Genomic DNA, 56232 nt, shown 5'->3' on the forward strand with positions numbered 1-56232 from the left:
GAAAATTGTTACACTTTGGCTGAGTTGCCCCTTCAGCGCTCGGCTGACATCCGCCGATTGCAGTGGCAGTTTCATCAGCAGGCTGCCGTCAACATCGAACAGCTGCACCTCGTCATCCTCGAACTTTGCACCACCCAGGCTGTCATAGCTGCGACGCAGAACGGTCTGAGGGCGTCCGTTTTCATTCTTCTGCAGCACGCGTACCTCGCGGCGGATCGGATCAAAATAGGCATCCGGGCGGCTGTCCATCACTTCGATCGTCAACAGGCTTACGCCAACGATCAAAAACACCATCGATGCGACCATTTTGATCGGCCAAACCTCGGCTCCCAACATCGAACCGGGCATCAGCCACATCGAAAAGGCGGAAACGATCAGGAAGGCTCCGACGGCGCGCGCCAGAACCAGCCGCGCTTGCCAGTTCGCTTTGAACGTGATCATGACCGGAACGGAGTGCTCAAAGCTCGTGCCCGTCGCTTGATTTTCGAGCGTATTTGTCTGAATCGCGGTCATAACATCCATACCCTTATTAAGGTTACCGTCGTAAGTCTGTGCTATCCGGTTATTTCCGGGTTGCTTATCAACTTCGGGGCGAAAAGCGTCAGGAATTGGGCGCAGCAGTGGAAATTGGGCGACTTCACAGAGGCATATGTGGCAGGGCTTGCCCCGCCCGCTCAAACGTGTATACGAGGCCATCCTTCGCAGGAGATATGAATCGCGCAGCCTCTCGTGGCAGGGTCGCGAAGGACCAGATGGCCCCGCCTTTGAAATGCGCCTTGATATAAACAGGAGTGCACATGCCACTGTATGAGCATGTAATGATCGCGCGTCAGGATCTGTCCAACGCGCAGGCAGAAAGCCTTGTCGAACATTTCGGCACCGTTCTGGCTGACAACGGCGGCAACGTCGTCGAAAGCGAGTACTGGGGCGTCAAGACGATGGCTTACAAGATCAACAAGAACCGCAAGGGCCACTACGCCTTCTTGAAAACCGATGCCCCCTCGGGTGCGGTTCAGGAAATGGAACGCCTGATGCGCCTGCATGACGACGTTATGCGCGTTCTGACCATCAAGGTCGACGAGCATGCCGAGGGCCCCTCGGTTCAGATGCAGAAGCGCGATGAGCGCGAAGGCCGCCGCGAGCGCCGCTGATCAACGCCTGACGAAAGGACATAAACCATGGCCGCAAAACCATTTTTCCGCCGCCGCAAGGTCTGCCCGTTCTCGGGTGAGAACGCGCCGAAAATCGACTACAAAGACACCCGTCTGCTGCAGCGCTACATCTCTGAGCGTGGCAAGATTGTACCTTCGCGCATCACCGCCGTTTCGGCGAAAAAGCAGCGTGAACTGGCCCGTGCTATCAAGCGCGCCCGCTTCCTCGCCCTGCTGCCCTACGCTGTGAAGTAAGGAGAGACTGACATGCAAGTTATCCTTCTGGAACGCGTTGCGAAACTGGGTCAAATGGGCGACGTCGTTGACGTTAAGCCCGGCTACGCCCGCAACTTCCTGCTGCCCCAAGGCAAAGCCCTGAGCGCGTCGAACGCCAACATCGCGTCGTTCGAAGCCCAGAAAGCACAGCTGGAAGCGCGCAACCTGGAAACCAAGAAAGAAGCTGAAGCCCTGGCTGAAAAGCTGGACGGTCAGCAGTTCATCGTGATTCGCTCGGCATCGGATGCGGGTGCTCTGTACGGTTCGGTCACCCCGCGTGACGCCGCAGACGCTGCGACCGAAGCAGGCTTCACCGTCGACAAGAAACAGGTCGTTCTGGTCGCTCCGATCAAAGAACTGGGCCTGCACGCGGTTGCAGTTCGCCTGCACCCCGAGGTTGAAGTCGAGATCAAGATGAACGTCGCTCGTTCGGAAGAAGAAGCCGAACTGCAGGCATCGGGCAAATCGATTCAGGAACTGGCTGCTGAAGAAGAAGCCGCTGCTGAATTCGAAATCGCCGAACTGTTTGACGACATCGGCTCGGCCGCGTCGGAAGACGAAGATCTGGCACCCGAGGCCGCTCCGGCGGACGAAGACGAAGCCAAAGCCTGATCTGGCTGACGCAACAAGATTGAAGGGCTGCGCCACTCGCGCGGCCCTTTTTCGTATCGGAACCAGCAAAATTCAGCCAAACTTTAAAGCTAAGGTTGCGACAAGACCCGTGATCCATATGATCGCCGCCTGAAGTTCGGAGTAGTTTGATGGCCCTATTCTCTCGTCGCAGCATCATCGCTTTCCTTGCCCTGTCTGCCCTCGCCGCGTGCAGCGGTGCCGAGGTTTCACGCGGTGACCCTGATCCCTTCGATCCGCCGCTTTACCCCAACGAAACGCCCGAACTGAGGGCGTCGATCAACAAATGGGCCGATCACTACGAACTCCCCCGAGAGCTGGTCCACAAACTTGCGATCCGTGAAAGCACGCATCGGCCATGGGCTGTAAACCGGCCGTATTACGGGCTTTTGCAGATCCTGCCAGCCACGGCCCGTTCGATGGGATACAGCGGCAGCGCACAAGGGTTGCTGGATGCCGACACCAATCTTGAGTTCGCTGGAAAGTACCTGCGCGGCGCGTGGTTATTGGCGGACGGAGATCAACAACGCGCGATTTTCCTTTACGCCAAAGGCTTTTACCCCGAAGCGAAGGCACGTGGCATGCTTGTCGAAACAGGGCTGCGGCCCGCACCCTAGGCCCTGAGCGCTGTTAGCAGTTTGGGCGAAATAGTGACAAAAATGCTCTAGAGCCCGAAACAACACGCCAAGAGCTTAGACATTTCCTGCATTGACTTGTCATGTTTTGAATTATGTGATGTCCTGATTGCCGTGAGGTAAGTTGGGTTCCACTCTAGGTAAATTGCAAGTCCGGCCACACCACCGGATTTCAAGATAAGCCGCAGGTCGTAGGCGAAAGATGGAGATCGTTGATCTGAGCACTCTGCCGGACTCGGAAACTCGGTACACCGAGTTTCTGAAGCAGGTGTGCGAAAAACACGATATGGATCACGCCGCCTATGCCGGGATGAACCCCGCGGCTGGCACGGTTGCCGGCTTCGTGACCTATGATGATGCCTGGAACGAGCATTACCAGAAACAGGGTCTGGTCATGATTGACCCGACACTTCACATGGCAAAGCGCAGCATCGCCCCCGTTGATTGGAGCCGCCTGGAACGCAGCCCCGACTTCCAACGCGTATTCCGCGATGCACATGATTTTGGCCTTTCCAATCAAGGGGTTACGATACCAGTTCGCGGCCCTTACGGGGATATCGGGTTCCTGAGTGCGACGCGGGATTGCTCCAAGGAAGAATGGCGAAAGCTTTATACCCATGTGATCAGCGATCTGCAGTCCATGGCCGTGCATATTCATGACAACGTGGTGACCTCGGATGAGCTGACTGGTGCCCTCTATCATCCCAACCTATCGACCCGTGAGGCCGAGATCCTCCAATGGGTCGCGGCCGGGAAGTCACAGCAGGATATCGGCGACATCCTTTCGATCTCGCACCGCACCGTTGAGGTTCACCTGCGCTCCAGCCGCGAAAAACTCAGTGCTTTGACGACGCCTCAGGCCGTAGGGCGGGCGATCGCGATCGGGCTTATCACCCCGGGATAAACACAAAAATCACACAATTCGGCCAAAATACGGGAAACCCCCAATAGAAATCTCCCTTCAAACAGGTAACGATCAGTTTACCGAACAACCACTCGAAGGGGGAAACAATGATCATCGTAGTAGATGGGCTGAACAGACACCAATTCAGCGACGTTCTAGACGAAATGTTTGAACTGCGCGCGCGCGTTTTCGGCGAACGCCTGGGCTGGGACGTCAAAATCGAAGACGGCAAAGAGATCGATGAGTTCGATCACTTGGATCCTGCATACGTAATTGGACTCGACGACGGGGGGAATGTCGTCGCAGCCGTGCGTGCCCTGCAGACCACCGGACCGCACATGTTGTCGGACGTGTTCTCGGCCATTCTGGATGGCGAACCTCCGATCCGCAGCGCGACCATGTGGGAATCGACCCGCTTCTGCGTCGACACCCAGCGACTGAACCGTGGCAAAGACAAGAACTCAGTCTCTTACGCGACCTGTGAGCTGATGATCGGCTCGCTGGAATACGCGAAGAACGCCGGTATCCAGGACATCATCACCGTGATTGATCCGATCATGGATCGGGTGCTGAAACGCTCGAACTGTGCGCCGTACGACTATGTGGGTAAAACCGTTCCGATGGGCAAAGTTTCAGCCCTTGCCGCCCTGCTGGATTGCACCGATGAACGCATCGACGCCATTCGGGACTTTGCCGGCATCACAACTGATGTTTTCCTGGAAGAAGACAAGGCGCTTGAGCTGTTCAACAGCAAGAAGCAGCTTGATCAGAGCCCTGCAAATCGCGACCACAAGCCGCTCACAGAGCTGGAGAAGTACTTTGTGGAGCAGATGAACGCAGCGCGGACCGAGGCCGAACGGCAAGACGTTCTGCGGCTGATCGAAACGCTCACAGACACTTTCACGCCAGAGCAGAAGACCGCCCTGCTACATACCCCCCGTGCTTTTGCTCATGAGGCCTGACCCCCTCACCTCATAGTACAAAGCCACCCTAGCGGAGTCGCCCTGATCAGGCGGCTCCGCTTCTTTTTTGCGCCCCCGAAAGGGTGGGAAGAGGATTATTCCTCTTCCAGTGCCTCAACGGCTTTTTGCAGATCGTCTTTGCTGACTTCTTTGTCAGAGACCTGAGCCAGTTCGAACACGTAGTCGACGACCTTGTCTTCGAAGATCGGTGCGCGCAGTTGCTGCTGCATCTGTGCGTTCTGCTGAACGAACTCGAAGAACTGACGCTCCTGACCCGGGTATTGACGCGCCTGGTTCATGATCGCCTGAGTCATCTCGGCATCGGTGACTTCGACCTCAGCCTTCTGACCCAGCTCTGCCAGCAGCAGGCCCAGACGCACACGGCGTTCGGCCAGTTTGTTGTGCTCATCCGAAGGCTCGATCTCGCCGTGGTCGTGACCTTCCACATCCGGGTTTTCATCGTGGAACAGCTGGTGTGCGATTTGCTTGGCTTCGGCTTCAACCAGCGACGGAGGCAGGTCGAACGACACTTTGGTGTCCAGCGCGTCGAGCAGGCCACGCTTCATGACAGCGCGCGCGGCACCGGCATATTCGGCTTCCAGACGCTCGGATATCTGGCCCTTCAGAGCTTCCAGATCCTCGGCGCCAAATTTGGTTGCCAGCTCGTCGTTGATCTCGGCTGCAACCGGCTCTTTCACTTCTTTGATGGTGCAAGTGAAAACAGCGTCTTTGCCGGCCAGATGCTCGGCACCGTATTCCTCGGGGAAGGTGACGTTGACGTCTTTTTCTTCCTCGGCTTTCACGCCAACCAGTTGCTCTTCGAAGCCAGGGATGAAGCTGTTCGAGCCCAGAACCAGCGGGTAGTCCTCGGCCGAGCCACCTTCGAATTCTTCACCATCTACCTTGCCGACAAAGTCGAACACGATCTGGTCGCCGTCTTTGGCTTTCGAACCTTTGCGACGCGCTTTGAAGTCCTGCGCGGTTTCAGCCAGATTGTTCAGCGCTTCTTCGACGGCTGCGTCGTCTGCTTTGACAACCAGCTTTTCCAGCTCGACTGATTTCAGATCAACTTCCGGGATTTCCGGCAGCGCCTCATAGGACATCGCGACCTCGACATCGTCGCCTTCTTTCCAGTCCTCGTTAGTCATCTTGACCTCGGGCTGCAGCGCAGGGCGGTCGCCGCTGTCCTCAAAGTGTTTGTTCATCGCACCGTCGATGGTTTCCTGCATGGCTTCGCCCAGCAGACGCTGACCAAACTGCTTTTTCAGCAACGCCATCGGCACTTTGCCTTTGCGGAAACCCTTCATCTCTACTTCGGGCTGCGCTTCGGTCAGTTTCTCGTTGACCTTATCGTCCAGCTCGGCTGCGGTCACAACGATGTTGTAGCCGCGTTTCAGACCTTCGTTCAGCGTCTCGGTAACCTGCATTATGGTAGTCCCCATAGGATTCGGGGCGCGCAAAACGGCGCGCCGGGCAAATTTGACGCCTTCTATTTGCCCAGCCGCCCACGTGCAAGGGGGCAATGCCCGGATCACCCCGGTTTTACCGTCTTCAACAGCAAAAAAACGCCCCAGCTGGAACCGGAGCGTTTTGTGAAACACCTATCGCTGATCAGAACTGCCAGCGCGCGCCCAAAACCCAGGCGTCGTTGTTGTCAAACGAGGTGCCATCCTCGAAATCGCGATCGCGATATTTCAGGTAGACATCAGTATTGATCAGGTAGATCCGCTGTAAGACCACAATGCCTCATGCTTTTGTGCTCGACCCGCAGGTTTTGAAATCAGAGCCTTCCAAGCGATTGCGGCGCTGAACCCGTTGATGTCACGTGTATCGTTACGAAGACGCATGTAACGGCCGCCGCAAAGGGTGTTGGTGAAAGCGCCAACCTTGGTGCCGCTTGAAATCCCATCACCCCCCCCCAATAGCGAAAGCCCCAGTTTTCTCGTCGGAGTCAGATCAAAGGACCGTCCGAGCATAATAGAAATCCGTTTCGGCCGCCCCAGAAGAAGTCATACTCGAGAGCTTGCCATTGGGCCGCACAAGGCGCAGGACCAAGCCGCCGACAGAACGCGCAGAGCCGCCACCCCGACTTCTCGGGACTTCACATCCAGGCTCCGGTTTCGACCGCAATCGTACCAACACCATCACAAACTCATGTCTCTCAACACCTCTGGCAAGACCTCAGGCAGATCTTCAGCAATTAATCCGGCACCAAATCGGCGCGCGCATTCCACATGAAGCCATGCCGCCGTTTCCGCCGCGCTCATCGCGTCGAACCCCCGAGCCAATAGCCCGGTGATGAAACCGGCCAACACATCCCCGGACCCAGCCGTCGCCAGCCAAGGGGCCGCGCGCTCATACTGCGCCGAATGAACCGAACACCGCCCGTCAGGGGCGGCAATCACCGTATCTGGCCCCTTGAACAGCACGACACAGCCGGCGCGCTTTGCAGCCTCACGCGTTGCATCAACCTTGGAGAACGCCGGACCTCGGGTCGGTGGGGCCGAGAGCTTCTCGGCAATATCAGGAAACAGCCGCGCAAATTCGCCGCCGTGAGGCGTCAGAACACAGCCTTCATGCAGCTGACCGAACAAGGCCGAAGGGTCTTCGGAAAATGCCGTTAGCGCGTCCGCGTCCAACACCGTTGCGCGCTGCGCAGCGAAGGCAACAGGTACCAGATCCGCCGCTCGTTCAACGCCCAGCCCAGGGCCAAGACACAAAGCGTTAAGTCGATGATCCTTTAGAATGTCGCGCAGATCATCGCCCCCTTCGACCCGTTTCATCATCAGGGCCGTGATCTGACAGGCCACCTCCATCTGCGCCGAGGGCGGCACACCCAATGTCACCAACCCTGCCCCAATCCGTAACGCCCCGCGACCCGACAGTCGCGCGGCTCCGGTTATTCCAAAACCGCCCGTCAGGATCAAAGCATGCCCATGCGCGTATTTGTGGCCCGGCGCCCCCTTCCCCAACTCCTCGCCATACGGCTGCCGAACCGCCGTCACCACTTCGGGCGCGCTTGGCTCGACCCTTAGCCCGATATCCTTGACGACCAACTTCCCGCAATAGGACGCCCCGTCCCCCAGAACATGCCCAAGCTTTCGCGAGTGAAACGAGACCGTCAGGGCCGAGCGGGCACAGCGCCGGCCATGCGCAGGAAACGCACCACCCAAAACCTCTCCTGAATCAGAACACAGCCCCGAGGGTAGATCAATCGCAACCGTTCGCGGCGGCACGATATCTGTACCGCGCCCCTGCCGCCGCAAAGCCCTGGCATCTGCGGCATCATCATGCGCCCAAAGGAGCTCCCAAAGCGCAGGATCGTCGATTGGCCGCGCCAACCCTGTCCCAAACAACGCATCAATCGACACATCCGGATGGCGCAAGTCCTCATCCCCCAAATCCGCCTTCGCGCGTGTTGGTCCACCCCACCGCTCATAATTCGTCCGCGCGTCTTCAGGCAGTTTCAAAGGGTCGCCAAACAAGACCACCTCAACCACCCAGCCCAGTTGCCGAAGCAGCCGTGCCACCACAAACCCATCACCCCCATTGTTCCCGGGTCCGCACAGAACCAAGGCACGCAAGGGACCCTCTTCATCTGGCTCTAAATATCCCGGGGAGCTCGAGGGGCTGGCCCCTCGATCCCTCAGCTCTGGCCATTCCTCGAAGATCGCGTCCACAACGCCCTGACCCGCGCGCTCCATCAGCTCCAGCCCGGTCACCTCGCCCGAGTCGATGGCCGCCCGTTCCAGCGCACCCATCTGCGCAGCCGTCAGCAAATCAACCATCTCAAATCCTCACGCGATTCAATTTCGATTACTTTTTGTGCAAACCGATCAAAATTTGACCATGCGCCTTCTTTCAATGCACCAGATCACGCCGAAGCGCGCAATCGGATTGCTGCATCCCTTTAGACGTGATCACTGCACCTCAGACAACCATGCAAGGTGAGCCGGAATGAAAAAGATCGAAGCGATCATCAAGCCGTTCAAACTGGACGAAGTGAAAGAGGCACTGCAGGACGTTGGTGTCCAGGGTCTCAGCGTGATCGAAGTCAAAGGCTTTGGCCGCCAGAAGGGTCACACCGAGCTGTATCGCGGCGCGGAATATGTCGTCGACTTTCTGCCCAAAGTAAAAGTTGAGGTCGTATTGGACGACGATCAGGTTGACGCCGCGATCGAAGCCATCGTCTCGGCCGCGAAAACCGACAAGATCGGTGACGGCAAGATCTTTGTCTCGCCCGTCGAGCAAGCCATTCGCATCCGTACCGGCGAGACCGGTTCGGAAGCCCTGTAACACACCCATCTTCAACTCAGAGGAAACAAGAGAATGAGCAAGGACGCAGTTCTTCAGCTGATCAAGGACGAAGGCGCAGAGTACGTCGACATCCGTTTCACCGACCCGCGCGGCAAGCTTCAGCACGTGACCATCATGGCCGACCAGGTCGATGAAGACTTCCTGGAAGAAGGCTTCATGTTCGATGGTTCGTCCATTGCGGGCTGGAAGTCGATCGAAGCGTCGGACATGAAACTGATGCCCGACACCGAAAGCGCCTATGTCGACCCGTTCTACGCGGAAAAAACCATCTGCGTTCACTGCTCGGTTGTTGAGCCCGACACCGGCGAAGCCTATGAGCGTGACCCGCGCGGCACCGCCCAGAAAGCCGAAGCTTACCTGAAAGCCTCGGGCATCGGTGATGTGGCCTACATGGGCCCCGAAGCTGAATTCTTCCTGTTCGACGACGTCCGTTTCTCGAACAGCATCAACAAAGTATCCTACGAAGTTGATGCGACCGACGCGTCGTGGAACACCGACACCGAGTACGAGATGGGCAACATGGGCCATCGTCCGGGCGTCAAGGGCGGCTACTTCCCCGTGAACCCGGTTGACGAAGCACAAGACCTGCGTTCGGAAATGCTGTCGACCATGAAGCGTCTGGGCATGAAAGTGGACAAGCACCACCACGAGGTTGCGTCCTGTCAGCATGAGCTGGGCTTGATCTTTGACAGCCTGACCAAGCAAGCCGACGAGCTGCAGAAGTACAAATACGTCATCCACAACGTTGCGCACGCCTATGGCAAGTCGGCCACCTTCATGCCGAAGCCGATCGCAGGTGACAACGGCACCGGTATGCACGTGAACATGTCGATCTGGAAAGACGGCAAGCCTCTGTTCGCCGGCGACAAATACGCCGACCTGTCGGACGAAGCGCTGTACTTCATCGGCGGTGTTCTGAAGCACGCGAAGACTCTGAACGCCTTCACCAACCCGTCGACCAACAGCTACAAGCGACTGATCCCGGGCTTCGAAGCACCTGTTCTGCGCGCCTACTCGGCCCGTAACCGTTCGGGTTGTGTCCGTATTCCGTGGACCGAAAGCCCGAAAGCCAAGCGCGTCGAGGCTCGCTTCCCTGACCCAGCTGCGAACCCCTACCTGGCGTTTGCTGCGCTGCTTATGGCTGGTCTGGACGGCATCAAGAACAAGATCGATCCGGGCGAAGCCATGGACAAGAACCTGTACGATCTGCCTGCTGAAGAACTGGCCGACATCCCGACCGTTTGCGGCTCGCTGCGTGAGGCTCTGGAAGCTCTGGCATCCGATCACGACTTCCTGCTGCAGGGCGACGTGTTCACCAAAGACCAGATCGACGGCTACATCGCACTGAAGATGGAAGAGGTCGAAACCTACGAGCACACACCGCACCCGGTAGAATACGGCATGTACTACAGCTGCTAAGCCGGTTGCAGACCTACCATTCCAAGGGCGTCCATTCGGGCGCCCTTGTTTCGTTTGGCGTGATCTTTCAAACTGACAGTCAAAACAGGTTGGGAGAGAGCGCATGTCACCCGATGACCCGTTCGCGCAATTCACCGAATATGTGACCTCGGCGGAACAGCTGGAAGGCATTACCGGCGCGCCATTGCCTCAGATCATCGCAAAGGAACTGTCGGCTCTGGATCAGATGTGCCGGGACTTCATCGACAGGTCCACATTCTGCCTGATAGCATCAGCCAACCCGGACGGGTATCTTGATATCTCGCCGCGTGGCGATCCCGAAGGCTTCGTGCATGTCATCTCGGATAAAATGCTCGCTATCCCTGACCGACCCGGCAACAAACGCGTCGATACCTTTCACAACGTTCTGAAAGACCCACGCGTCAGTGTAATCTTCTTCGTCCCCGGCAAGATGGAGACGCTGCGCCTTCGCGGTACGGCGCGCATCTGTTCCGATGAAACGCTCTTGGGTACCATGGCCATCAAAGGCAAAGCGCCCAAGTTGGCGCTGCTGATCCATGTCGAAACCGCCTTTGCCCACTGCCCTAAATGCGTCATCCGCTCCAACCTCTGGCAGCCGGAGAACTGGCCTGACTCCTCAGACCTGCCGAATATGAACGCGATGATGGTCAAACACGCCAAGATCGACAAAACCCCCGATGAATGGTTCGAAGACCTCAAGCAAGCAGGTGAGTTGGACCTGTATTAAACCCTTTGCGAAGCAAGGGCTGGCGGCTAGCCTTGGTGCAGATTGTATGAAGGAATTGACCTTATGTTGCGCATTCTAACCCTGACGCTCGCCCTGTCTGCACCGACGCTTGGTCTCGCGGCCCCCTGTGGGAATACCAGTGCCGGGTTCGAGGCTTGGAAAGCAGATTTCGCAAAGCAGGCCAAGAAATCCGGGGTAAAGAAGAAGGGCCTGCAGGCCTTGGCGCAAACGCAATATGCGACCGGAACCATTGCCGCGGATCGCAACCAGAAAAGCTTCAAATACTCGCTGGACAAATTCATGCGCGTGCGCGGGGCCGATACCATCGTTGCACAGGGACGCAAACGGAAGGCCAGAAACCCGGATTTCTACGCCGCGTTGGAACGCCAATATGGAGTTCCCGCCGGGGTTCTGATCGCCATCCACGGCATGGAAACCGGCTTTGGGGGTTTTATGGGCGACAGTCAGGTTGTGTCAGCAATAACCACTCTGGCCTATGATTGTCGCCGATCCGAGTTCTTCATTCCCCATGCAATTGGGGCACTGAAGCTGGTCGATCAGGGCAGTATCACCATGGCGACAAAAGGGGCAAAACATGGCGAGTTGGGCCATACTCAGTTTCTGCCCGGCAACGCGCTGACCTACGGTGTCGATGCTACTGGGGACCGGCGTGTGGACTTCTACAACATGACGGATGCGTTGGCCTCAACCGCCAATTTCCTGCGCAAGAAGGGCTGGAAACCCGGTCGCGGCTACCAGCCGGGGCAGCCAAATTTCAAGGTTATCCAGCAGTGGAACGCAGCCTCGGTTTACCAGCAATCGATCGCGATAATGGCCGCCCGAATCGATGGATAGCCTGGCCGCGATCCCGCCGCGCGCCTCTCACAGTTCAGCCACAATATCGCCATAGTTGTACGGAAAAAGCCTCAATCGCTTGGTTTCCAAAGCGTAATCAATCAATCTGAATTTCGATTTTTTTTGCAATTTCGCCAAATTCTGCCCCACATCGCGCTTTAGAATGCTTCCCAAGACGGTTTGCGACAAAGGAATGCGCAGTGACCAAAAATCACAGCTATCATGGCGGCTTGCAATTTGCAGGCGACACCGACGGCGCAGTCGAGCGTTTCGGAACCATTGTCGCTGCGACCCTGGAAGACTACGGCCACCTCGTTGAGCGCAAGGCCCTGCTGAGCAACACAGAGGCCAGCATCGTCTGCAGCCAGTATCTCGTGCGGCTCACGCTCGAGACCGAGGACCTGCAGCCCGACGACCGGCATGAGCGTCTGGACCGTGCCGCCGGGCTGAAGACCCTGGTCAGGCCGTCTGCGTCGCGTCCTCGCAACCGTTTGGTTATCAAGATCTCCCCGGTGTCCCCCCTGCTGGATGATTCCGAGATCTCGGAGCTGATGCTGGTGGTCATCCTGTATCGCATGGTCGACATCTGCTCATCCCAGCGGGTGGAATGGATGTCGCCGCACACGGTTCTGACCGTCGAGCAGTTCATGAGCGCCTTCGACACGCTGGCGCCGACCAAACCCAGAAGCCGCAAGCAGATTTTTCAGGCCGTGACAGGGCAATTTGCGGGCTTGAACTATCCGGAACTCGAAGAGCCCGAGATTGCCGCCCCTGCCCCCCGCCCCATCCAACTAACCGATGAGCAATTGCTGAGCATCGCCTTTCGCACCGAAGATGACCCGGTGGCGCAGGCCACGCCCGATCCGCAAGAGGAAACCTCGGATCGTCCCAGCGACGCCCTACGGCTGAGCAGCTGGTGCCTGACGGGTGTAGTCGCAAGCATGTCCGCTCCGATTGCTGTGTCGATGGCTGCGGTCAACCTGATCCGAGGTGAGGATTTCCGCCTGAACACACAAGTTCTGGTCTTTACCATTGCGATCGTAGCGCTGAACACCAGCAACGCGTTTGCCGATGTCGCCACCGTGCTTGGCATGTAACCTCATTACCGAAGACCCTCCTTGGAGGCCCCGCCATCAGGCGGGGTTTTCCATTTTTGGCAGCTGGTTTGCAGACAAAACATAGGTATGGATCGAAAACACCACGGCGCGCGTTTCCGGTAGGCGCAGAAGTGTCTGGCGCTCACTTCGCAAATAAGGGGCGCGACCACGATCGCGGATTTCACGCGGATTGCTGGCGCTACGGGGCTGGTGCAGCTCAGGGTCGTCATACCAGAGGGCATTGAACCGCCAGAGCGGTCGCCCCGGTTGTATCCCGTCAAACAGGCGCTGCACACGACGAGCGATATTGTCATCATAACTGTCCACGGGCACATGAATTCCAACCAACGGCCGCATAAACTTTTCACGCAAGCGCCAACTGGCTGGAAAGCACAGGATCGCACCGGTCAGAACATGCTCATCCCCGTGTTTCTGGAGGATGCAGAAATCCTCTTGCACCAGATTGCACAGCGTATCCAACGGGTTTGCAAAATCAATCGGCACACGAACACCATCCGGGCGCAAAGCGCAGTCCGTCGCCTCTGGGTAGGTTTTGCGCAGCACAAGCTGTAACAGCTCTTGCGCGGCTGGCTCCGCCTCGGGGGACAGGGCCAGCACATCGTCCCGCTGGCTTTTCAACAGCGCGGCACGGTGCGCCATTTGCGCGGCGAATGCATCGTCCTGGTGCAACCATTCCGACATATCGGTGGGCTGAATGCCCGGCAAGGCGCGGGTTTGGCTCGGATCGTATGGGATACTGGACTGTAAAATGGCAACCATGCCATCCACTTATCATTGGCCTGACCGACTGTCGGCAAAAAAGCGACCAAGAATCCGTCGTATTCTTCTGGGACACCCCAGACCGAAGTTTGATACCTCTGGGGCGAACCAGCAGAGGCCAGTCATGAACCAGCATTACCGCGACACGCGTAAAATCGACCCGACCCGAGGCGCAACGCTCGGCGATGGTACGCCGAATGACAATGACCGAATCGAAATCGGGCCCACGCAACTTGCCTTTGAGGAATGGGCAGCAGCCGGGCTGGTCCTGCCTAACCTCGAGCGTATGCGGGAATATCGCTGGAAGCGTCTGACCCAAGCCATCGTGGATCGTGGCTATGGCGGGCTGCTGATTTTTGACCCGCTCAATATCCGCTATGCAACCGACAGCACGAACATGCAGCTGTGGAACACCCACAACCCATTCCGCGCCGTTCTGCTGTGCGCTGACGGGTATATGGTGATCTGGGACTACAAGAACTCACCTTTCCTGTCCGAATTCAACCCGCTTGTGCGCGAGCAGCGCTCGGGCGCGGACCTGTTCTATTTCGACCGGGGCGACAAGGTGGATGTCGCGGCTGATGTGTTTTCGAACGAGGTGCGGATCCTGATCGAGGAACATAGCGGCGGCAACAAGCGTCTGGCCGTCGACAAGATCATGCTGCACGGTCTGCGCGCGCTTGAGGCGCAGGGTTTTGAGGTGATGGAAGGCGAAGAGCTGACCGAGAAAACCCGCGCCATCAAAGGCCCGGATGAGATTCTGGCCATGCGCTGCGCCAGCCACGCCTGCGAAACCGCCGTGGCTGAGATGGAGAAATTCGCCCGCGCCAATGTGGGGGATGGCAAGACCTCGGAAGATGACATCTGGGCGGTTTTACACGCTGAAAACATCCGCCGCGGTGGCGAGTGGATTGAAACCCGCCTGCTGGCTTCGGGTCAGCGCACCAACCCGTGGTTCCAGGAATGCGGCCCACGCATCACCCAACAGAACGAGATCATCGCCTTTGATACCGATCTGGTTGGCTCTTACGGGATTTGCGTGGATATCTCGCGCACTTGGTGGATCGGTGACCAGAAGCCGCGCCCGGACATGATCTATGCCATGCAGCACGCGCATGAGCATATCATGACCAACATGGAGATGCTGAAACCCGGCGTCATGATCCCTGAGCTTACCGCCAATACACATAGGCTCGATGACAAGTTTCAGGCCCAGAAATACGGCTGCCTGATGCATGGCGTCGGTCTGTGCGATGAATGGCCTCTGGTCGCGTACCCGGACAAAGCGGTCGCGGGCGCCTATGACTACGCACTCGAACCCGGCATGGTCCTGTGCGTTGAGGCCGCCGTTGGTGAGGTCGGTGGGGACTTTTCGATCAAGCTGGAAGATCAGGTTCTGATCACCGAAGACGGCTATGAGAACCTGACCAAATACCCGTTTGATGCCCGTTTGATGGGGCTGGAATAAGCACTCAATCCGGCCAGGTTGAACGCCGGACATTCCCGTGCCAATCCTCGTATGGAAGGGCGGCTTCGACACTGGTCGGGGTCGCCCTTTCCCAATTCTGACCCAGTGAAAAGCCCAATACCCCGCTAAGCGCGATAAGGATCAGCAGATCAGCGCGGAGGTTATGCTGGCGCGGAGCGCATGCCGTATGTGTCATCTCGGTCTCCTTGTCTTGCTTGGTGTGACAGCTGCAAGATGGGGGGAAGAGATCAATTATGAAAACGAATATTTGATGTGTGTATCATCACATTTCGTGAATACCGAAATAATCACTGGTTTTTGCTCACCTTCCCGTGACGCTTCCTACAATGGGGTTGAGACATCCGGCACAACTGCACACTATTGATCCCATACCGAAATCCAAGGAACTGCCATGCCCACCGAACGCATCACTTTTGCCGGTCACGACGGCGGCCGTCTGGCCGCGCGACTCGACCTGCCGGAAGGACCCGTCCTGGCGACCGCTCTGTTTGCGCATTGCTTCACCTGCTCAAAGGACATTCCTGCCGCGCGTCGGATTTCGGCCCGTTTGGCGGCAATGGGCATTGCCGTTTTGCGTTTTGATTTCACGGGACTGGGCCATTCCGAGGGTGAGTTCGCAAACACAACCTTTACTTCGAATGTGGAGGACCTGATCGCGGCCGCGCACTACCTTGTGGGCCGAGACATGCCCCCCGCGTTGCTGATTGGGCATTCCCTCGGGGGCGCTGCGGTTCTGCGCGCGCGGGCGGGCATTCCTTCGGTCAAGGCGGTGGTAACGCTTGGGGCGCCAGCCGATCCAGGGCACGTCTCGCACCATTTCGAACAGGCCCTGCCCGAGATCGAACAAGAGGGCAGCGCCGAGGTTTCTCTGGGCGGTCGCCCCTTCCGCATTGGCAAGGCCTTTGTCGATGACATCTCGGAGGCCGCGTTGACCCCCTCGGTCGCCGACCTGAAGGCCGCGCTTTTGATCCTGCACGCACCGCGGGATGAGACGGTGAGCATCGACAATGCCAGCACGCTCTTTATGGCGGCCAAACATCCCAAAAGCTTCGTGACGCTCGACGATGCCGATCACCTGATCACGCGCGCCAAAGACGCCGAATATGCCGCTGATGTCATTTCGGCGTGGGTGTCGCGTTACATCGAACTGCGCCCGCCTGCCCCGCCACCGGGCGCGCCCGAAGGTGTTGTCCGGGTGACCGAGGCCGATCCCAATGGCTTTTTGCAAGATATCCAGGCGGGACCGCGCCATCACGTCGTCGCAGATGAGCCCGCCTCATACGGCGGTACGGATCGCGGCATGTCGCCTTACGGCTTTGTCTCGTCGGGACTTGGCGCATGTACGTCGATGACGATCCGCATGTACGCACGCCGCAAGAAATGGCCGCTGACCCGAGTGTCGGTCGATGTGTGTCACAACAAGGTCCACGCGCAGGATGCCGGACTGAACGGCGACGCCAAGGTCGATCTATTCCGCCGCAAGATCCGGCTAGAGGGGCCTCTGGATCAGGCCCAGCGCGACCGTCTTCTGGAAATCGCCGACAAATGCCCGGTGCATCGCACGCTGGAGGGTTCGGCGCATATCACAACCGAACTCCTCCCCTGAGCGTGACGATTCTCAGCCCCTGCGAGGCGCGGGCCGATGGATCGGAGGCCGCGCTGCTGGCGGTCGCGCAACCGGAGGCCGTGGCCGCGCTGGCGGCTTCGCGATCGGCGGCGTCGGACGTGCCGGAGGTCTATTGACTGGCGGTCGGTCCGGCCTGTCCGGACGGTCGATATCGATATCCACATCCACGTCGTGGTAATAATCGTTCCACAGCATCGAGTCGTAGAAGGGATCATACCCGTATCCGACCCCTACCCCGACGCTGACGCCATCACAGGCCGCCAGAGTCAGGCTTGAAATCCCCAGACCCAACACAAGAACGGATCGCTTCATCAGTTTACGTGTCATCTGAGCCTCCTATTGCAACGACCGAAACGACGCGAACACGGCGTTCAGATCATCCACATAGGCAGGATCGGCCCCATTCCGCAGGATTGTCACGGCAATCGCAACGCGCCCACGGGGCAGATCAATGATGGTGGCGGTGAAACTTACGCCTCCGTCGCGCGTGCCGGTGCCTCGGATCACCTTGGCGGGCAGCCCTGCAATCCGAGTGTCGCTGGTGCTGGTCACCGTAGGATCATTCACCAGAAACTTGTCGATATCCTCCAGATACCGCAACCCGTCCTGAATGCTGTTAACTCCTGCCGGCGAGACAAAGCCCATCCAGACCGAGTCATCCGTGACCGGCTTGAACCCCATCACACGCGCCACAGCGCGGGGGTCGCCCAGCTCCGTGTCTTCAATGTCGCGTGGTCCGCCTGTGCGCAGCACCCAGAAATCCGGCACCGCAAAGCTGAAGAGCGCACGCTCGGCGTCGGTATAAGTCACCGGGGTATCTGCGGCAGCTGGCACAGCCGCCCCGACCCAAAGGGCCGCGCAGGCCGCCAGAGCCGTCTTTAAACGAATACGCATATCTCAATTGCCTAATTATTTCACTGATCGCAGATTGGCCCGTCGCGGCTGGTCTTGTCCAGCACCCCCTTGCCTGGAAAAGAAAAAACCCGCGCCTCGGATCTCGGGGCGCGGGTTAGAATTTCAGCAGGCTCAGGCGCTTAGCTGCGCGCCTCTCCGACCAGTTTCCAAACGGCGGGGATCAGCAGTGCCGCCAGACCCAGCTTGATGGCGTCGCCCAGCAGGAACGGTGTCAGGCCCCATTCCAGGATCGGCTTGTCCCAACCGTAGAGCTGACCCAGCCACAGCAGGCCCGGTACGTAGATCAGAACGTTGGCCAGCAGTAGCGCCAGTGCCAGTTTGGTAACCGAGCGGTCCCAGCCGCGCGCGGCCAGAGCGCCCAGCAGAACGGTCGCCATAAGGTAGCCGACCAGATAGCCGCCGGTGCCGCCCATCATGTAGGTCAGACCGAACTTCTCGGCCGAGGAACCTGCGAACACGTCAAAGCCCAGCGCGCCAACCAACAGGTAGCCAAGCATGGTGATCAGACCCAAACGTGCGCCATAGGCGGTGCCGATGGTCAAGACAGCAAAAGTGCCCATTGTGATAGGAACAGGCCACATCGGCACTTTGATTTTCGCAGCAACCGCTAGGGCCACGATGCCCAGAGCGACCAGAACAACCTGCTTGACCAGCAGCGCCGTCCCTTCACGCGGGCCAAACGCATTGGCCAGAACGTTTACATTCATCTTAACTTCTCCCAATTCGGACCAAGATTTCTGCACCAGCAATGCCCTGTCGGCGCCCAAACTGCAACATGATTACGCTATCGCAGCATAGTCTGTGGTCATTTCGTAGGATTTTCGCGGCCCATTCACCGTCCATTGCACCGACCAGCGGGGCCAGTCGTGGAAATCATAGACCGCATCGTAGCTGTCAGGCGCACAATCATGGTGGTCCGAGGCGTTTTGCGCGCCCAGCGTCAAGGCATGGAAAAACCGGCCGTCGTCGAAATGGATCAGCACGCGATCCGCGCCGTCGCGCCATAAATACTTGCGGGTTCCTTTCATCGGAGGCTGTCCGGGGATGTTGAGCGTCACCTCTTCGATGTAGATCAGCCCGTCCTCGGATCGCAGAAGCAGGGCCTCTCCCTCTGCCTGCAGGACCTGCCCGGCCCGCGCATCGCGGATCGTGCGCGTCAGGCGCCAGCGCCCTTCGAAATCGGACAATGTCGTTGGTACGGTCGTCATTTTCACTATCCCGGCCAGATCGCCGCAATCGGGCACTCATGCCTTGTTCCCATACGCCTGCGGCGTTAAACCCCGCCGCATCGCTCTCTGCCAAATCACAATAAGGTCCTGCTGCCAATGATTCCCCGTTATTCCCGTCCCGAGATGGTTGCCATCTGGTCGCCCGAAACCAAGTTCCGCATCTGGTACGAAATCGAGGCGCATGCCTGCGAAGCCATGGCCGATCTGGGCGTGATCCCGCGTGAGAACGCCGACGCGGTGTGGAAAGCCAAGGACGTGGAATTCGACGTGGCCCGCATTGATGAGATCGAGGCCGTCACCAAGCACGACGTCATCGCCTTCCTGACTCACCTGGCCGAGCATGTGGGCAGCGAAGAGGCCCGCTTTGTCCATCAGGGCATGACCAGCTCAGACGTTCTGGATACCTGCTTCAACGTACAGCTGACCCGCGCCGCCGATATTCTGATCGCAGACCTCGAAGGGTTGCTGGCTGCTCTGAAGCGCCGCGCCATCGAACACAAAAACACGGTTCGCATCGGCCGCAGCCACGGCATCCACGCTGAGCCGACGACGATGGGCCTGACCTTCGCCCGCTTCTACGCCGAGATGGATCGCAACCTGTCTCGTATGCGTGACGCGCGCGCCGAAATCGCCACCGGCGCGATCAGCGGCGCGGTCGGCACCTTTGCGAACATCGACCCGCGCGTTGAAGAGCATGTGTGCGACCAGTTGGGTCTGGTGCCCGAGCCGATCAGCACTCAGGTCATCCCGCGCGACCGCCACGCGGCCTTCTTTGCCACTCTGGGTGTCATCGCCAGCAGCATTGAGAACATCGCCATCGAAATCCGTCACATGCAGCGGACTGAGGTGCTGGAGGGGGCCGAATTCTTCTCGATGGGTCAAAAAGGCTCCTCGGCGATGCCGCACAAGAAGAACCCTGTGCTGACCGAAAACCTGACAGGTCTGGCCCGCATGGTGCGTGCAGCGGTGATCCCGGCGATGGAAAACGTGGCGCTCTGGCATGAACGCGATATCTCGCATTCCTCGGTCGAGCGCATGATCGGGCCGGACGCCACAATCACGCTGGACTTCGCCTTGTCCCGACTGACCGGCGTTGTCGACAAAATGCTGATCTTCCCTGAAAACATGCTGGAGAACATGAACAAGTTCCCCGGCCTCGTGATGAGCCAGCGCGTGCTGCTGGCGCTAACCCAAGCCGGTGTCAGCCGCGAAGATGCCTATGCCATGGTTCAGCGCAACGCGTTGAAAGTCTGGGAACACCGCACCGATTTCAAAGAGGAACTGCTGGCAGATTCCGACGTGACCGCCGCCCTCAGCGTAGAAGAGATCGAAGAGAAATTCGACCTGGGCTACCACACCAAGCATGTCGACACGATTTTCGAGCGTGTCTTCGGCGAATAAACCATCCCAGAAAAGCGCCCGGCCCCTCATCGACCGGGCGTTTTTTGCATCCTCACGCACTTCGTGAACAAAAATTCTGTCTGCTTTGTGAATAAATCGAAAAGCTCCGGTGTTAGCTTTTTTGAAGATCACACTATGATTTCAATGAGCAGACCTGACCACGGAGTTAAAACTATGCGCATTCTTCTTGCATCCGCGATTGCACTGACCTCTTTCGCCTTTTCCCCCATCGCAGCCCACGCGGCAGGTGGCGGCGGTGCCAATCCACCCAAGCCCACCAACACGACAAAGAAATGCCTGTTCGGCCGGGTCTGGAGCGAAGAGCGCGGGCGCTGTGTAAAACCGAGTGCTACGAATTTCACCGATGAGGACCTCTATGAAGCCGTGCGTGAGCTGGCTTATGATGGTCAGTTGGAAAACGCCCAGAACATCCTGCGCGTGATGAGCGATCAAAGCGATGACCGCGTTCTGACCTACTGGGGCTTCACGCACCGCAAGATGGGCAACATTGAGCTAGCAAACGCCTATTACGAGCAGGCCATCGCCACCAACCCCGACAACCTTCTGGCGCGCAGCTATATGGCTCAGGGTTTTGTTTCCGAAGGGAAAACTGATCTGGCCATTGCGCAGTGGCGCGAAATCAAGGCGCGTGGAGGCGAAGGCACCTGGGCCGAGGCGTCTCTGCGCGAGGCCATCAAGACCGGGCTGACCTATAACTACTGAGGTTCAGCCTTTCTTTACCTGATTCCCGCTAACCTGCCTGTGGAACGGAACTTTGACACCGCAGGCAGATGCAGGACATGAATACTTTGGTTCAGGTGGCCCAGGGGGCTCAGCCCTCGGGCGCAGGTCAGGCGGACGACGCGCCCCGTGTCGTCCCGCGCACACTCAGCAATCGTCAAAAGGCCGCTATCGTGGTGCGTCTGTTGCTGAATGAAGGGGCGGATATTCCGTTAGAGGAGCTGCCCGACGATTTGCAGGAAACACTCACGCATCAACTGGGTCAGATGGGTCTTGTGGACCGTGTGACGCTGGATGCCGTGGCGCAGGAATTTGGCGATGCGCTGGATAGCGTGGGTCTGTCCTTCCCCCATGGGCTCGCTGGTGCGCTGGATGCGGTCAACGGCAAGATTGCCCCCGCCACCGCTGCGAGATTGCGCAAGATCGCTGGCGTGCGTCAGATCGGCGATCCGTGGCAACGACTGCGCGAGATTTCGGCCGAGGATCTGGCCCAGATGGCGCAGGCAGAAAGTACCGAGGTGGCCGCCGTTATGCTGTCCAAACTCGACACAGCCAAAGCCGCGCAATTGCTGGGGCACCTGCCCGGCCCCATTGCGCGGCGCATCACCTATGCGATCTCCAAAACGGCCAATGTGACCCCTGAAGCTGTAGAACGGATCGGCTGGTCGCTGGCCGCACAACTGGATCAACGCCCGTCGCAGGCGTTTTCCGACGGCCCCGGCGCGCGTGTGGGGGCCATACTGAACCAATCGGCAGCCTCGACCCGCGACGGGTTGCTGACAGCTCTGAACGAAGAGGATGCCGAATTCGCAGACATTGTGCGTCAATCCATCTTCACCTTCGCGCATATCCCGGCCCGTATCGCGACGCGCGACGTGCCCGCCATTCTGCGCGGGGTGGAACAAGCCAGCCTTGTCACCGCGCTGGCGGGGGCCGCCGCTGATGATGACAAGGCCTCGGTCGAGTTCATCCTGACCAACATCTCCGCCCGTATGGCGGATAATCTGCGCGAAGAAATGGCTGAACGCGGGCGCGTCAAACAGTCCGAGGCCGAAGAGGCGATGACTAAAATCGTAGGTGCAATCCGCACCTTGGTGGACGATGGCACGCTGACATTGGTCGAGCCGGAAGAAGACGAAGACTGACCTCACCCGGCAGAGTGCTTGAGCTTGCCGGGCCGGGCCTGTATGTCTGGCCCAGCAAAACGCAACACGCCGTGAGACACCTCCATGCCTGTCGAAAAGTCAGAGCTCAGCCGGTTTGAGCTTGGGAAATACTATGTCGCCAGTCTGTTCCTGAAAGGCGTGATCGGTGGCATGCGGTTGCTGCCCTATGGGACCCGCATCGCGGCAATGGGTACCTTGGTGCGCGGATTGGCCCCTCTGGTCGGATTTCGCAAACGGGTCCGAAACAACCTGAAACTCACCTGCCCCGAGCTGTCAGAGCGTGACATTAACCGTATCTCGGCTGAGGTTTCGGACAACGCAGGTCGGGCCATGATGGAGCACTTCTCGCCCGAAGGGTTCACAGCGCGCCAACGCAACGCCAAGCTGTCCGGCCCCGGTGTCGCCGCTTTTGATGCCGCCTCCGCCGAGGGGCGACCGGTCATGATTATTGCCGCGCATTTCGGCCACTATCTGGCAACGCGGATCGCGCTGCAAGCCCGCAGCGGGCGCCCCCTGGGGTGCCTCTATCGCCGCATGGCCAACCCCTATTTCAATGAGGCCTATGTCGAAGCCTTCTACAAAACCGGCTCGCCCATGTTCGAACAGGGTCGGCGCGGAATGGTTGAGATGGTCCGCTCTCTCAAAGGCGGTGAGATGATCGCCATCGTCTCTGACCTGCATGTTCACGGCGGCGAGGAGTTGATGTTCTTTGGCAAGCCCGCAGTCACATCCGTTCTGAACGCCGAACTTGCGATGAAATTCAACGCGGTCATGATCCCCTGCTACGCGGTGCGCCAAGCCAATGGCCTGGATTTCGAGATCGTGATGCACGACCCGGTGCCGCATTCCGACCCCAAAACCATGACGCAGTGTATCAATGATGATCTGGAACAGATGGTGCGCCAGCATATGGGGCAATGGTTCTGGATTCACCGCCGCTGGAAGGCCTGGAACGGGCTGGGTGTTCAGCCCGAAGATATGCCCTGATCACTTCGCATGCGCGGCGGCAATGATTGGCCCGTGACCTGCTCGCTGTACCATGACAACCGCTGGCAGGTCCGAGGCCAACTGCGCTGAAAACGTCTGCTCATTGACCCCATCCCAGCGCCCCGCCATCTGCCAGCTTTCCACCACATTGGCATAGTCGAGTTCATGGCCCGCAAGCTCTCCACGCCGGATCGAGGCGTGACGCAGCGGCGTGTACTGGACGATCCGCACGTCGTAGGTCTCGCCAGCAGGTAAGTCGATCGGCGTCACGCGCACCGTCAACTCTTGCCCCGAACGCTCAGCCTGCACTTCGGCTGTGGGCGCGGCGATCAGATGCGCCTTGATCAGCCGATCCAATTCCTGCACTTGAGCGCCAACCACGTCGTGCCGCCCATTGATCACCATCTGCGGCGTGTAGATCATCGACCGGCCACCATTGCGGGCATAGGCCCGCTGCCGCGTCGTATGATCAGGAATGGCGTATTCGTCCTTCCAGCCGATGTAGTCCCAGTAGTCCACATGCAGCGCCAGCCCGATCACGTCGTCGCGCTTGACCAGCTCGTGCAATAGCCGATCCGCCGGAGGGCAGGACGAACACCCTTGCGAGGTGAACAGCTCAATCACAACCGGATCCTCTTGCGCCGATACTGAAAAGGCGGCACAGGTGGATAGAATGGCGGCTGCTAGGGCGGATTTGAACATGAGTCCCCTCGGCTTGAAAATCATGCAAAACGGATAAACGTTTTGCTCTTCAAGCTCCAATCAAGGTTTCTTGAGACGAGGCGCTCCCCTGCCCTTGAATTTGCATACCACAGTATACACTTTCGATTTGTCACTAACTGACGCTTGAACCCCGGACAAACGTGATCAAGATAAACCGCAGCGAATCCCATTTTCCAAGTGATTTGAAAGGGAGGCCACAGGATGCCTATCAAAACCGGACAGGATACCGCCAAAACACGCCGCAGCCTGAGCGTGAATGGCAAAACCATTTCCTACTACTCCATCCCCGCCGCCCAGGAGGCCGGTCTGGGAGATTTCTCCAAGCTTCCCGCCGCGCTGAAAGTCGTGTTGGAAAACATGCTGCGGTTCGAGGATGACGGATTCTCGGTCTCGGTCGACGACATCAAAGCCTTTGCGGAATGGGGCGAAAACGGGGGCAAGTACCCGCGCGAGATCGCCTATCGCCCTGCCCGCGTGCTGATGCAGGATTTCACCGGTGTGCCTGCCGTGGTTGATCTGGCGGCGATGCGCGACGGGATCAAAGCCCTGGGCGGTGATGCGCAAAAGATCAATCCGCTGAACCCGGTGGATCTGGTCATCGACCACTCGGTCATGATTGACGAGTTCGGCAACCCGCGTGCGTTCCAGATGAATGTGGACCGTGAATATGAGCGCAATATGGAGCGCTACCAATTCCTGAAATGGGGTCAGAACGCCTTCAACAACTTCCGCGTCGTCCCCCCCGGCACCGGTATCTGCCATCAGGTGAACCTTGAATACCTGGCCCAAACCGTCTGGACGGATACCGATCAGAACGGGGAAGAAGTCGCCTATCCCGACACCCTCGTGGGCACCGATAGCCACACCACCATGGTCAACGGCATGGCCGTTCTGGGCTGGGGCGTCGGCGGGATTGAGGCTGAGGCAGCGATGCTCGGCCAGCCGATTTCCATGCTGATCCCCGAGGTTGTGGGATTTGAACTGACTGGAGCAATGGTGGAAGGAACCACCGGCACTGACCTTGTGTTGAAAGTCGTCGAGATGCTGCGTGAAAAAGGCGTGGTTGGTAAATTCGTCGAATTCTATGGCGAAGGTCTGGATCGCCTTCCGCTGGCCGACCGTGCCACGATCGCCAACATGGCCCCCGAATATGGCGCAACCTGCGGCTTCTTCCCGATCGACGGCGAAACCCTGCGCTACATGCGCAATACCGGACGCGACGAAGACCGTCTTGCGCTGGTCGAAGCCTATGCAAAGGAAAACGGACTGTGGCGTGATGAGACCTACGCGCCAATCTATACCGACACCCTGTCGCTTGATATGGGCACCATTGTGCCTGCTATCTCGGGGCCGAAACGTCCGCAGGACTATGTGGCGCTGACGGATGCGAAGGCCGCGTTCCTGAACGAGATGGAGAAGACCTTCAAACGCCCGATGGGCAAGCAGGTCGAAGTCAAAGGCGAGAATTACGGTATGGAGTCAGGCAAGGTCGTGATCGCCTCGATCACCTCCTGCACCAACACCTCGAACCCCTATGTGATGATCGGAGCGGGTCTGGTCGCGCGCAAAGCCGCCGCGCTGGGTCTTGACCGCAAGCCATGGGTCAAGACATCTCTGGCACCCGGATCGCAGGTTGTGTCGGCCTATCTTGAGGCCGCCGGATTGCAAGACGATCTGGACAAGATCGGGTTCAACCTTGTGGGCTATGGCTGCACCACCTGTATCGGCAACTCGGGCCCGATTCAGCGCGAAATCAGCGAGGCGATTTCCGAGGGCGATCTTGTTGCCACCTCCGTTCTGTCGGGCAACCGCAACTTCGAAGGACGGATCTCGCCGGATGTGCGCGCCAACTATCTGGCCTCGCCGCCTCTGGTCGTAGTGTATGCGCTGGCAGGCACCATGGATATTGACCTGACATCCGAACCCATCGGTCAGGATCGGGACGGCAATGACGTCTTTATGAAGGACATCTGGCCCAGCCAGAGCGAAATCGCGGAATTGGTCGAAGCAACCGTCACCCGCGAGGCGTTCCAGTCCAAATATGCGGACGTCTTCAAAGGGGATGAGAAATGGCGCGAGGTGGAGGTTCCGCAACAGGAAACCTATGACTGGCCACCGACCTCGACCTATATCCAGAACCCGCCCTATTTTCAGGGCATGGGGGCCGAGCCAGGCACGATCTCGAATATCGAAGGGGCCAAGGTGCTGGCGATCCTGGGCGATATGGTCACGACCGACCATATCTCACCCGCTGGTTCGTTTGCCACGACCTCGCCCGCCGGTCAGTACCTGATTGAACGTCAGGTGCAGCCACGTGAATTCAACTCCTACGGCTCACGCCGGGGCAACCACGAGGTTATGATGCGCGGCACCTTCGCCAATATCCGCATCAAGAACGAGATGTTGGATGGGGTCGAAGGCGGTTACACCAAGGGGCCGGATGGCGCGCAGACCTCAATCTACGACGCGTCGATGGCGTATCAGGCGAATGGCACCCCTCTGGTCGTTTTCGGAGGTGAACAATATGGCGCGGGCTCTTCTCGTGACTGGGCCGCGAAGGGGACTGCTCTGCTGGGCATCAAAGCCGTGATTGCAGAGAGTTTTGAGCGCATCCACCGTTCAAACCTCGTGGGCATGGGCGTGATTCCGTTTGAGTTCACCGGTGGTGATACCCGCAAAACGCTTGGGTTGAAGGGGGATGAGACGGTCTCGATCCATGGTCTGGACACGATTGAGCCGCTGCAGGAGGTGCCCTGCACCATCACCTATAGCGACGGGACAGAGAAGACCATCACCCTGAAATGCCGCATAGATACAGCCCCTGAGATCGAATACATCGAGAACGGCGGTGTTCTGCACTATGTGCTGCGCAATCTCGCGAAGGCGGGTTGACGTGGTGTTGATCAAGGGACTGAAAGGGACGCCGATTGGCGTCCTTTTTTTGCGAGGCTCTGCCTCGCGCTCCGAGGTATTTTTGAACAGAAGAAGTTGATTGTGTCTTAAGTGGGCCATCAGCCGTGCGCGGGAGGTTGGTATGGATAAAGTCGCTTTGGTAACCGGCGGCGCGCGGGGGATTGGGCGCGCGATTGTTGAGGATCTGCGGCGCGATCATCGTGTTGCTTTTACGTGGCTGTCCACCGAGCCCGATCCGGTGTTGGCAGGGGAAGGTTTGCAGCCGATACGGTCCGATCTGACGCAGGACGGACAGCCTGAAGCGATTATACGCGACGTTGTCGAACGTTTTGGGCGGCTGGACGTGATCGTGAACAATGCGGGTTTGGTCAGGTCCACTCCGAAAGAGAATTTTGACCGGGAAGATCATCGCGCCATTTTGGATTTGAACCTGCTGGTCCCTGCTGCTTTGCTGGCGGCTACTATGCCCCATTTGAAACCGGGCGCGGCGATTGTCAGTATTTCCTCGATGAATGCTGTTTTGCCACCGAAAGACGCGGTGATTTATGGGGCAAGCAAGGCAGGCCTGAACCTGTGGACACGCGGGATGGCAAAGGAACTTGGACCCCAAGGCATTCGGGTCAATGCTGTGGCACCGGGGGCGATTAACATCCCCGAAGACCCTCGCCCCGAAGACTTGACCGCCTTGTTCGTCGAGAACACGGCCATAGGACGGATCGGGCGGCCCGAGGATATCGCGAAGGCCGTAAGGTTCTTGGCGTCAGACGACGCCGCATTCATCACGGGTGAGACCTTGGCCGTGACCGGTGGCTACAGGCTCTAACCGCCAGCCGCTTTTTCAAGCGCCGGACGGATCGTGCTTTCGATCACACGCTGGGTGATCGGACCGGCGAAACGCAGGATCACGGTGCCCTCCCCGTCGATCACATAGGTTTCGGGAACGCCGTAGAGGCCCCAATCCAGCGCCATGCGGCCCTGCTCATCACGACCGATGCCGGTATAGGGATCGCCGAGTTCAGTCAGGAAGCTTTGGGCATTGTCCAACTTGTCTTTGTAGTTGACGCCGTAGACCGGGATGCCTTCGTTCGACAGCGCCTCAAGGTTTGGATGCTCTGCCCGACACGGGGCACACCAGCTGGCCCAGTAGTTGACCAGCTTGACCTGTCCGTCTCGCAGGGTTGCGTCGTCGAAGGGCGTTTTGCCCGGAAACTCGGTCAGGACGACCGGAGGGGCGGGTTGCCCTTCGCGGGCGGATGGCAGGGCGTTGGGGTCGTCTCGGAACATTCCGATCCCGGCCAGAACGGCAAAAGCACCGAAGATCAGCGGCGGCGCGACCATCAAAGGCGAAATCTTAGCCATTGCGCGACATCCTTTGTTCGATTTTCTCCATCTCGGCTCGCACTTTGCGTCCCCGGATCACGCTAAAGACGACCAGCGCCAAGAGAAGCAGGATCGAAGCCGCATAGGACCACAAGACAGCGTCTGCGTATTTTCCAAGATCAGGCATCATGCGCCCAACCTTTCCCGTGCCAGCAACGCTTTGACCCGACGCGCGCGGATTTCGGTGCCGGTGCGATACAGAACCAATGCGATGAACAGCAGAACGAAGCCAATGATGCAGGTCAGCAATGGATAGAAGAACACGTTGCTGACCTTCTCTTCGGTATCCGTTCCTGTAACTGCTCCGGCCCGCATGACCGAGGCGCCCTGATGCAGCCCCTGGTTCCAGAAATTCACCGCATAGCGGCTGAGGAATGCGAAGACCGATCCTACCAGACACAGAACCGAGGTCAGGTCAGCGGCGGTGTCCGGGTCCTCGATCGCCTCCCATAGGGCGACGTAGCCGAGATAGAACAGGAACAGGATAAGGAACGAAGTCAGGCGCGGATCCCAGGCCCACCAAGTGCCCCACATCGGCTGGCCCCAAATCGCTCCGGTCGCCAATGCGATCAAGGTCATCACGATGCCGATTGGGGCAGCCGCGCGCGCGGCCAGAGCGCTGACGTGATGGCGGCGGACCAGCCAGACCAGCGAAGTCACCAGCATCATCAGCCAGCAATTGATCGCCATCAAGGCCGATGGGACGTGCAGGTAGATGATCTTAACCGTCGAGCCCTGTCGGAAGTCATCGGGGGTGAAGAAGAAGCCCCAGACCAGCCCGACCACGATGCAAACCGCGGAGGTGATCCAGAAAAAGGGCAAGACACGCTCGCTGGTGGCAAGAAACTTGCGCGGGTTGGCATATTCCCAGAGGGCGTTGGCTTTGGCTGCGATAGACATGGCCATTATTTAGTCTGACTCGGGTTCATTCTCAATTGACCTTGCTCAAAGTTGTGGCGCTTCACCGCAGATTGATGCGCAGGACCGCTGCGCTGGCGAAGGGCAGCAGAGCAATCGTGGCCATCGTGATCCCCGCCAGCATCAGAAGTGGGGTTTGAGTCTCCATCCCGACGGCACCCCGGCGGGCGACTTCTGCACCGAAGATCAGGGTTGGGACGTAGAGCGGTAGGACCAGTAGTGACAACAGCAGGCCACCGCGCTTCAGGCCGACGGTCAGGGCTGCGCCGAAGGTGCCGATGACGCTCATGGCGGGCGTTCCGAGCAGGAGCGAGATCACCAGCCAGAAGAACCCCGGCGCGGGGAGGTTCAGCAAGACGCCCAGAAACGGTGCCGCCAGAACCAAAGGCAAACCGGTCGTGATCCAATGCGCCAGCGCTTTGATCGAGACGACGGCCTCTAGCGGCAGAGGCGCGGTGGCCAAAAGGTCCAGCGAGCCGTCCTCCCAATCCAGTGCCAGAAGACGGTCGAGGGACAACAGGCAGGCGAGCAACGCGCCCAGCCACAGAATTCCCGGCGCGATGGTCGAGAGCAGCGACGATTGGGGGCCGACAGCAAAAGGCACCAGAACAGTCACGATCAGGAAGAAGGCCAGGCCGAGGCCAAAGCCTCCGCCTGCGCGGAAGGCCAGCTTCAGGTCGCGCAGCAACAGGGCGATCACAGGAAGCCTCCGTCAAAATCGCCGATGGGTTGCGGTTTCGCCTTGTAGGGACCGACGTCCAGAACCTCTCCGTCGAGGCCGAGGTCGATATGGGTTGCGATCAGCGCCGAGCCGCCCTGCCCCAGATGGCTGCGCACAGCGTCAGCGAACATCTGAACGGCGTTTTTGTCGAGTGAGACGGTTGGTTCATCCAGCATCCAGATCGGCCGGCCCGTAACCAGCATCCGTGCAAGACCCAGCCTGCGCTTTTGCCCTGCCGAGAGGTTGCCCGCATGGCGGTCGGACAGGTCATTCAGCGCAAAGGCGTCCAGCGCTGGCTGGATGTCATGGGTCCCAAAAACCGACGCCCAGAAGGCTAGGTTTTCTACAACCGTCAGCGTTGGCTTCAAACCATCGGAATGTGAGGCGTAGGCGATCTGGTCCTCGGCCCCTTCGATCTGTCCCGCCAAAGCAGGTTGTAGCCCTGCCAGAGTGCGCAGCAGCGTTGTTTTGCCGATTCCGTTCGGCCCACGCAAAATGAGCGCCTGACCGGGGGTGAGTTTGAAGCTCAACCCCTCGAGCACGGGCACGCCACCGCGGGTGATGGTCAGATCGGAAACGGATAGTGTCATGAGACTCGCTTATCCGATTGGGGACGCAGGCAAAAGGTTGGATTTGACGCAGGGGATGAAGGTGGCGCGTCTGGGGTGCAAGAATGCGAGGGGCGCTGCCCCTCGCGCTCCCCGGGATATTTTTGACCAGATGAAGGGGATCCCGTCAGACCGGGATCAGAGCGAGCGCGATGCGGCGACCTTCGGATAGCAGGACGTTGTAGGTACGGCAGGCGGCGGGTGAGTTCATGATCTCGACACCGATCCCGGCGGACTCGAGAGTTTGGCGCAGTTCGGGCGGGATGTGGGCCATCTCTGCTCCGGTTCCGATGAACAGGACGTCGATCACCTCGGACAGGTCTCGCAGTGGCGCTTCGTCTGCGTATCCGCCCCACGCCTGCGTTCCCGTCGGGCCGGTCAGCACTGCGCCTTGATGCACGTGCCCTCCGATCCGGAAAAAGCCGGGGCCGTATCCATCGACCGGTTCGGCGTTGGCGTAGTTGATCTCATTCAGTCGCATGCGTTGTGTTTACCCCCAAAGCGGCAGGCCGGACAAGGCAGCCAGAGCAATCGCAAGATAGGCGGCCGCGCGGTAGAGGCGTTCCCGGTCCGGGCGGAAAAGCCACCCGCCCAGCCAATTCCCAAGCAGGTTGGGGAGCGCCAGAAGAAGCCCCAACCCAGCAGCGGCGAGGGTGACCTGTGCCATACCGGTCAGGTAGCCGAGCAGCAGGAAGTCGAACCCGAACAGAAACAGCATGATCGTCGCGCGAATAACATCCACCGGCAGTGGGCGCGACATGTAGAACAGGATGACGGCGGGACCAGGGAGCCCGGCGACACCGCCAAGGAACCCGGCGGCTCCGCCGATTCCTGTGACCATCATGCGGCTGACATGACCGTGATAGCGCAGGCCTAGGATCAGAATGGCCAGCATCGCAAGGGCCAGACCGCTGACCGCATAGCGGAAAACATCGGGCGCGACCTGCGTCAGCACCCAAAGCCCAAGCGGAAGGACCAGTGCGCAGCCGAGCAGAAGGCGTGTCAGATCGCCCTTATTCACAGCACTCCATGCCCGGCGCAGATTTGGCAGAGGGCCAAAGATATCCATGATCGTCAGGCCGATCAGCGCTCCGAACGGGCCGAGATATGGGGTGGCGATGGGCAGGAACACCAAAGCGGTGCCAAACCCCGAGAAGCCGCGAACGACGCCCCCAAGAAAGGCTGCAAATAAAACTACGGCCAGACCCTGTGGGGACTGGCCGAAGAGCTCAGGCATCTACGTTGGCAAACTGGTTGCCTGCGTTGTTGGACGGCTTGGACCAGTCACGCTTGACGCCCAGCCACAGCAGGATGGTCGAGGCCACGAAGACCGACGAATAGGTCCCCACGATCACACCCCAGATCATCGCGAAGACAAAGCCGCGGATCACGTCACCGCCCAGCACGTAGAGCGAGATCAGCGCCAGCAGGGTCGTAACCGAGGTCATCACCGTTCGGCTGAGGGTTTCGTTGATCGAGATGTTAAGCACCTCTTTGAGGTCTTTCTTCTTGTACTTCCGCAGGTTCTCGCGCACGCGGTCGAACACGACCACGGTGTCGTTCAGCGAGTAGCCCACAATGGTCAGAAGCGCCGCGATAATGGCGAGATCAAAGCGGATTTGAAGCTCCGAGAAGATGCCGATGGTCAGGATCACGTCATGCACAAGTGCCGCGACCGCGCCAAGGGCGAACTGCCATTCGAACCGCAACCAGATGTAGACGAGCACCGCTCCGATGGCCAAAACGATGGCGATCACGGCTGTCTGGATCAACTCACCCGAGACTTTAGGTCCAACCGACTCCACGGAAACGAATTGGATATCGGGGATCACGGCCTGCAGCGCGCCCTCAACAGCTGTGATGGTCGAGGCTTCGACCGCTTCTGCATCTGCCTGCGCCTGAATGCGGATCATCGCGACGTTGTCTTCCGGCCCGAAGGTCGGGTCGAAAATCTCGGTGATCGAGACATCGCCCAGCTCTAGCGGAGCAATCGCGTCACGGTAGATACCCACGTCAATCGGCTGGCTGCTTTCGGTACGGATCGTTGTGCCGCCCCGGAAGTCGATGCCGAAGTTGAGGCCCTGCAACATGAATGAGGCGAAGGCCACAACCATCATCAAGGCCGAAATGCCCAGCCAGACCTTCCAGCGGCTGAAGAAATCGAACGAGGTGCTTTGGGGTACGAGTTTCAGTCTCATGATCAAACCTCGATCGTTTTCGGACGGCGGCGTTCGAACCACATGACGACCATCAGGCGCGTCACGAAGATCGCGGTGAAGACCGAGGTCAGGATACCCAGGCCCAGGGTGATGGCGAACCCGCGTACCGGACCGCTGCCCATGGCAAACAGGATCACCGCCGTGATAAAGGTGGTCACGTTGGCATCCGCAATGGCCGACAGGGCCTTTTCATAACCCAGCTCAATCGCACGCGCAGGGCCCTTGGCAGATTTCAGTTCCTCTCGGATACGTTCGAAAATCAGCACGTTGGCGTCCACGGCCATACCGACCGTCAGAACGATACCCGCAATGCCCGGCAGGGTCAGCGTCGCGCCGATCAGCGACAGCAGGCCGAACAAGAGGCCCACGTTGATGATCAAGGCAATGTTGGCAAAGAGGCCAAACAAACCGTAACTGAGCGCCATGAAAACCAGCACCGCGGCAAAGGCTACCATCGTGGCGACTTTACCGGCGTCGATGCTGTCCTGTCCCAATTCGGGACCGATGGTGCGTTCTTCGAGGAACTCCAGCTCGGCAGGCAAGGCCCCTGCCCGCAGCAGGATGGCAAGGTTGGTGCTTTCCTCGACCGTGAAATTGCCGGTGATGATGCCTGAGCCGCCGGGAATGTGGCTTTGGATCACAGGGGCCGAGATCACTTCGTCATCCAGCACGATCGCGAAAGGCGCGCCGATGTTTTCCAGCGTATAGTCACCGAATTTCCGCGCGCCCGACGTGTTGAACCGGAAGTTGACCGCGGGACGTCCGTTCTGGTCGAAGGCGGGTTGGGCATCAACCAACTCCTCGCCGGTCACGACCGGAGCGGATTCGAGCGTGTAATACACCCCGCTTTCGTCAATCGAAGGCACCACTTCTTCACCGATGCCTGCAGCGGCATCCGGGTCCGTGCCACGGCCAACGACAGGGTTGAAGGTCAGCTGCGCCGTGGTGCCAATGATCTCTTTCAGCTCGCCTGCACTTCCGATTCCGGGAACCTGAATCAGGATACGGTCTGCACCTTGGCGCTGAATGGTGGGTTCACGCGTACCAACCTCGTCAATCCGGCGGCGCACGATCTCAAGCGATTGACGCACGGTGCGATCATCCGAGGCCAGCTTCTCCGCCTCGGAAAGCTGCACAACGATTGTATCGCCATCGGCAAAAGCTTCGATATCGGTCGCACCGACACCTGTCAGCGTCTGAACCTGACGGGCCAGACCGCGAACGGTTTCCAACGCACGCGCCATCCCCTCGGGTTGGCTGATGCGGACGCGAATCTGATCGGGGTCCGAGTCCTGACGACGGATCGTGCCAACGGTGGAACGCTCATCCCGCAGCGCGTCGCGGATTTCAGGCCACATCGCCTCCATCCGGGATTCGTAGACATCCTCGACCTTGACCTCGGCCAGCAGATGCGCACCGCCCCGCAGGTCGAGGCCCAGATTGACCAAGGAGGACGGCAGCCAGCTCGGCCACTGCGCCGCCTCAGCCTGATTTTCGGGCGTATCCGCGCCAAGTTCAATTGCGGCTTTGGCGTCGTTGGATTGTTCGACCCGCGTGTAGAACGCATTCGGCAGAGCCAAGAGCAAGCCAGTCACACAGACCAGCCAGATCAGAACCCGCTTCCAGGTATCAATTTGCAGCATAACCCTGCCTTTTCAAGGAATTGTAAGGCGAAGTTACTTCGCAGGTTCGGTCTTGTTCAGAACCTGAGCGATGGTCGATTTGACCACACGAACCTTAACGCCCTCGGCGATCTCGACCTCGATCTCGTTGTCGCCTTCCTTGACCTTCGACACCTTGCCGATCAGACCACCCTGTGTGACGACCTGATCGCCACGGCGCACGGCTTCGACCATGGCCTGGTGTTCTTTCATCTTCTTTTGCTGCGGACGGATCAGCAGGAAATACATGATCGCGAAGATCAGGATCAGCGGGAGAAACTGGGCGATTGCGCCACCTTCCATGGGATATTCCTTTTTCTTTGACCTGCGGCACCGTTCCGCAAATTTGGCGGGAACCTATGCGCTGATATGCCTGTTTGCAAGCGACGGGCATCCTATGTCGGGCCAACTTCGCATCGCAGACAAAAAAGATCACCCCAACCGTTGCAGATATACCCTAGGCTGAACGGCCAACTTCGGTATAGTTGCCCCACAGGAGGGGCTATGGCGCATCTATACAAACCCTTGCAGAGGCTGACTCTTTTGTTGGCGGCAGGCTTCTTTGCCGCGCTGCTGTGCCTGCCGGTCTTGGCGCAGGATGCCCCCTCTGAGGCGCCCGCCGAGTCCGAGGCGGACTCCGAGGTATTCAAAGCCCCTGTCATTATTGATGGCGACACGCTCTTTCGGTTGCGCGGAGCCAGCGCTTTGCCCGCAAATGAGCGGGCAGATGAGGTCCAGAACCGGATCATCGAATCCGCCGAATCCTCGGACGCGCCAAGTGTCGAGATTACTTTTGCAAAAACCGAGCTGGGAACCGAAATTCTGGTCGATGGTTTCCATGTCTCGCTGGTCACGGACGCCGATGCCGAATTGGAGCAGCTGGATCTGGAGGTTCTGAGCCTTCTGCATGGTGATGCGATAAAACGCGCCATCGAATCCTACCGCGCAAACCGAACGGATGAGGCGCGTGTCTCGGGCGCGATTGAGGCGCTGGCCTGGACCGTCGGGTTCATTCTGTTCATTCTTGTCAATCTCTGGCTGCACCGCCGGATCCGGCGCAAGACGCTGAAACTGGTCAAGCGCTATCTGAAAGACGTCGAAACCGCGACCGCCAAGAGCGTTCAGGCCGAGGCCATTGCAGCCCTGATCCGCTATGGGTTGAACTTCATCCTGTTGGCTTTCTTCTTTCTGGGGTTCTACTACTACCTGTCTTTTGTCCTGCTGGCCTTTGCCGAAACCCGTTATTTTGCGCAGCTATTGCTGACCTACCTGACCCAACCCGTCTTGCAGATCGTCAGAGGCGTGGTCAGCTATATCCCCAACATGATCATGCTGGCGCTGATCACCTGGATCACGCTCTATGTCATTCGCGGCATGCGGGTCTTCTTCGACGCGGTCGAAGCCGGATCGTTCGATATGGGCGATTTTGAGAAGCATTGGGTTAACCCCACCTTCAACATCGCCCGAGTGGTCGTGATCCTGATCGCACTGGTCTTTGCCGTGCCCTACATTCCTGGTTCAGATTCGGCAGCGTTTCAGGGTCTGACCATTCTGGTCGGTGCCATGCTGTCGCTGGGCGCGAACTCAGTCGTGTCGAACATGTTGGCCGGGCTGTTCGTGATCTATCGCCGCTCGACCTCGATCGGGGACCGTATTCAGATCGGGGATCACATCGGCGACGTGGTGCAGATCAAGCTGATGGAGACCCATCTGAAATCCATCAAGAACGAGTTGATCTCGATCCCAAACGCGCAGCTGATGAATTCGGACGTGGTGAATTTCTCGAAGAAAACAGACGGCAGTGGGTTGTTGCTGCACACAACAGTTGGCATCGGCTATGAAGAACCCCCCGAAAAGATCGAGGCCATGCTGATCGAGGCCGCCAATCGCACCAAGGGGATCAAGGCCAAGCCCGAACCCTTTGTCCTGTGGACCGCGCTAGCCGACTACGCGATTAATTACCAGATTAACGGATACACGACCCGGGGCAGCATTATTCCCAAGATTCGGTCAGATCTGCATCGCAACATTGTGGCCGTATTCAACGAGAATAACGTGCAGATCATGACCCCCTCATACATCGCTGATCCGCCCGAACCAAAGATTCCACCCGGGGAATGGGACGGACATCTGGCTCATCACGATGAGGAGCCGGACAGTTAGGCGCAGTATGGTTAACCAGCGCTACACCCTCCGAGATATATGGTGCATAAGCAGTCGAAGTGATTCACTGTATTCAAGGATCTGAACTATGCACGACATCCGCGCCATTCGCGAAAACCCAGCCGCTTTCGACGCCGCTCTTGCGCGCCGTGGGGACGCGCCGGTGTCGTCAGACCTGCTGCGGCTGGACGAGAGCCGCCGCGCCAAGATTCTGGCCGCAGAAACCGCGCAGGCCGAACAGAACAAGGCCAGCAAAGAGGTCGGCGCGGCCAAAGCCCGCGGTGATGAGGCCGAATTTGAACGCCTGCGCGCGCTCGTGGCTGAGAAGAAGGCCGAAATCGCCCGGATGCAGACCGAGGCCAAGGATCTGGACGCTCTGCTGGCGGACCAACTGATCCGTATTGCCAACCTGCCCGCCGACGATGTGCCAGAGGGCGCCGACGAGAATGACAATGTCGAGGTGAGCCGTTGGGGTACCCCGCGCGAAATGGACTTTGCCCCAAAAGAGCATTTTGAGATTGAGGCCGTTCAAAACGGTATGGATTTCGAAACCGCCGCGAAACTCTCTGGCTCGCGCTTTGTGCTGCTGTCCGGGGGCGTTGCGCGTATCCACCGTGCACTGGCCCAGTTCATGCTGGACACGCATATCAACGAAAACGGACTGACCGAGGTCAACGGCCCGGTTCTGGTTTTGTCCGAGATGATGCAGGGCACCGGCCAACTGCCGAAATTCGGCGAAGACAGCTATCAGACCCGCGAAGGCTGGTGGTTGATCCCAACCTCTGAGGTTTCGCTAACCAACATCGTCAACGACACGATGATCGAGGAAAGCTACCTGCCCCGCCGTTATACCGCGCATTCGCTCTGCTTCCGGTCCGAGGCCGGCTCGGCGGGCAAAGACACCCGCGGAATGCTGCGTCAGCACCAGTTCGAAAAGGTCGAGATGGTCTCGATCACCCATCCCGAGACCTCGGATGACGAACAAAAACGCATGGTGCGCTGCGCCGAGGGCATTCTGGAAAAACTGGGCGTGCCCTACCGCACCGTGATCCTGTGTACCGGAGATATGGGCTTTGGCGCCCGCCGTACCTTTGACATCGAAGCATGGCTTCCCGGTCAGGACACCTATCGTGAGATCAGCTCGGTCTCGACCTGCGGCGATTTTCAGGCCCGCCGCATGAATGCGCGTTTCCGGCCCGAAGGTGGCGGTAAACCGGAATATGTCCACACGCTGAACGGCTCTGGCCTTGCCGTGGGTCGCTGCCTGATCGCCGTGCTTGAAAATGGTCAGAACGCAGACGGCACAGTCACCCTGCCCGACGTTCTTGCCCCCTATCTGGGTGGCAAGCTGACGCTGCAGCTGGACGGTACGCTGGCATAAGAAAACCGGCATCCGCGTTGCACGGTGCCGGTTCGAACCACTTGAAAGGGCGAGGAAGAGTTACTTCTTCGCCTTTTTCTTATCCTTCTTCTTGTCAGATTTTTTGTCCGACTTTTTGGCATCCTTTTTGCCCGCATCTTTCTTCTTGTCGGCCTTTTTGGACTTGTCGTCCTTCTTGGATTTCTTCCCCTTCTTGGACTTGGCCTTCACCTTGTCCTTGGCCTTGGAGAACGCAGCCTCCATCTCGGCCCGCTTTTTCGCAGCTTTCTCAGCCTTGGCTTTTGCCTTGGCTTTCTTCTTGGCCTTCGCCTCGGCAGCTTCTGCAGCGGCTTTTTCCTCGGCGGCTTTGCGTGCAGCTTCGGCCGCGCGCTTCTCGGCAGCGGCGGCGACAACTGTCTTGCGCGCAGCGGGGCGTCGGGCCGCCGGTTTACGCGGAGCGGGCTTGCGGTCAGCAGGTTTCCGGGCGGCCGCGCGACGCGGGGCTGGTTTGGCAACCGCTGGTTTTGCAGCAGTCGCCTCCTGCGCGGCGGCAATCAGGACGGCTGCGCGTGCCACACCGACACGGGGGACCTTGACCAGATCTTCCGGTTTCGCTTTCGCAACGGCTTCTGCGGTCTTGAAACCGTTATCGGCCAAACCTTTTGCGAGCGTATCGCCAACGCCTTTTATCTCGGTCAATGCGGTCATTCTGGGTCCTTTCTCTGTCTCCCTCGCCACCTGTATATACACAGGATATACGCTCTTCAAGCGGAGCTGCGCCTATGACGATCCATGGGCCAAGTCAGCAGTCTGCCCTTTTTTCGGAAAAGGCACCAGCCGCTTGGCATCTTCGTCCCATAGTTTCAGGTTCAATGCGGCCACGGCTTCGGGGAACTTGATCCGACGCGGCGTGTATTCGGGCGGCAGGTTATAGTGGCATTCACGCAACCGGTAGGACGGGATACGGGCGTTAAAATGGTGAATATCGTGCAAGGTGATACAGGCCACCGCGTTGTCGAACCACCAACCGAAATCCAGCGCTGACGAGCCCTGAAGCGCCGCGATCTGCGGGTCCAGATCCGGGCGACGATCCCAATATGTGTCCTCGAAATTATGCTGCAGGTAGACGAGGAATACGCCCAGCATCCCGCCCAGCAGTGAGAACACAAGCCAGACCAGAATACCGGTCGTCCCGGCGATCAGGTAGAGCAGCCCGAGAAAAACGACGATTGAGAGGTTGTGCAGAACAACGCCCTTTACACCAAACCGCACCGTGTTTTTGGGCCACCGATAGCGAATGAAATAAGTGAACAAAGCACCGACCGGCACCAGAATGAACGGGTTGCGGTACAGGCGATAGACAAGACGTTTGAGCCAGTCCGCCTCGTTCCATTCCCGAAGGGTCATTGTGTGGATTTCACCGGTCTCCCGATGCTCAAGGTTGCCAATGCCCGCATGGTGCAGATTGTGGTTCTGCTTCATCACCTCAAAAGGAGCAAAGGTGAAAGGCGACAACCCGTGCCCCGCCCATTCATTCTGCTGGCGCGTTTCGAACAGTGAATGATGACCACAGTCGTGTTGCAGCACGTAAAGTCGCACAGCAGAAAACGCGAAGACGATCCCGGCTGGGACCATGACATACCAGTGGTTCACATTCACAATCGCCAAGGCGAGCGAGGCGAAATAGACGGCGAAGGTTCCGAAATAGCTCAGGGCTGCAAGCCTGTTGTCCTGAACCGCGTATTGCCGCGTGTAGTCTCTGAGATTCATCAAGCCCTCTCCCACGATGGCCCGGTTAAATGAGAAGCAAAAGGAATTCAGACCCGCCGCAGGACGGGCCGCGCACAGGAAACAAATGCACGCTCCTGAATGCTAGCGTGCAGAAAGGGCGCTGTCACGCCCTTGCGCTGAAAATGCTGAAAATTGGCGCAGTTACGCGCGTCCCTTGAGGTGTTTGGCCAAGGCACCGGCGTTTTTCTTGCGCCGCCCTTTGTAAGGGTTCTTGTCCCCTTGCCCGCGCAGTGTCAGGCGTATCGGCGTACCGGGCATGTCAAAATCCTCACGCAGGCCGTTGACCAGATAGCGGGTGTAGCTGGCCGGCATCTTGTCGGGATGCGAGCACATAACGACAAAGCCCGGCGGCCGCGTTTTTGCCTGGGTCATGTAGCGCAGCTTGATGCGGCGTCCTTGCGGGGCTGGCGGCGGGTGCTGCTCAAGCATGGCGGTCAGCCAGCGGTTCAGCGCGGCGGTGGGCACCCGGCGGTTCCAGATGTCATGCGCGCGCAAGATGGCGGCGCGCAGACGTTCCAAACCCCGGCCCGTTTTCGCCGAAACGGTGATCAGCGGCGCGCCCCGCAGTTGCGGCAGCAGCCGGTCGAAGGACTCTTTGAGTTCGCGCAGCTTCTCCTGCTTGTTTTCCTCAACGTCCCATTTATTGACAGCGACCACGACCGCACGGCCTTCCCGCTCGGCCAGATCGGCGATGCGTAGGTCTTGCTGCTCAAACGGAATGGCCGCATCCAGCAGGACGACGACCACTTCGGCGAATTTCACCGCGCGCAGACCGTCCGAGACCGAGAGCTTTTCGAGCTTCTCTTGAACCTTGGCCTTTTTGCGCATGCCAGCAGTGTCGAAAATCCGCATCGGAGTGCTTTCGCCATCCGGATCGGCCCAATCGACCCGAAGACTGATCGCGTCACGGGTGATCCCGGCTTCGGGACCGGTCAAAAGGCGGTCTTCACCCATGATTTTATTGATCAGGGTGGATTTACCTGCATTCGGGCGGCCTACGACGGCAACCTGCAACGGCTTAGCTGCGGTGATTAGAGGGGTTTCCCCCTCGCCATCCTCATCGAGCTCAATCTCGACCACGGGGGCGTCGTCTTCGGCCTCTTCCTCAGCCGCATCTGCCAGAGGCATCAGCTGGGCGTAAAGGTCGGTCATCCCCTCGCCATGCTCGCCCGACAGGCGCACGGGTTCGCCGAGGCCAAGGTTATAAGCCTCCAGAACTCCAGCATCAGCGGCAGACCCTTCGGCCTTGTTGGCAGCCAAAATCACGTGTTTGGAGCGTTTGCGCAGGATCTCGGCAAACATCTCGTCGGTCGGGGTCAGACCGGCGCGCGCGTCGATCATGAACAGGCAGACATCGGCCATATCCACTGCGCGCTCGGTCAGGCGACGCATGCGGCCCTGAAGGCTGTCGTCGGTCGCGTCCTCAAGGCCCGCCGTGTCGATCACGGTGAACCGCAGATCACCCAGCCGTCCTTCACCCTCGCGCAGGTCGCGCGTCACGCCGGGCTGGTCGTCGACCAAGGCCAGACGTTTACCCACAAGGCGGTTGAACAATGTGGATTTGCCCACGTTCGGGCGGCCCACGATGGCGAGGGTCAGCGACATGATACTCAACTTTCAAGACTCAGACGCGCCCTTTAGCGCATCTTTCGGTCAACGGAAAGCGTGTAGATCACCTTTGGTCGACACGACATACAGCGTTTGTCCGGCGACGACAGGCGCGGTGGTCGCGCCCCCCGGAACCTCGACCTGATGCACAAGCGCCCCGTTCACCGGGTTGAAGAACCGCAGGAACCCGTCATTTGAGGCGATCACAATGCGACCTCCGGCCAGGATCGGGCCATAATGGGCCACGATCGGACCGCGACGGTTTGGTTTGTCTTTGACAAAGCCCGGAAGGTCCTGCGCCCAGATCACCGAACCATCGGCGCTGTTCAAGCGGACCAGCTGGCTGCGATCGCTTATCAGGAAGATGCTGTTACCAGCTGGCCAGACAGTATCAACCGCGCCTTCATCTGCAGTCCAGCGGCGCTCACCTGTTCCGGCGTCAAACGCAACGGTACGGCCAGAGTGGTTGCCGATGAAGATAGTATCCCCCACTACCATCGGGCTGCCGGTCACATCGACAATCTGCGCTGTGGCGCGCCCGCGACGGCCACCCGCAACCGAGGCATTCCACCGGCTGATCCCACCCCGTTTGAACGTCGCAGCGATATCACCCGAGCCAAAGGCAAAGACAGCCAGGTCCGAGGTCACAACCGGCGCAGGCGCGCCCAGAACGTTGCCCACGCTGGGGGTGCCTTCGATTTGCCATTGAATGCGACCATCCTTTGTGTCGACAGTCCAGCCGGTCTCATCCCCCGCGACGAGGTATAGCAGCCCGTCAGTGACCAAGGGTGCTCCGCTGCCAGTTGCGTTCAGACGTTTCTGCCACCGTACCGCTCCGGTCTTGGCATCCAGCGCGGTCAAACGGCCAAAGCCGGAAGAGACATAGAGAACGCCCCCCGAATAGGCCATGCCGCCCCCCGTGGCATCCGAATCTCCGTCAGTCGCTGGAATCAGATTGGTGCTCCAGGCGACCTGCCCCTGCGGTGTCACTGCCGAAACCGTCGCCCCTGCGTCTAGCGTATAGACCAAGCCACCCGCGACAACCGGATCGGCCGTAATCCGTTGCTTGCGGGAATCGCCATCCCCAATCGAGGCCGACCAAATACGCTGAGGTGTCGCGCGCAGCGAAGCATTGGAGGTCCGGAAGGCCGCCGTGCCCGGGCTTTGGGGCCAGCTTGCATTTGCGCTCTGCGATGGCAGGCTAATCGGCTGCGAGCCGCTCTTGGCGACCGTTTCAAGGTCTGAGACGGGACGGATATCCTCGCGCTCGCCAGGCAAGATCTTTTCGGGTTCTTCACAAGCGGTCAGAGCGGTCAGGGCCAGCGCCGCAATCGGCAGTCCCACGCGAGAGAAAAGTCTTGTTACCATTTTAATCCGAACTCGCCTGTCATTAACCTGTGTTCTGCCCGATCAGCCCTGCTGAGCGACCAATGGCTCGGGCTCAGCGCCCAGTGCAACAATCAATTGCGCCGCGCGTTGCTGCAGATCCACGCTGACCTCTGCGTCCTGACGCAGCGCCTGCAACCGCTCCAACGCGGCATCTGTATCACCCTCGGCGATGTCGATCAGCGCCAGTTGCTCTTGCGCCAGAAGGCGCAGCGGAGCGCCGGGTGCGGCCAAAGCCTCGAACTGTTGCCGACGATCTGCAGCGGGCATCGTGTCGGATTGAAGCAGCAGTGCCTTGAAGCTGGCAATGGCGCGGTAGATCTCGGGCAGATCGCCCTGAACGGCCACAGCATTCAGACTATCGACCGCGTCCTGCCGGGAATCAGCATCAAGCTGCGAGGCGGACAGAAGCATGTTGCGCACAGCCTCACCACCCGGCGTCAACACGTCCACCTGCTCCAACCCAGCGACACGCGCGGCCGTATCGTTTTCCGCCAGCGCGGCCAGAATCTCGTCGCCCAGCTTCTGAGCTTGCGAGGTATCCCGTGCCTTGCGGTATTCGTTAAACGCCGCCCCACCGACGATCAGCACGACGGCAACAACACCGACCCAGCCCCAACGCCGCAAAAGCAGATACAGCCGGTCTCGGCGCACCTCTTCTGTGACCTCATCAATGAAACTGTCGGTATCACTCATACCTGCCCCCGGGCTGTAATCCTGTCTTGGTGGGCCATGTCATACCCCGGCACCACGGCCAAGCCAAGGGCCGGATTTTGCACAATCCCGCTGACTTGTTGCGCCCTTGCGAAAAAAAATAAACCAAACTAATCAGTTTAGCGTAGAAAATATACGAACCGACGCCCATCTTTTACTATACTGCCCGGATACATGCGGGCGAGCATTTCAAGGAGACCCCCTTTATGCGTCTGATTTCATTCATCAATGCCGCCTTGGTGATTGTCGCGCTGTATTTCCTTGTTTTTGAGCGTGACTCGCTTTTCGCCTTTGCAGGCCGAGGTGACGTTGAGGAAAGCACCGCATCTGAGACCGAAGAGGCCGCCGTTACGCCCACCAATGAAAATGCTGTGCGCGTGGTCGCCCTGCGCTCGGTCGCGCGCGAGATTGACAGCGCCGTCCTGCTGCGCGGCCAGACCAAGGCCAACCGTCAGGTCGAAGTGCTGGCCGAGACGTCCTCGACCGTGATCTCGGAGCCCAAGCGCCGCGGTGCCTTTGTCGAGGCGGGCGATCTGCTGTGTGAGCTTGATCCCGGCACCCGCCCCGCCAGCCTGGCTGAAGCGAAGGCAGGCAAGCTTGAGGCCGAAAGCCGCATCCCCGAGGCAGAGGCACGCCTGGAAGAAGCACATGCCCTTGTGGCCGAGGCCGATATCAACCTGAAAGCGGCGCGCAAACTGTCCGAGACGGGCTTTGGCTCGGAAACTCGCCGCGTCTCCTCCGAGGCCGCGATGAGCAGCGCCGAGGCAGGCATCAAATCGGCCGAGGCCGGGCTGGAAGCCACCCGCGCCGGCATCGAATCAGCCGCTGCCGAGGTTGAAGCCGCCCAACGTGAAATGGATAGGCTGACGATCGAAGCTCCTTTTCAAGGCCTGCTGGAAAGCGACACCGCCGAATTGGGCAGCCTGATGCAGCCGGGAACGCTCTGCGCCACCATCATCCAGCTGGACCCGATCAAGCTGGTGGGTTTCGTGCCCGAGACCGAGGTCAACCGCGTTCAGGTCGGGGCGCTGGCCTCGGCGCAGCTGGTCACCGGTCGTCAGGTCGAAGGCCGCGTGACCTTCCTCAGCCGCTCGGCAGATGAAACCACTCGTACCTTTGAGGTCGAGATCACCGTTCCGAATGAAGATCTGACCATTCGCGATGGCCAGACAGCGACAATCCGTATCTCGGCCGAAGGGGCCAAGGCGCATCTGCTGCCGCAATCGGCCCTGACCCTCAGCAACGAAGGGCAGTTGGGCGTGCGCACCGTCGGCGCGGGCGATGTGGTCGATTTCATGCCGGTTCGCGTGTTGCGTGACACGGCCGAGGGCGTTTGGATTGACGGCCTGCCCGAGACAACCGACATCATCGTGGTCGGGCAGGAATTCGTCGTCAAAGGCGTCACCGTGAACCCGACCTATCAGGAGGTCACGCAATGACGGGTATCGTCAGCTGGGCCGCCGATCGGGCCCGCATGGTTCTGGCCTTCATCCTGATTTCGCTGGTCATCGGCGGGTTCGCCTATGTCAATCTGCCGAAAGAGGGCGAGCCGGATATCGAGGTCCCTGCTCTGTTCGTATCGGTCGTCTTCCCCGGAATCTCAGCCGAAGATTCCGAGAACCTGCTGGTCAAACCGATGGAAACCGAGCTGGCGGATTTGGATGGTCTGAAAGAAATGACCGCCACTGCCGCCGAAGGCTATGCAGGCCTGTTTCTTGAGTTCGAATTCGGCTGGGACAAGACCGCAATCACCGCCGATGTCCGCGATGCGATGAACAGCGCACAGGCCGAGTTCCCGGACGGGGCCGAGCAATACTCTCTGAGCGAGCTGAACTTCTCCGAATTCCCCATCGTCATCGTCAACCTGACCGGCGCGGTGCCCGAACGCACCATGGCGCGTATCGCCAAGGACCTGCAGGACGACATCGAAGCGCTGGATTCTGTGCTTGAGGCCGGAATCGCTGGCAACCGGGATGAACTACTTGAGGTCATCATCGACCCTCTGCGTCTTGAGGCGTACAACGTCACCGCGAATGAGCTGATCACGGTTGTACAAAACAACAACCAGTTGATCGCAGCGGGCGAAGTAGACAGTGCGCAAGGTGCTTTTTCGGTCAAAATCCCTTCGTCCTTCAAAACCGCGCAGGACGTGTATGGCCTGCCAATCAAGGTCAACGGCGACCGCGTCGTCACTCTGGGTGAGCTGGCCGAAATCAACTACACGTTTGAGGACCGCGAGGGCACGGCCCGGTTCGACAATGTGCCGACAGTCGCTTTGCAGGTTGTCAAGCGTAAGGGCTTCAACCTGATCGACACGGTCGAGCAGGTCAAAGCGACTATCGCCGAAGCGCAAACCAAGTGGCCCGCCGAATTGCAGACCGCTGTCGACGTGGGCACCTCGAACGACCAAAGCCGGATCGTTGGGTCCATGGTCAGCCAGTTGGAGGGCTCGGTCCTGACGGCGATCGCACTGGTGATGATCGTCGTCCTTGCCTCGCTTGGGTCGCGGGCAGCGCTGTTGGTGGGTTTTGCGATTCCGACCTCGTTCCTACTGTGCTTTGCCTTTCTTGCGGTCATGGGGGTCAGTATTTCGAACATCGTGATGTTCGGTCTGATCCTTGCCGTCGGTATGCTGGTGGATGGCGCGATCGTTGTGGTCGAATACGCCGACAAACGCATCAAAGAGGGCGTCGGCCCGATGCATGCCTATGTCGAGGCGGCGCAGCGCATGTTCTGGCCCATCGTCTCCTCCACTGCCACGACACTCTGTGCCTTCCTGCCGATGCTGTTCTGGCCGGGTATTCCCGGTGAGTTCATGGGCATGCTGCCGGTCACGCTGATATTTGTTCTCTCCGCGTCGCTGATCGTGGCCTTGATCTACCTGCCGGTTATGGGCGGTGTCTCGGGTCGGCTGAGCCGCATATTCGACCGTGCCTCGGACTGGTTGCGTGGTCGTACGCCATGGTGGCTGCGCGCCGTACTAGTACCCCCGTCCTTCTATCTGGTCTTCCTCGGCGCGATGCAGGTGCTGAACCCCTCCTATCTGGTCGAGGGCGGCGGCTCACTGCTTGGGGCTATACTGATGATCCTCGGAGCCTTCGCCGGATCGGTCACGCTAGGCGCGGCCCGGATCGAGCGCAAACCCGACACCAAGGTTCACACGGCCAAGGAACACACGCCCTTCGGCTATGTCATCAAGTTCCTCGTGGGCAATCCGGTGATGCCGATTGTCTCGATTGCCGCCGTTATCATGGCTGTGATGACGGTGATTTCGGTGTTCGGCGAAAACAACCGGGGCGTTGAGTTCTTCGTCGAAAGCGAACCGGAACAGGCTACCGCTTACGTTCGCGCGCGCGGCAACCTTTCGTTGATGGAAAAAGACGCCATGGTGCTGGCCGCCGAACAGGTCATTGCCGCGCACCCGGCCGTGATCAACGTGTTCTCGTTTGCGGGCGAAGGCGGGCTGACCCAGAACAATGGCGGCGCGCAAGACCCAGCCGACACGGTCGGACGCGTCCAGTTTGAAATCATCCCATGGGAAGACCGCCCCAACGTCTCGGAGCCCATTCTGGGCGGGCTGTTTGATCGGCATTTCATCGCCCCCGAATATGATGGTGACTATGTTCTGGAAGAACTGAACACCCAACTGGCCGAGTTGCCCGGTTTCGAGGTTGAGATTCTGGCGCTGGAACAAGGCCCCGCCTCGGCCAAGCCCGTGCATCTGCGGATCAAGGGCGACGGGTGGGAGCCGCTGACTGCTGCTACTGTCGCCGCCCGAGAGGTTTTCGACACGACCCCCGGCCTGATCAAGACAGAAGACACCCTGCCCCTGCCCGGCATCGACTGGCAGATCGACGTTGACGTCGCCAAGGCAGGCCGATTTGGCGCCGATGTGGCCACTGTCGGGGCCATGGTACAGCTGGTCACGCGAGGTATTCTTCTGGGCGAAATGCGCCCCGACACCACGGATGAAGAGATCGAGATCCGTGTCCGCCTGCCCGAAGAGGACCGCGTTCTGTCAACGCTTGATACGTTGAAGGTGCGCACGGCGGACGGCCTCGTGCCCCTGTCCAACTTCGTCACCCGTCAGCCGGTCGCCAAATTGGCCGAAATCAATCGTGTTGATCAGGAACGCTATTTTGACGTCAAAGCCGATGTCGAGGCTGGCCTGAGCAAAGCAATGGTCGCTGGACCAGACGGTGGTGAAAAACGTTTGGCCGTTCTACGCGCGGTTGCGGATGGGGCTGAGCCGTCCTTCTCCGCGATCACAGCGCCCAATGGCAAGCAGTACGATCTGGTGCAACTGACCGAGGCCGAGACGACTGAGGAGCTGCGCACCGCCGTTGAAAATGGCGAGGCCAGTATTGCGCCGATCAATCCCAATGAACGTATCGCCGTCCTGACCGAATGGCTGAACACCAACCCGTTCGACCCTTCGATCACATGGGAATGGACCGGTGATCAGGAAGAACAGGCCGAAAGCCAGGCCTTCCTGTCCAGCGCGTTTCTGGCGGCCCTGGGGCTGATGTTCGTGATCCTGCTGGCGCAGTTCAACAGCTTCTACAACTCGGTTCTGGTTTTGCTGGCGGTTGTGCTGTCCACAACCGGTGTTCTGATCGGGATGCTGGTGATGGAGCAACCCTTCTCGATCATCATGACCGGTACGGGGATCGTCGCTCTGGCAGGGATTGTTGTGAACAACAATATCGTTCTCATCGACACCTATCAGGAATACAGCCGCTACATGCCGCGGATCGACGCGATTGTGCGCACGGCCGAGGCTCGGATTCGCCCCGTTCTGCTGACAACGCTGACCACAATGGCCGGTTTGACACCAATGATGTTTGGCCTGTCGCTCGATTTCATCAACGGCGGCTACACGATCGACAGCCCCACCGCACTGTGGTGGAAACAGTTGGCCACCGCTGTGGTCTTTGGCCTCGGCATCGCCACCGTGCTGACCCTGATCGTAACTCCATCGATGCTGGCCCTGCGGGTCTGGGTGACAACCTATGCCATCTGGCTGGGCAAACTTCTGGCGCGCGTCACAGCAGGCCGGTCCAGCCAGATCGCGCAGGACATGGCCATCGGCCAAAGCGCTCGGGCCGCACAAGCGACCGAGATCGTCTGGGACGAGCAGCCATCTGCCGGACCTTCTGAGGACGGGGCGGATCATCCGAACACGCCACCCGGATCGCCGTTGAGGGCCGCAGAGTAAACGCACTGGGCTGGGAACTTCCCGGCCCTTTTTACGCCGCTTGTGTGTCGGCTTGCTGGCGGCTCCACAATTGGGAATAACGACCTTCGCGCGCCAACAACGCATCATGGGTTCCCTGTTCGATGATCTCACCGCTTTCCAGAACCACAATCTGGTCGGCCTCGGCAATCGTGCTCAGACGGTGCGCGATGGTGATCACGGTCCGCCCTTCGCCCGCTCGGGCCAGAGCATCCTTGATCTCCTGCTCGGTATCGGTATCGAGGGCCGAGGTCGCCTCGTCCAGCAACAGAATGGGCGGGTTCTTGAGCAGCGTCCGCGCGATGCCCACACGCTGCTTTTCTCCGCCTGACAGCTTGAGCCCACGCTCGCCCACCTTGGTGTCATAACCTTCGGGCAGAGAAGCGATGAAATCGTGGATCTGCGCTGCACGCGCGGCCTCTTCCACATCGGCCTGCGTTGCGCCGTCACGGCCATAGGCAATGTTGTACCGGATTGTGTCGTTGAACAGCACCGTGTCTTGCGGCACAACGCCGATGGCCGCATGCAGGCTGGTCTGGGTCACGTCCCGCACGTCCTGCCCATCAATCTTCAACGCCCCGCCGGTCACGTCGTAGAACCGAAACAACAACCGCCCGATGGTGGATTTCCCGGACCCCGTCGCGCCCACAATGGCGACGGTCTGCCCCGCAGGCACCCTCAGCGACACTCCTTTGAGGATCTCACGCTCCGGGTCATAGCCAAAGCGCACGTCCTGCAGGGTCACCTCGCCTCCGTTGACCATCAGGTCCGGAGCGTCGGGCTTGTCTTTCACCTCGGCGGGCTGTTCCAGCAGGTCGAACATCTGGCCCATATCGACCAGTGCTTGCCGGATCTCGCGATACACCGTCCCCAGAAAGTTCAGCGGCACGGTGATCTGGATCATGTAGGCATTCACCATGACGAAATCGCCAACCGTGAGCGTGCCGTTCTGAACCCCAATTGCCGCCAGCACCATCACTCCGATGAGGCCACAGGTGATCAGGAAGGACTGCCCGAAATTCAGGAAGGCCAGCGAATAGGCGGTCTTCAAGGCCGCCCCGGCATAGGCCTTCATCGACACGTCATACCGGTTCGCTTCACGCTGTTCGGCGTTGAAATACTTGACAGTTTCGAAATTCAGCAGGCTGTCGACGGCGCGTTGGTTCGCCTCGGTATCCTGATCATTCATCTCGCGCCGCAGCTTTACGCGCCATTCGGTGACGGCAAAGGTGAACCAGATATACAGCGCGATGGTGACGGCCACGACGACCAGATACCAGACATCAAACAACCACATCAGAATGATCGCGACCAGCAGCAGCTCCAAGATCAGTGGCCCGATGGAAAACAGCAGGAACCGCAAAAGGAACTCGACGCCCTTGACCCCACGCTCGATGATCCGACTGAGACCCCCCGTTCGGCGCCCGACGTGATAGCGCATGGACAGTTGGTGGATATGCTGAAAGGTCTCCAACGCGAGCGCACGTAAGGCCCTTTGGCCAACGGGGGCAAAGGCTGCGTCGCGCAATTGCTGAAAGCCCACGGTCATCATCCGCGCGACACCATAGGCCACCGTCAGCCCCACCGCGCCAAGGGCTAAAGGAGGCACGCCCTCGCCCGCCAGACCGTCCACTGCGCCCTTGTAAAGGATCGGCGTATAGACGGCGATCAGCTTGGCCAACACCAGCATCGCCATGGCAATCACGACGCGGCGCTTCACCCATGGCTCATCCTCAGGCCACAAATAGGGCGCAACCTTACGGATCGTTCGCCAGCCAGAGCGGCGCTCGTCAATTCCGGCCAATTCGTCCGATGTCATGGGGGGCATACGTCGCATTACCTGCCTGGTGTGAAGTGCAATATGGGCCCCGGCCCGCGAAAGGCCAGAGCCTGGGCTTATTCAGGAATGGTGAACACCTGCCCCGGGAAAATCAGGTCCGGGTCGCGGATCAACTCGCGGTTGGCATCAAACAAGCGGACATAGAGCACGCCGTCTCCGAACCGCTCACGCGAGATGGCCCACAGGGTGTCGCCCGCCTGAACCGTAACCGACCGGATCGGCGCAGGGGTTTCCTGCGGTTGTTCCGAGGTCTGCGCCTCTGCCGCCTGCAACACCTCGACGGGTTCACGTTTGAAAGGCGTTTCAACCCGGCTGAGGACTGTGCCGTCGGAATGCACCTCGTCCACTCGCAGGGTGTAGACGCCGGGGTCAATCCCTTCGAGATCGCCCCGCCAATTGCCATCCTCTTGCGGGGTCACATCGGCCACCAGCCGGTTGTTCAGATAGATCCGCACAGCTGAACCTTCGTTCAGACGGCCCGTCAGTTGCACATCGCCGGAGTCGGAATAGCCGATTGTGTCCAGCTCAACCTGCTGCGGCGCGGAGTTCTCTTCGGACGGAGATTGCACCAGTTCCACCCCATCTTCACCCGAACGCAGGATAGCAACCTGTTGATTTTCAGCCGGAGTTTCGGTTTCTTCTTCCGGGGCCGATTCAGCCTCGGCAACGGCCTCTTCTGTATCCGCACCAGTGTTCTGGGCTTCGGCACCGGCATCTGCAGTTTCTGTAACGGTGTCCCCGGCTTCTGTACCCGTGTCTGCAGTATCCGTATCCAACTCCGCAGTTTCCTCCGTACCCGCCTGCGCAGTTTCCGTACTGGCGTCCGAGGCTTCCTTACCCGCGTCAGCGGTTTCCGTCGGCTGCTCCGGGTCAACGGATGCCACAATCGTATCCTCTGCCTCAGGCTGGGGGTCTTCAGCAACTTCCGGTTCCGAGGGCGCCTCCTCGGCCGTGGGCGCTGGCTCCTCGGGGGCGGGTTCTGGCAGGGCTGCGATCAGATAGTCGTCGGATCGAACGGTTTCACTCCCATCCGTTGATTGCAGAACGAGGCCGCGCGGATCATCACTGAACGGGACCGCAACGAATTCGGCGAACTGGCCTGTCTCATCGACGGAAAACTGATGCACAACCTCACCGTTCAGCACCACGTCAATGTCGCTGCCCGGCTCTGCCTCACCCGACAGCAACGCGCTGCCGTCCGGCGAAACGAAAATCTGGTCCAAAGCCGGAGGAGCCGTGGGAGCGGCTTCAACCGCGACCTCTTCGGGCTGGGCTTCGGGGTCTTCTGCGGCGGGTTCTTCAGCCTCGGCCTCGGTGACAGCCTCCTTTGGCGCAGGTGCGGGGTCCTGCGAGGCCTCTTCTTCGGGCGCAACCTCAGGCACACGAGTTTCCTCTGCAACCTCAACCTGTTCCTGTACGGGTTCAGGGCTGCTTGAAAACACACCCGACAAATACAGACCACCGGCCGCAAGAATTGCCACAAGGCCGACAAGCAGCCCCCAGATGAAACTACCCGAGCTTCCGCTTCCCGATGTGCCGTTCATTCTTTCCCTTTCATTCCGCCGCGAAACTGATGTGAGTGACTCGTGTTCCGGCGGAGAGTTGAGCCAACCTATCAATCTCGCTATCAGGGGTCAAAACGTCTGAAACAAGCCCGGAGCGCACCTGTCATGTCCCAGAAATCCGTCTGTGTGTATTGCGGGTCACGCAATGGCAACAATCCCGCCTATTCTGACGCCGCCAAGCAGTTGGGAGCCGCGCTGGCGCAGGAAGGCTGGCGGCTGGTTTACGGGGCCGGTGATGTGGGTCTGATGGGGGAAGTTGCGCGCGCCACGCAATCTGCCGGGGGCGAAACCTTCGGCGTTATCCCGGTGCATCTGGTCCAGCGCGAAGTCGGCAAAAGTGACCTGACGCATTACGTGATCACCGAGACGATGCACGAGCGCAAGAAAGTCATGATCATGAATGCGGATGCCGTCGTGGTGCTGCCCGGAGGGCCGGGATCACTGGACGAGCTGTTCGAGGCCCTGACATGGCGGCAGTTGGGCCTGCATGACAAGCCGATCGTGGTGGTGAATGTGGGGGGCTACTGGGACAAGCTCCGCGACCTTCTGGAACAGGTGATCGAACAGGGATTTGCCGATCAGTCCCTGTCAAGTTTCGTGACTTGGGTCGAGGATGCCGACGCGGCCATCGCCGCTTTGCGGTAGGCAGATGTGTGGGCGGCCGAGGCCGCCCGTTTTCACTCAAGCCAGACGTGGCGCAGGGCGAAGGCGCTGTTTCAGCACCTGTTCGACCTTGTGAAGCGGGTGGTTGGTCAGGGTTTTATCCACCTCGGCCACAACTTTGGCCAGCACCTCACTATGCAGCCTGCGCCGCAGCAGGCCCAGAACATGGGGGCTGGCCACCAGAACAAGCCTGCTGAATTTGCCTTTCAAACCCTTGCGGTTCAGAAGATTGGCAAGGTCCTGCACGAACAGCGATTTCGCATGGGATTTCCAGTCCGACTCCTCAACCGCCGATTTCTGGTTCGGCCCCGGATCAGACCGCCGGCCGGCCCTGTCAGTGGGGCGGTCTTGCGCCTCTTGCTCCTCAACCGAAACAACAACCAGATTAGGGTCTTCGGCATCGGTGATGTTCTCGACGAACAGTGCCTTTTCCCCATCCGCGATAACAACCCAGGTTCCCTGTTCAAGTGCAGCCATTATGCTCTCCCGTAGTGGTTTCCATGGCTATCCCTCATGTATTGGGCACAAGTTCTTTGCGTCGCGGCCAGAGCGTTCTGGCGCGGTGTTTGCTTGTGCTTCCAATGGGTGCGGTTCTCTCCCTCCGCCCTATTTACTTAAGCACTGGCGGACCCGGTACAATCCCGTCTCATACCGAAACTTGACGTATCGGCAAGTTTTCACCTGCGCTTCATGTTCGAGTAGATTGCGGAGCTAGTGGATGCCCGCGGTCAGACCCCGCATCAGCCATCGCTGCAGCCCGATCACGACAATAGCTGGTGGCAGCAGCGCCAAAAGCGCCAGAACCATACCCGCCGTTCCTCCAAAGCCCGAATAGGCCATGCCGCGCACCAAGGTGTCATGGTCCTGACTGGTGGTGGTGATCATGATCGGCCAAACATACTGGTTCCAACCCAGCACAAACAGGATCGCAAACACAGCCGCGATCATCGGTAGAGACAGAGGTATAACGATATCAACCAGCACACGCAGCGGTCCGGCGCCGTCCATCTGGGCAGCCTCCATCACCTCAGCAGGGATCTGGCGCATGTATTGGCGGAACACCAGCACGCCCAGCCCGCTGGCCGTAATCGGCAGGATCATCCCGGCGTAGGAATTGAGCAGCCCAAGATCACTGGCAACGGCGAAGGTCGGCAAGATCCGGGTCTCGATCGGAAAGAACATCGCGATCAGTATCACGGCGTAGATCAACCCGCTGCAGGGCAATCGAAAGAACACCAACGCATAGGCGGCCATCATCGACATCACGCTTTTCAAGATGGCAACGCCAAGGGCCAGTACCAGCGAATTCCACATCATCGCCCCTGCCCCAATCCCAGCGCTGCTGAGGCCACCACGCCAGACCCGCTGAACCAAGGCCCAAAACTCGGGCAGATCAAGGGCCGTGAGCAACTGCCAAAGCAGCAGGCAGACCGGCCCGCACATCAAGGCAACGCCCGCCAGAAGGATCGCGTGATCGAGGAGGTGGTTTCCGCGCAAGCTTGAGGTCCAATCGTCAAAATGGCGGTTTGCCAGTTGGTTACAGCAGGACTGTCACGGTTGAGGCGGTCTCGCAAGGTTTGCGGCGCGGATTGACCAACCGTGCCACATTAAAACCATGCCAATGAAAAAGGCCTGCCAGCGTCTCCGCCAGCAGGCCCTTGTTCCCGAACGGGAAACTCAGATCACATGCGCGATGCGACGTTTTCCCAGTTCACCAGGTTGTCGAGGAAGTTCGACAGGTAAGCCGGACGCTTGTTGCGGAAGTCGATGTAGTAGGAATGCTCCCACACGTCACAACCCAGCAGAGCGGTCTGACCAAAGCACAGCGGGTTCACGCCGTTTTCGGTTTTGGTCACGGCCAGCGAGCCGTCAGCGTTTTTGACCAGCCATGCCCAGCCCGAGCCGAACTGACCAGCGCCAGCCGCGCTGAACTGCGACTTGAACTCGTCAACCGAGCCGAAGCTTTCGGTCAGCGCTTTTTCAAGCTCGCCGGGCATGGCGTTGTCGCCGGGGCCCATCATCTCCCAGAACTGGTTGTGGTTCCACAGCTGGCTGATGTTGTTGAAGATACCGTTCTGGGCGACGGCATTTGCGTCGTAGGTCCCTACGATGATCTCTTCCAGCGACTTGCCGTCCCACTCGGTGCCGGCGATCAGCTTGTTGCCGTTGTCGACATAGGCTTTGTGGTGCAGGTCGTGGTGATATTCCAGCGTTTCGGCGGACATGCCCTTGGCTGCCAGCGCGTCATGTGCATAAGGAAGATCAGGAAGTTCAAAAGCCATGTCGGCCCCCTGTAAAATAAAAGTTGCGGTTCCCAAGGGTTAAATGCTTTGGCAACCGCCGCAGGTCAAGGGGCGAGACAATAAAACCCGGAGGTCCGCGATGCTGACACAGGCGCGCAAGATGTTTTACCGCGCCCGCGGATACTATGCTGGGAACCTGAATGGTCAGGCGTTCCGGCTGGATCCCTACCATTCCAAATTCTGGCGCAAAGCCTCGGCCGGAGAATGGGAGCCTGAGACCTTCGCCGTTCTCGATCAGTTCCTGTCCCCGGAAAACGACTATCTGGATATCGGCGCGTGGATCGGGCCGACTGTCCTCTACGGTGCGCGCAAAGCCCGCCATGTGTATTGTTTTGAACCCGACCCGACCGCCTTTCGCCATCTGGCCTGGAACCTGGATCTGAACGATATCCGCAATGTCTCGGCCTTCGGAGTGGCGTTGTCGGATCAGTTCGGAGTGGCCCGCATGGCCTCAACCCGAGGAGAGCCGGGCGATTCCACCAGTTCCCTTTTGCATGACGCGGCGCATGGAACGGATGCTTTGACAATCGCATGGGAGCAGTTCCAGGCTGTCCAGGATTTAAGCCAGGTCTCGCTGGTGAAAATGGATATCGAAGGGGCCGAGTTCTTTGTCCTGCCGACGCTTCTGAACTGGCTGAAACAGAAACGCCCCGCCCTGTTTCTGTCCTTGCATGCGCCGCTTTTGGATGAGGCAGACCGCCAATCCCAGTTGGCGGGTCTTTTGGAGAGCTTACGGTTCTACCGTCAACTATCCGATGAATCAGGGCGCCCGTTGGCCTTTCAGGACCTCCTTGAGGAGCAAAACCTTATGCACTACCGATCGATTGTTCTGCAAGGATAGGGTGTGACACTATTGTTCCCGCTTCGGTTGTAAATCCACTTGAAATCGGACAGCTACACTGATTTTCAATTAGCTGAAAGATAAAGATCTGGATCGTCATGAAACAATTATTCTTAGCATTGTCTATTTTTGCATTTGCGCAAGCTGCAAACGCTGAAACAACCACCTTCGATTGCGCTGTCCGCGATCGCGACGGAAGCGGATGGATCGCCCCTCGCTATATTTTCGTTGTCGACAAGGAAAATGGCGCTGCTCAAACAGTCAGCGGCCATAACGATGTGCTGCCTGCG

At 59.1% G+C, this 56232-nt stretch carries 57 protein-coding genes (2 of these 57 only partly in view); 26 read left to right on the forward strand and 31 right to left on the reverse strand.

Going from position 1 to position 56232, the window contains the following annotated elements:
• Positions 1 to 513 carry the 5' portion of a hypothetical protein gene (locus J7394_RS14535; protein ID WP_209253978.1) on the reverse strand. The gene continues 6 nt to the left of window position 1, outside the view, so the window shows 513 of its 519 coding nt (coding positions 1-513); the start codon lies at positions 511 to 513; its stop codon lies off the left edge, out of view.
• Between the two features lie 284 nt (positions 514 to 797).
• Between J7394_RS14535 and rpsF the strand changes: the two genes are divergently transcribed.
• From rpsF to J7394_RS14565, 6 genes are all read left to right on the forward strand, one after another.
• Complete coding sequence (gene rpsF / locus J7394_RS14540) at positions 798 to 1151, forward strand: 30S ribosomal protein S6 (protein WP_068332653.1); 354 nt, start codon at positions 798 to 800, stop codon at positions 1149 to 1151.
• Between the two features lie 27 nt (positions 1152 to 1178).
• Positions 1179 to 1406: a 30S ribosomal protein S18 gene (rpsR, locus tag J7394_RS14545; protein WP_005608650.1), complete on the forward strand. Its 228-nt coding sequence runs from the start codon at positions 1179 to 1181 to the stop codon at positions 1404 to 1406.
• Positions 1407 to 1418: 12 nt separating this feature from the next.
• Positions 1419 to 2039 carry a 50S ribosomal protein L9 gene (gene rplI, locus J7394_RS14550; protein ID WP_170640804.1) on the forward strand — a complete coding sequence of 207 codons (621 nt, stop codon included), beginning with the start codon at positions 1419 to 1421 and terminating at the stop codon, positions 2037 to 2039.
• A 149-nt stretch (positions 2040 to 2188) separates the two neighbouring features.
• Complete coding sequence (locus tag J7394_RS14555; RefSeq protein WP_209253980.1) at positions 2189 to 2674, forward strand: lytic transglycosylase domain-containing protein; 486 nt, start codon at positions 2189 to 2191, stop codon at positions 2672 to 2674.
• A 220-nt stretch (positions 2675 to 2894) separates the two neighbouring features.
• Positions 2895 to 3596 (forward strand): autoinducer binding domain-containing protein, encoded by a 702-nt coding sequence (locus tag J7394_RS14560; RefSeq protein WP_209253982.1) that lies wholly within the window; start codon positions 2895 to 2897, stop codon positions 3594 to 3596.
• A 107-nt stretch (positions 3597 to 3703) separates the two neighbouring features.
• Positions 3704 to 4558: an acyl-homoserine-lactone synthase gene (locus J7394_RS14565; RefSeq protein WP_209253984.1), complete on the forward strand. Its 855-nt coding sequence runs from the start codon at positions 3704 to 3706 to the stop codon at positions 4556 to 4558.
• Between the two features lie 95 nt (positions 4559 to 4653).
• Here the strand turns inward: J7394_RS14565 and tig are convergent, their stop codons facing one another.
• The 3 genes from tig to J7394_RS14575 form a co-directional block, all read right to left on the reverse strand.
• The gene (gene tig / locus J7394_RS14570) at positions 4654 to 5985 is read right to left on the reverse strand and encodes a trigger factor (protein ID WP_170466111.1); all 1332 of its coding nucleotides are present in this window, start codon (positions 5983 to 5985) and stop codon (positions 4654 to 4656) included.
• 184 nt (positions 5986 to 6169) lie between these two features.
• On the reverse strand, positions 6170 to 6298 hold the full coding sequence (locus J7394_RS23040; RefSeq protein ID WP_256439835.1) for a hypothetical protein: 129 nt from the start codon (positions 6296 to 6298) through the stop codon (positions 6170 to 6172).
• 404 nt (positions 6299 to 6702) lie between these two features.
• A complete protein-coding gene (locus J7394_RS14575; RefSeq protein ID WP_209253986.1) occupies positions 6703 to 8346 on the reverse strand; it encodes an NAD(P)H-hydrate dehydratase in 1644 nt (547 codons plus the stop codon).
• Positions 8347 to 8515: 169 nt separating this feature from the next.
• Between J7394_RS14575 and J7394_RS14580 the strand changes: the two genes are divergently transcribed.
• The 5 genes from J7394_RS14580 (at position 8516) to J7394_RS14600 (ending at position 12994) form a co-directional block, all read left to right on the forward strand.
• The gene (locus tag J7394_RS14580; protein ID WP_170325301.1) at positions 8516 to 8854 is read left to right on the forward strand and encodes a P-II family nitrogen regulator; all 339 of its coding nucleotides are present in this window, start codon (positions 8516 to 8518) and stop codon (positions 8852 to 8854) included.
• Positions 8855 to 8887: 33 nt separating this feature from the next.
• Positions 8888 to 10294 carry a type I glutamate--ammonia ligase gene (glnA, locus tag J7394_RS14585; protein ID WP_209253988.1) on the forward strand — a complete coding sequence of 469 codons (1407 nt, stop codon included), beginning with the start codon at positions 8888 to 8890 and terminating at the stop codon, positions 10292 to 10294.
• A gap of 103 nt (positions 10295 to 10397) precedes the next feature.
• The gene (locus J7394_RS14590) at positions 10398 to 11042 is read left to right on the forward strand and encodes an MSMEG_1061 family FMN-dependent PPOX-type flavoprotein (protein ID WP_209253990.1); all 645 of its coding nucleotides are present in this window, start codon (positions 10398 to 10400) and stop codon (positions 11040 to 11042) included.
• Between the two features lie 63 nt (positions 11043 to 11105).
• Positions 11106 to 11897 (forward strand): lytic transglycosylase domain-containing protein, encoded by a 792-nt coding sequence (locus J7394_RS14595; RefSeq protein ID WP_209253992.1) that lies wholly within the window; start codon positions 11106 to 11108, stop codon positions 11895 to 11897.
• A 200-nt stretch (positions 11898 to 12097) separates the two neighbouring features.
• Positions 12098 to 12994 carry a hypothetical protein gene (locus J7394_RS14600; protein ID WP_209253994.1) on the forward strand — a complete coding sequence of 299 codons (897 nt, stop codon included), beginning with the start codon at positions 12098 to 12100 and terminating at the stop codon, positions 12992 to 12994.
• Positions 12995 to 13030: 36 nt separating this feature from the next.
• On the opposite strand, the gene J7394_RS14605 is transcribed toward J7394_RS14600, so the two are convergent.
• The gene (locus J7394_RS14605; RefSeq protein WP_209253996.1) at positions 13031 to 13774 is read right to left on the reverse strand and encodes a DUF3445 domain-containing protein; all 744 of its coding nucleotides are present in this window, start codon (positions 13772 to 13774) and stop codon (positions 13031 to 13033) included.
• Positions 13775 to 13898: 124 nt separating this feature from the next.
• Here J7394_RS14605 and dddP point away from each other — a divergent pair, with 124 nt between their 5' ends.
• Positions 13899 to 15242 carry a dimethylsulfonioproprionate lyase DddP gene (gene dddP / locus J7394_RS14610; RefSeq protein WP_209253998.1) on the forward strand — a complete coding sequence of 448 codons (1344 nt, stop codon included), beginning with the start codon at positions 13899 to 13901 and terminating at the stop codon, positions 15240 to 15242.
• A 4-nt stretch (positions 15243 to 15246) separates the two neighbouring features.
• On the opposite strand, the gene J7394_RS14615 is transcribed toward dddP, so the two are convergent.
• Positions 15247 to 15438: a hypothetical protein gene (locus tag J7394_RS14615; RefSeq protein ID WP_209254000.1), complete on the reverse strand. Its 192-nt coding sequence runs from the start codon at positions 15436 to 15438 to the stop codon at positions 15247 to 15249.
• A gap of 216 nt (positions 15439 to 15654) precedes the next feature.
• Here J7394_RS14615 and J7394_RS14620 point away from each other — a divergent pair, with 216 nt between their 5' ends.
• Positions 15655 to 16869 (forward strand): bifunctional alpha/beta hydrolase/OsmC family protein, encoded by a 1215-nt coding sequence (locus J7394_RS14620; RefSeq protein WP_209254002.1) that lies wholly within the window; start codon positions 15655 to 15657, stop codon positions 16867 to 16869.
• Between the two features lie 12 nt (positions 16870 to 16881).
• On the opposite strand, the gene J7394_RS14625 is transcribed toward J7394_RS14620, so the two are convergent.
• The 4 genes from J7394_RS14625 to J7394_RS14640 all read right to left on the reverse strand — a co-directional run bounded on the left by J7394_RS14625 (position 16882) and on the right by J7394_RS14640 (position 19013).
• Entirely contained in the window at positions 16882 to 17217 is a 336-nt protein-coding gene (locus tag J7394_RS14625; protein WP_170374057.1) for a hypothetical protein, read from the reverse strand.
• A gap of 9 nt (positions 17218 to 17226) precedes the next feature.
• Positions 17227 to 17784 carry a hypothetical protein gene (locus J7394_RS14630; protein WP_209254004.1) on the reverse strand — a complete coding sequence of 186 codons (558 nt, stop codon included), beginning with the start codon at positions 17782 to 17784 and terminating at the stop codon, positions 17227 to 17229.
• Positions 17785 to 17924: 140 nt separating this feature from the next.
• Positions 17925 to 18512 carry a biotin transporter BioY gene (locus tag J7394_RS14635; RefSeq protein ID WP_209254006.1) on the reverse strand — a complete coding sequence of 196 codons (588 nt, stop codon included), beginning with the start codon at positions 18510 to 18512 and terminating at the stop codon, positions 17925 to 17927.
• 72 nt (positions 18513 to 18584) lie between these two features.
• Entirely contained in the window at positions 18585 to 19013 is a 429-nt protein-coding gene (locus J7394_RS14640; RefSeq protein ID WP_209254008.1) for a DUF6314 family protein, read from the reverse strand.
• A gap of 117 nt (positions 19014 to 19130) precedes the next feature.
• On the opposite strand from J7394_RS14640, the gene purB reads away from it, so the two are divergent.
• The 4 genes from purB (at position 19131) to J7394_RS14660 (ending at position 23329) form a co-directional block, all read left to right on the forward strand.
• The gene (gene purB / locus J7394_RS14645; protein ID WP_209254010.1) at positions 19131 to 20435 is read left to right on the forward strand and encodes an adenylosuccinate lyase; all 1305 of its coding nucleotides are present in this window, start codon (positions 19131 to 19133) and stop codon (positions 20433 to 20435) included.
• Positions 20436 to 20609: 174 nt separating this feature from the next.
• Positions 20610 to 21158: a hypothetical protein gene (locus J7394_RS14650; RefSeq protein WP_209254012.1), complete on the forward strand. Its 549-nt coding sequence runs from the start codon at positions 20610 to 20612 to the stop codon at positions 21156 to 21158.
• A gap of 77 nt (positions 21159 to 21235) precedes the next feature.
• Entirely contained in the window at positions 21236 to 22321 is a 1086-nt protein-coding gene (locus J7394_RS14655; protein WP_209254014.1) for a flagellar motor switch protein FliG, read from the forward strand.
• An 84-nt stretch (positions 22322 to 22405) separates the two neighbouring features.
• Entirely contained in the window at positions 22406 to 23329 is a 924-nt protein-coding gene (locus tag J7394_RS14660) for a lysophospholipid acyltransferase family protein (RefSeq protein ID WP_209254015.1), read from the forward strand.
• On the opposite strand, the gene J7394_RS14665 is transcribed toward J7394_RS14660, so the two are convergent.
• Positions 23330 to 24031 (reverse strand): thioredoxin family protein, encoded by a 702-nt coding sequence (locus J7394_RS14665; RefSeq protein ID WP_209254016.1) that lies wholly within the window; start codon positions 24029 to 24031, stop codon positions 23330 to 23332.
• A gap of 222 nt (positions 24032 to 24253) precedes the next feature.
• Here J7394_RS14665 and acnA point away from each other — a divergent pair, with 222 nt between their 5' ends.
• A complete protein-coding gene (gene acnA, locus J7394_RS14670; protein ID WP_209254017.1) occupies positions 24254 to 26944 on the forward strand; it encodes an aconitate hydratase AcnA in 2691 nt (896 codons plus the stop codon).
• 142 nt (positions 26945 to 27086) lie between these two features.
• Positions 27087 to 27788: an SDR family NAD(P)-dependent oxidoreductase gene (locus tag J7394_RS14675; RefSeq protein ID WP_209254018.1), complete on the forward strand. Its 702-nt coding sequence runs from the start codon at positions 27087 to 27089 to the stop codon at positions 27786 to 27788.
• Here J7394_RS14675 and J7394_RS14680 read toward each other — a convergent pair.
• From J7394_RS14680 to yajC, 10 genes are all read right to left on the reverse strand, one after another.
• Complete coding sequence (locus J7394_RS14680) at positions 27785 to 28324, reverse strand: DsbE family thiol:disulfide interchange protein (protein WP_170553002.1); 540 nt, start codon at positions 28322 to 28324, stop codon at positions 27785 to 27787. The two genes, J7394_RS14675 and J7394_RS14680, sit on opposite strands and share 4 nt — an antisense overlap.
• A complete protein-coding gene (gene ccmD, locus J7394_RS14685; protein ID WP_209254019.1) occupies positions 28317 to 28475 on the reverse strand; it encodes a heme exporter protein CcmD in 159 nt (52 codons plus the stop codon). Before ccmD ends, J7394_RS14680 begins: the two co-directional genes overlap by 8 nt.
• Entirely contained in the window at positions 28472 to 29245 is a 774-nt protein-coding gene (locus J7394_RS14690; RefSeq protein WP_209254134.1) for a heme ABC transporter permease, read from the reverse strand. Before J7394_RS14690 ends, ccmD begins: the two co-directional genes overlap by 4 nt.
• Positions 29246 to 29306: 61 nt before the next feature.
• Positions 29307 to 29963 (reverse strand): heme exporter protein CcmB, encoded by a 657-nt coding sequence (gene ccmB / locus J7394_RS14695; protein WP_170482748.1) that lies wholly within the window; start codon positions 29961 to 29963, stop codon positions 29307 to 29309.
• On the reverse strand, positions 29960 to 30574 hold the full coding sequence (ccmA, locus tag J7394_RS14700) for a heme ABC exporter ATP-binding protein CcmA (RefSeq protein ID WP_209254020.1): 615 nt from the start codon (positions 30572 to 30574) through the stop codon (positions 29960 to 29962). Before ccmA ends, ccmB begins: the two co-directional genes overlap by 4 nt.
• Positions 30575 to 30719: 145 nt before the next feature.
• Complete coding sequence (locus J7394_RS14705; protein WP_209254021.1) at positions 30720 to 31073, reverse strand: Mth938-like domain-containing protein; 354 nt, start codon at positions 31071 to 31073, stop codon at positions 30720 to 30722.
• 9 nt (positions 31074 to 31082) lie between these two features.
• The gene (locus J7394_RS14710; RefSeq protein ID WP_209254022.1) at positions 31083 to 31829 is read right to left on the reverse strand and encodes a TSUP family transporter; all 747 of its coding nucleotides are present in this window, start codon (positions 31827 to 31829) and stop codon (positions 31083 to 31085) included.
• On the reverse strand, positions 31822 to 32790 hold the full coding sequence (gene secF / locus J7394_RS14715) for a protein translocase subunit SecF (RefSeq protein ID WP_209254023.1): 969 nt from the start codon (positions 32788 to 32790) through the stop codon (positions 31822 to 31824). Before secF ends, J7394_RS14710 begins: the two co-directional genes overlap by 8 nt.
• A gap of 2 nt (positions 32791 to 32792) precedes the next feature.
• Positions 32793 to 34454: a protein translocase subunit SecD gene (gene secD / locus J7394_RS14720; protein WP_209254024.1), complete on the reverse strand. Its 1662-nt coding sequence runs from the start codon at positions 34452 to 34454 to the stop codon at positions 32793 to 32795.
• Positions 34455 to 34487: 33 nt separating this feature from the next.
• Positions 34488 to 34775: a preprotein translocase subunit YajC gene (gene yajC, locus J7394_RS14725; protein ID WP_155151194.1), complete on the reverse strand. Its 288-nt coding sequence runs from the start codon at positions 34773 to 34775 to the stop codon at positions 34488 to 34490.
• Positions 34776 to 34976: 201 nt separating this feature from the next.
• On the opposite strand from yajC, the gene J7394_RS14730 reads away from it, so the two are divergent.
• Positions 34977 to 36635 carry a mechanosensitive ion channel family protein gene (locus tag J7394_RS14730; RefSeq protein WP_209254025.1) on the forward strand — a complete coding sequence of 553 codons (1659 nt, stop codon included), beginning with the start codon at positions 34977 to 34979 and terminating at the stop codon, positions 36633 to 36635.
• Positions 36636 to 36723: 88 nt separating this feature from the next.
• Positions 36724 to 38016, forward strand: coding sequence for a serine--tRNA ligase (gene serS / locus J7394_RS14735; RefSeq protein WP_209254027.1), 1293 nt, complete (start codon positions 36724 to 36726; stop codon positions 38014 to 38016).
• A 60-nt stretch (positions 38017 to 38076) separates the two neighbouring features.
• Here serS and J7394_RS14740 read toward each other — a convergent pair whose 3' ends face one another.
• The 5 genes from J7394_RS14740 to J7394_RS14760 form a co-directional block, all read right to left on the reverse strand.
• Positions 38077 to 38703 carry a helix-hairpin-helix domain-containing protein gene (locus J7394_RS14740; protein WP_209254029.1) on the reverse strand — a complete coding sequence of 209 codons (627 nt, stop codon included), beginning with the start codon at positions 38701 to 38703 and terminating at the stop codon, positions 38077 to 38079.
• A 72-nt stretch (positions 38704 to 38775) separates the two neighbouring features.
• Positions 38776 to 39765: a fatty acid desaturase gene (locus tag J7394_RS14745; RefSeq protein ID WP_209254031.1), complete on the reverse strand. Its 990-nt coding sequence runs from the start codon at positions 39763 to 39765 to the stop codon at positions 38776 to 38778.
• A 162-nt stretch (positions 39766 to 39927) separates the two neighbouring features.
• Positions 39928 to 41391: a ribosome biogenesis GTPase Der gene (gene der / locus J7394_RS14750; RefSeq protein WP_209254032.1), complete on the reverse strand. Its 1464-nt coding sequence runs from the start codon at positions 41389 to 41391 to the stop codon at positions 39928 to 39930.
• A gap of 48 nt (positions 41392 to 41439) precedes the next feature.
• Positions 41440 to 42762, reverse strand: coding sequence for a PQQ-like beta-propeller repeat protein (locus J7394_RS14755; RefSeq protein ID WP_209254033.1), 1323 nt, complete (start codon positions 42760 to 42762; stop codon positions 41440 to 41442).
• Between the two features lie 42 nt (positions 42763 to 42804).
• A complete protein-coding gene (locus J7394_RS14760) occupies positions 42805 to 43476 on the reverse strand; it encodes a hypothetical protein (RefSeq protein WP_170482718.1) in 672 nt (223 codons plus the stop codon).
• 224 nt (positions 43477 to 43700) lie between these two features.
• Here J7394_RS14760 and J7394_RS14765 point away from each other — a divergent pair, with 224 nt between their 5' ends.
• Positions 43701 to 44933 carry an efflux RND transporter periplasmic adaptor subunit gene (locus tag J7394_RS14765; RefSeq protein WP_209254034.1) on the forward strand — a complete coding sequence of 411 codons (1233 nt, stop codon included), beginning with the start codon at positions 43701 to 43703 and terminating at the stop codon, positions 44931 to 44933.
• Positions 44930 to 48712, forward strand: a complete 3783-nt coding sequence (locus tag J7394_RS14770) for an efflux RND transporter permease subunit (protein ID WP_209254035.1) — start codon at positions 44930 to 44932, stop codon at positions 48710 to 48712. Before J7394_RS14765 ends, J7394_RS14770 begins: the two co-directional genes overlap by 4 nt.
• A 31-nt stretch (positions 48713 to 48743) precedes the next feature.
• Here J7394_RS14770 and J7394_RS14775 read toward each other — a convergent pair whose 3' ends face one another.
• On the reverse strand, positions 48744 to 50549 hold the full coding sequence (locus J7394_RS14775) for an ABC transporter ATP-binding protein/permease (RefSeq protein ID WP_371812030.1): 1806 nt from the start codon (positions 50547 to 50549) through the stop codon (positions 48744 to 48746).
• A 77-nt stretch (positions 50550 to 50626) separates the two neighbouring features.
• A complete protein-coding gene (locus J7394_RS14780; RefSeq protein ID WP_209254038.1) occupies positions 50627 to 52114 on the reverse strand; it encodes a LysM peptidoglycan-binding domain-containing protein in 1488 nt (495 codons plus the stop codon).
• A 126-nt stretch (positions 52115 to 52240) separates the two neighbouring features.
• Between J7394_RS14780 and J7394_RS14785 the strand changes: the two genes are divergently transcribed.
• Positions 52241 to 52780 (forward strand): TIGR00730 family Rossman fold protein, encoded by a 540-nt coding sequence (locus tag J7394_RS14785; protein ID WP_209254040.1) that lies wholly within the window; start codon positions 52241 to 52243, stop codon positions 52778 to 52780.
• A gap of 36 nt (positions 52781 to 52816) precedes the next feature.
• Here J7394_RS14785 and J7394_RS14790 read toward each other — a convergent pair whose 3' ends face one another.
• The 3 genes from J7394_RS14790 to J7394_RS14800 form a co-directional block, all read right to left on the reverse strand.
• Positions 52817 to 53275, reverse strand: coding sequence for a host attachment protein (locus J7394_RS14790; RefSeq protein WP_209254041.1), 459 nt, complete (start codon positions 53273 to 53275; stop codon positions 52817 to 52819).
• A gap of 234 nt (positions 53276 to 53509) precedes the next feature.
• Positions 53510 to 54295: an ABC transporter permease subunit gene (locus tag J7394_RS14795; protein WP_247748232.1), complete on the reverse strand. Its 786-nt coding sequence runs from the start codon at positions 54293 to 54295 to the stop codon at positions 53510 to 53512.
• 185 nt (positions 54296 to 54480) lie between these two features.
• Positions 54481 to 55080 (reverse strand): superoxide dismutase, encoded by a 600-nt coding sequence (locus tag J7394_RS14800; protein WP_170704218.1) that lies wholly within the window; start codon positions 55078 to 55080, stop codon positions 54481 to 54483.
• A gap of 100 nt (positions 55081 to 55180) precedes the next feature.
• On the opposite strand from J7394_RS14800, the gene J7394_RS14805 reads away from it, so the two are divergent.
• Both J7394_RS14805 and J7394_RS14810 read left to right on the forward strand, forming a co-directional pair.
• Complete coding sequence (locus tag J7394_RS14805) at positions 55181 to 55942, forward strand: FkbM family methyltransferase (protein WP_209254042.1); 762 nt, start codon at positions 55181 to 55183, stop codon at positions 55940 to 55942.
• Positions 55943 to 56040: 98 nt separating this feature from the next.
• Positions 56041 to 56232, forward strand: the 5' portion of a protein-coding gene (locus J7394_RS14810) for a hypothetical protein (RefSeq protein ID WP_209254043.1). Its footprint extends 201 nt past the window's final position; only the first 192 of its 393 coding nucleotides appear in the window; its start codon is at positions 56041 to 56043; the stop codon falls past the right edge of the window.

This window comes from Ruegeria sp. R13_0, from assembly GCF_017743995.1.
Classification (GTDB): domain Bacteria; phylum Pseudomonadota; class Alphaproteobacteria; order Rhodobacterales; family Rhodobacteraceae; genus Ruegeria.

Bases quoted from the DNA above. Each gene is read 5' to 3' on its own strand.
- J7394_RS14665 (WP_209254016.1), bottom strand. From the start codon at position 24,031: ATGTTCAAATCCGCCCTAGCAGCCGCCATTCTATCCACCTGTGCCGCC.
- J7394_RS14565 (WP_209253984.1), top strand. From the start codon at position 3,704: ATGATCATCGTAGTAGATGGGCTGAACAGACACCAATTCAGCGACGTT.
- glnA (WP_209253988.1), top strand. From the start codon at position 8,888: ATGAGCAAGGACGCAGTTCTTCAGCTGATCAAGGACGAAGGCGCAGAG.
- rpsF (WP_068332653.1), top strand. From the start codon at position 798: ATGCCACTGTATGAGCATGTAATGATCGCGCGTCAGGATCTGTCCAAC.
- tig (WP_170466111.1), bottom strand. From the start codon at position 5,985: ATGCAGGTTACCGAGACGCTGAACGAAGGTCTGAAACGCGGCTACAAC.
- J7394_RS14800 (WP_170704218.1), bottom strand. From the start codon at position 55,080: ATGGCTTTTGAACTTCCTGATCTTCCTTATGCACATGACGCGCTGGCA.
- secD (WP_209254024.1), bottom strand. From the start codon at position 34,454: ATGCTGCAAATTGATACCTGGAAGCGGGTTCTGATCTGGCTGGTCTGT.
- J7394_RS14780 (WP_209254038.1), bottom strand. From the start codon at position 52,114: ATGAACGGCACATCGGGAAGCGGAAGCTCGGGTAGTTTCATCTGGGGG.
- J7394_RS14615 (WP_209254000.1), bottom strand. From the start codon at position 15,438: ATGACACATACGGCATGCGCTCCGCGCCAGCATAACCTCCGCGCTGAT.
- ccmA (WP_209254020.1), bottom strand. From the start codon at position 30,574: ATGACACTATCCGTTTCCGATCTGACCATCACCCGCGGTGGCGTGCCC.
- ccmD (WP_209254019.1), bottom strand. From the start codon at position 28,475: ATGATGCCTGATCTTGGAAAATACGCAGACGCTGTCTTGTGGTCCTAT.
- J7394_RS14640 (WP_209254008.1), bottom strand. From the start codon at position 19,013: ATGACGACCGTACCAACGACATTGTCCGATTTCGAAGGGCGCTGGCGC.
- J7394_RS14555 (WP_209253980.1), top strand. From the start codon at position 2,189: ATGGCCCTATTCTCTCGTCGCAGCATCATCGCTTTCCTTGCCCTGTCT.
- J7394_RS14760 (WP_170482718.1), bottom strand. From the start codon at position 43,476: ATGAGTGATACCGACAGTTTCATTGATGAGGTCACAGAAGAGGTGCGC.
- J7394_RS14655 (WP_209254014.1), top strand. From the start codon at position 21,236: ATGAATACTTTGGTTCAGGTGGCCCAGGGGGCTCAGCCCTCGGGCGCA.
- rpsR (WP_005608650.1), top strand. From the start codon at position 1,179: ATGGCCGCAAAACCATTTTTCCGCCGCCGCAAGGTCTGCCCGTTCTCG.
- J7394_RS14635 (WP_209254006.1), bottom strand. From the start codon at position 18,512: ATGAATGTAAACGTTCTGGCCAATGCGTTTGGCCCGCGTGAAGGGACG.
- J7394_RS14785 (WP_209254040.1), top strand. From the start codon at position 52,241: ATGTCCCAGAAATCCGTCTGTGTGTATTGCGGGTCACGCAATGGCAAC.
- J7394_RS14675 (WP_209254018.1), top strand. From the start codon at position 27,087: ATGGATAAAGTCGCTTTGGTAACCGGCGGCGCGCGGGGGATTGGGCGC.
- J7394_RS14605 (WP_209253996.1), bottom strand. From the start codon at position 13,774: ATGGTTGCCATTTTACAGTCCAGTATCCCATACGATCCGAGCCAAACC.
- secF (WP_209254023.1), bottom strand. From the start codon at position 32,790: ATGAGACTGAAACTCGTACCCCAAAGCACCTCGTTCGATTTCTTCAGC.
- J7394_RS14755 (WP_209254033.1), bottom strand. From the start codon at position 42,762: ATGGTAACAAGACTTTTCTCTCGCGTGGGACTGCCGATTGCGGCGCTG.
- J7394_RS14575 (WP_209253986.1), bottom strand. From the start codon at position 8,346: ATGGTTGATTTGCTGACGGCTGCGCAGATGGGTGCGCTGGAACGGGCG.
- J7394_RS14650 (WP_209254012.1), top strand. From the start codon at position 20,610: ATGCGCATTCTTCTTGCATCCGCGATTGCACTGACCTCTTTCGCCTTT.
- J7394_RS14805 (WP_209254042.1), top strand. From the start codon at position 55,181: ATGCTGACACAGGCGCGCAAGATGTTTTACCGCGCCCGCGGATACTAT.
- J7394_RS14690 (WP_209254134.1), bottom strand. From the start codon at position 29,245: ATGTCTATCGCAGCCAAAGCCAACGCCCTCTGGGAATATGCCAACCCG.
- J7394_RS14775 (WP_371812030.1), bottom strand. From the start codon at position 50,549: ATGACATCGGACGAATTGGCCGGAATTGACGAGCGCCGCTCTGGCTGG.
- J7394_RS14595 (WP_209253992.1), top strand. From the start codon at position 11,106: ATGTTGCGCATTCTAACCCTGACGCTCGCCCTGTCTGCACCGACGCTT.
- J7394_RS14740 (WP_209254029.1), bottom strand. From the start codon at position 38,703: ATGACCGCATTGACCGAGATAAAAGGCGTTGGCGATACGCTCGCAAAA.
- J7394_RS14590 (WP_209253990.1), top strand. From the start codon at position 10,398: ATGTCACCCGATGACCCGTTCGCGCAATTCACCGAATATGTGACCTCG.
- J7394_RS14560 (WP_209253982.1), top strand. From the start codon at position 2,895: ATGGAGATCGTTGATCTGAGCACTCTGCCGGACTCGGAAACTCGGTAC.
- J7394_RS14630 (WP_209254004.1), bottom strand. From the start codon at position 17,784: ATGCGTATTCGTTTAAAGACGGCTCTGGCGGCCTGCGCGGCCCTTTGG.
- J7394_RS14705 (WP_209254021.1), bottom strand. From the start codon at position 31,073: ATGCGACTGAATGAGATCAACTACGCCAACGCCGAACCGGTCGATGGA.
- rplI (WP_170640804.1), top strand. From the start codon at position 1,419: ATGCAAGTTATCCTTCTGGAACGCGTTGCGAAACTGGGTCAAATGGGC.
- J7394_RS14710 (WP_209254022.1), bottom strand. From the start codon at position 31,829: ATGCCTGAGCTCTTCGGCCAGTCCCCACAGGGTCTGGCCGTAGTTTTA.
- J7394_RS14620 (WP_209254002.1), top strand. From the start codon at position 15,655: ATGCCCACCGAACGCATCACTTTTGCCGGTCACGACGGCGGCCGTCTG.
- acnA (WP_209254017.1), top strand. From the start codon at position 24,254: ATGCCTATCAAAACCGGACAGGATACCGCCAAAACACGCCGCAGCCTG.
- serS (WP_209254027.1), top strand. From the start codon at position 36,724: ATGCACGACATCCGCGCCATTCGCGAAAACCCAGCCGCTTTCGACGCC.
- der (WP_209254032.1), bottom strand. From the start codon at position 41,391: ATGTCGCTGACCCTCGCCATCGTGGGCCGCCCGAACGTGGGCAAATCC.
- J7394_RS14765 (WP_209254034.1), top strand. From the start codon at position 43,701: ATGCGTCTGATTTCATTCATCAATGCCGCCTTGGTGATTGTCGCGCTG.
- J7394_RS14790 (WP_209254041.1), bottom strand. From the start codon at position 53,275: ATGGCTGCACTTGAACAGGGAACCTGGGTTGTTATCGCGGATGGGGAA.
- J7394_RS14580 (WP_170325301.1), top strand. From the start codon at position 8,516: ATGAAAAAGATCGAAGCGATCATCAAGCCGTTCAAACTGGACGAAGTG.
- J7394_RS14730 (WP_209254025.1), top strand. From the start codon at position 34,977: ATGGCGCATCTATACAAACCCTTGCAGAGGCTGACTCTTTTGTTGGCG.
- yajC (WP_155151194.1), bottom strand. From the start codon at position 34,775: ATGGAAGGTGGCGCAATCGCCCAGTTTCTCCCGCTGATCCTGATCTTC.
- J7394_RS14770 (WP_209254035.1), top strand. From the start codon at position 44,930: ATGACGGGTATCGTCAGCTGGGCCGCCGATCGGGCCCGCATGGTTCTG.
- dddP (WP_209253998.1), top strand. From the start codon at position 13,899: ATGAACCAGCATTACCGCGACACGCGTAAAATCGACCCGACCCGAGGC.
- J7394_RS14660 (WP_209254015.1), top strand. From the start codon at position 22,406: ATGCCTGTCGAAAAGTCAGAGCTCAGCCGGTTTGAGCTTGGGAAATAC.
- purB (WP_209254010.1), top strand. From the start codon at position 19,131: ATGATTCCCCGTTATTCCCGTCCCGAGATGGTTGCCATCTGGTCGCCC.
- J7394_RS14680 (WP_170553002.1), bottom strand. From the start codon at position 28,324: ATGGCTAAGATTTCGCCTTTGATGGTCGCGCCGCCGCTGATCTTCGGT.
- J7394_RS14625 (WP_170374057.1), bottom strand. From the start codon at position 17,217: ATGACACGTAAACTGATGAAGCGATCCGTTCTTGTGTTGGGTCTGGGG.
- J7394_RS14745 (WP_209254031.1), bottom strand. From the start codon at position 39,765: ATGAATCTCAGAGACTACACGCGGCAATACGCGGTTCAGGACAACAGG.